Source organism: Reyranella sp., assembly GCF_052439685.1.
GTDB lineage: Bacteria > Pseudomonadota > Alphaproteobacteria > Reyranellales > Reyranellaceae > Reyranella.
This window is the reverse complement of record NZ_JBQVQG010000009.1, coordinates 66,460-121,106: the sequence shown is the minus strand read 5'-3', so window position 1 is coordinate 121,106 and position 54,647 is coordinate 66,460. Positions and strand designations below refer to the sequence as shown.

Annotated in this window: 54 protein-coding genes and 1 other RNA gene (1 of these 55 running past the window's edge); 28 read left to right on the top strand and 27 right to left on the bottom strand. The window is 66.6% G+C overall.

Going from position 1 to position 54,647, the window contains the following annotated elements; translation table 11 throughout:
- A protein-coding gene (locus tag ACT6UX_RS14255; RefSeq protein WP_444775816.1) for a hypothetical protein crosses the window boundary here: on the top strand, positions 1 to 169 show its 3' portion. Its footprint begins 53 nt before the window's first position; only the last 169 of its 222 coding nucleotides appear in the window; its start codon lies off the left edge, out of view; it ends in the stop codon at positions 167 to 169.
- A 3-nt stretch (positions 170 to 172) separates the two neighbouring features.
- On the opposite strand, the gene ACT6UX_RS14250 is transcribed toward ACT6UX_RS14255, so the two are convergent.
- Together ACT6UX_RS14250 and ACT6UX_RS14245 are read right to left on the bottom strand one after the other, a co-directional pair.
- Positions 173 to 1,147 carry a Bug family tripartite tricarboxylate transporter substrate binding protein gene (locus tag ACT6UX_RS14250; protein ID WP_444775815.1) on the bottom strand — a complete coding sequence of 325 codons (975 nt, stop codon included), beginning with the start codon at positions 1,145 to 1,147 and terminating at the stop codon, positions 173 to 175.
- 94 nt (positions 1,148 to 1,241) lie between these two features.
- Positions 1,242 to 2,351 carry a mechanosensitive ion channel family protein gene (locus ACT6UX_RS14245; protein WP_444775814.1) on the bottom strand — a complete coding sequence of 370 codons (1,110 nt, stop codon included), beginning with the start codon at positions 2,349 to 2,351 and terminating at the stop codon, positions 1,242 to 1,244.
- Between the two features lie 137 nt (positions 2,352 to 2,488).
- Between ACT6UX_RS14245 and ACT6UX_RS14240 the strand changes: the two genes are divergently transcribed.
- A complete protein-coding gene (locus ACT6UX_RS14240) occupies positions 2,489 to 2,947 on the top strand; it encodes a CBS domain-containing protein (RefSeq protein WP_444775813.1) in 459 nt (152 codons plus the stop codon).
- Positions 2,944 to 3,276 (top strand): hypothetical protein, encoded by a 333-nt coding sequence (locus ACT6UX_RS14235; RefSeq protein ID WP_444775812.1) that lies wholly within the window; start codon positions 2,944 to 2,946, stop codon positions 3,274 to 3,276. Before ACT6UX_RS14240 ends, ACT6UX_RS14235 begins: the two co-directional genes overlap by 4 nt.
- Here ACT6UX_RS14235 and ACT6UX_RS14230 read toward each other — a convergent pair.
- The gene (locus ACT6UX_RS14230) at positions 3,273 to 3,650 is read right to left on the bottom strand and encodes a copper-binding protein (protein ID WP_444775811.1); all 378 of its coding nucleotides are present in this window, start codon (positions 3,648 to 3,650) and stop codon (positions 3,273 to 3,275) included. The two genes, ACT6UX_RS14235 and ACT6UX_RS14230, sit on opposite strands and share 4 nt — an antisense overlap.
- 201 nt (positions 3,651 to 3,851) lie before the next feature.
- On the bottom strand, positions 3,852 to 4,145 hold the full coding sequence (locus tag ACT6UX_RS14225) for a 4a-hydroxytetrahydrobiopterin dehydratase (RefSeq protein WP_444775810.1): 294 nt from the start codon (positions 4,143 to 4,145) through the stop codon (positions 3,852 to 3,854).
- Between the two features lie 74 nt (positions 4,146 to 4,219).
- On the opposite strand from ACT6UX_RS14225, the gene ACT6UX_RS14220 reads away from it, so the two are divergent.
- Complete coding sequence (locus tag ACT6UX_RS14220) at positions 4,220 to 5,761, top strand: ABC transporter substrate-binding protein (RefSeq protein WP_444775809.1); 1,542 nt, start codon at positions 4,220 to 4,222, stop codon at positions 5,759 to 5,761.
- A gap of 49 nt (positions 5,762 to 5,810) precedes the next feature.
- Here the strand turns inward: ACT6UX_RS14220 and ACT6UX_RS14215 are convergent, their stop codons facing one another.
- Genes ACT6UX_RS14215 through ACT6UX_RS14200 form a run of 4 tightly spaced genes read right to left on the bottom strand, consistent with a single transcriptional unit; the run spans position 5,811 to position 9,497 of the window.
- On the bottom strand, positions 5,811 to 6,773 hold the full coding sequence (locus ACT6UX_RS14215; protein ID WP_444775808.1) for an ABC transporter ATP-binding protein: 963 nt from the start codon (positions 6,771 to 6,773) through the stop codon (positions 5,811 to 5,813).
- On the bottom strand, positions 6,770 to 7,723 hold the full coding sequence (locus ACT6UX_RS14210) for an ABC transporter ATP-binding protein (protein WP_444775807.1): 954 nt from the start codon (positions 7,721 to 7,723) through the stop codon (positions 6,770 to 6,772). The genes ACT6UX_RS14215 and ACT6UX_RS14210 overlap by 4 nt, the downstream gene beginning before the upstream one ends.
- Positions 7,720 to 8,586: an ABC transporter permease gene (locus tag ACT6UX_RS14205; protein ID WP_444775806.1), complete on the bottom strand. Its 867-nt coding sequence runs from the start codon at positions 8,584 to 8,586 to the stop codon at positions 7,720 to 7,722. Before ACT6UX_RS14205 ends, ACT6UX_RS14210 begins: the two co-directional genes overlap by 4 nt.
- Positions 8,583 to 9,497: an ABC transporter permease gene (locus ACT6UX_RS14200; protein WP_444775805.1), complete on the bottom strand. Its 915-nt coding sequence runs from the start codon at positions 9,495 to 9,497 to the stop codon at positions 8,583 to 8,585. The genes ACT6UX_RS14205 and ACT6UX_RS14200 overlap by 4 nt, the downstream gene beginning before the upstream one ends.
- A 132-nt stretch (positions 9,498 to 9,629) precedes the next feature.
- Here ACT6UX_RS14200 and ACT6UX_RS14195 point away from each other — a divergent pair, with 132 nt between their 5' ends.
- Positions 9,630 to 10,073, top strand: coding sequence for a metallopeptidase family protein (locus ACT6UX_RS14195; RefSeq protein WP_298316839.1), 444 nt, complete (start codon positions 9,630 to 9,632; stop codon positions 10,071 to 10,073).
- A 15-nt stretch (positions 10,074 to 10,088) separates the two neighbouring features.
- On the opposite strand, the gene ACT6UX_RS14190 is transcribed toward ACT6UX_RS14195, so the two are convergent.
- From ACT6UX_RS14190 to ACT6UX_RS14175, 4 genes are read right to left on the bottom strand one after another with little or no spacing between them, the layout of a single operon-like run.
- Entirely contained in the window at positions 10,089 to 10,802 is a 714-nt protein-coding gene (locus tag ACT6UX_RS14190) for a superoxide dismutase (RefSeq protein ID WP_444775804.1), read from the bottom strand.
- 35 nt (positions 10,803 to 10,837) lie between these two features.
- A complete protein-coding gene (locus ACT6UX_RS14185; protein WP_444775803.1) occupies positions 10,838 to 12,256 on the bottom strand; it encodes a DUF1254 domain-containing protein in 1,419 nt (472 codons plus the stop codon).
- Positions 12,253 to 12,795: a mismatch-specific DNA-glycosylase gene (locus tag ACT6UX_RS14180; protein ID WP_444775802.1), complete on the bottom strand. Its 543-nt coding sequence runs from the start codon at positions 12,793 to 12,795 to the stop codon at positions 12,253 to 12,255. The genes ACT6UX_RS14185 and ACT6UX_RS14180 overlap by 4 nt, the downstream gene beginning before the upstream one ends.
- Entirely contained in the window at positions 12,770 to 13,744 is a 975-nt protein-coding gene (locus ACT6UX_RS14175; protein WP_444775801.1) for a Bug family tripartite tricarboxylate transporter substrate binding protein, read from the bottom strand. The genes ACT6UX_RS14180 and ACT6UX_RS14175 overlap by 26 nt, the downstream gene beginning before the upstream one ends.
- A gap of 150 nt (positions 13,745 to 13,894) precedes the next feature.
- Here ACT6UX_RS14175 and ACT6UX_RS14170 point away from each other — a divergent pair, with 150 nt between their 5' ends.
- Genes ACT6UX_RS14170 through ACT6UX_RS14160 form a run of 3 tightly spaced genes read left to right on the top strand, consistent with a single transcriptional unit; the run spans position 13,895 to position 17,306 of the window.
- Entirely contained in the window at positions 13,895 to 15,055 is a 1,161-nt protein-coding gene (locus ACT6UX_RS14170) for an acyl-CoA dehydrogenase family protein (protein WP_444775800.1), read from the top strand.
- Entirely contained in the window at positions 15,052 to 16,203 is a 1,152-nt protein-coding gene (locus ACT6UX_RS14165) for a CaiB/BaiF CoA transferase family protein (RefSeq protein WP_444775799.1), read from the top strand. Before ACT6UX_RS14170 ends, ACT6UX_RS14165 begins: the two co-directional genes overlap by 4 nt.
- Positions 16,200 to 17,306: a CaiB/BaiF CoA transferase family protein gene (locus ACT6UX_RS14160; RefSeq protein WP_444775798.1), complete on the top strand. Its 1,107-nt coding sequence runs from the start codon at positions 16,200 to 16,202 to the stop codon at positions 17,304 to 17,306. Before ACT6UX_RS14165 ends, ACT6UX_RS14160 begins: the two co-directional genes overlap by 4 nt.
- 21 nt (positions 17,307 to 17,327) lie before the next feature.
- On the opposite strand, the gene ACT6UX_RS14155 is transcribed toward ACT6UX_RS14160, so the two are convergent.
- Positions 17,328 to 19,121, bottom strand: a complete 1,794-nt coding sequence (locus tag ACT6UX_RS14155) for an acyl-CoA dehydrogenase family protein (protein ID WP_444775797.1) — start codon at positions 19,119 to 19,121, stop codon at positions 17,328 to 17,330.
- 26 nt (positions 19,122 to 19,147) lie between these two features.
- On the bottom strand, positions 19,148 to 19,882 hold the full coding sequence (locus ACT6UX_RS14150; protein ID WP_444775796.1) for an NAD-dependent deacylase: 735 nt from the start codon (positions 19,880 to 19,882) through the stop codon (positions 19,148 to 19,150).
- Positions 19,883 to 19,917: 35 nt separating this feature from the next.
- On the opposite strand from ACT6UX_RS14150, the gene ACT6UX_RS14145 reads away from it, so the two are divergent.
- Positions 19,918 to 20,403 (top strand): low molecular weight protein-tyrosine-phosphatase, encoded by a 486-nt coding sequence (locus ACT6UX_RS14145; RefSeq protein WP_444775795.1) that lies wholly within the window; start codon positions 19,918 to 19,920, stop codon positions 20,401 to 20,403.
- On the opposite strand, the gene ACT6UX_RS14140 is transcribed toward ACT6UX_RS14145, so the two are convergent.
- Positions 20,387 to 22,537 carry a N,N-dimethylformamidase beta subunit family domain-containing protein gene (locus ACT6UX_RS14140; protein WP_444775794.1) on the bottom strand — a complete coding sequence of 717 codons (2,151 nt, stop codon included), beginning with the start codon at positions 22,535 to 22,537 and terminating at the stop codon, positions 20,387 to 20,389. The genes ACT6UX_RS14145 and ACT6UX_RS14140 overlap by 17 nt on opposite strands.
- A gap of 54 nt (positions 22,538 to 22,591) precedes the next feature.
- Here ACT6UX_RS14140 and ACT6UX_RS14135 point away from each other — a divergent pair, with 54 nt between their 5' ends.
- Entirely contained in the window at positions 22,592 to 23,599 is a 1,008-nt protein-coding gene (locus tag ACT6UX_RS14135; protein WP_444775793.1) for a Bug family tripartite tricarboxylate transporter substrate binding protein, read from the top strand.
- Entirely contained in the window at positions 23,596 to 24,639 is a 1,044-nt protein-coding gene (locus ACT6UX_RS14130) for a phosphotriesterase family protein (RefSeq protein ID WP_444775792.1), read from the top strand. Before ACT6UX_RS14135 ends, ACT6UX_RS14130 begins: the two co-directional genes overlap by 4 nt.
- Positions 24,640 to 24,674: 35 nt before the next feature.
- Here the strand turns inward: ACT6UX_RS14130 and ACT6UX_RS14125 are convergent, their stop codons facing one another.
- From ACT6UX_RS14125 to ACT6UX_RS14115, 3 genes are read right to left on the bottom strand one after another with little or no spacing between them, the layout of a single operon-like run.
- Positions 24,675 to 25,250: a hypothetical protein gene (locus ACT6UX_RS14125; RefSeq protein ID WP_444775791.1), complete on the bottom strand. Its 576-nt coding sequence runs from the start codon at positions 25,248 to 25,250 to the stop codon at positions 24,675 to 24,677.
- 21 nt (positions 25,251 to 25,271) lie between these two features.
- Complete coding sequence (thpR, locus tag ACT6UX_RS14120) at positions 25,272 to 25,817, bottom strand: RNA 2',3'-cyclic phosphodiesterase (RefSeq protein WP_444775790.1); 546 nt, start codon at positions 25,815 to 25,817, stop codon at positions 25,272 to 25,274.
- The gene (locus ACT6UX_RS14115) at positions 25,783 to 26,487 is read right to left on the bottom strand and encodes an arylesterase (RefSeq protein ID WP_444775789.1); all 705 of its coding nucleotides are present in this window, start codon (positions 26,485 to 26,487) and stop codon (positions 25,783 to 25,785) included. Before ACT6UX_RS14115 ends, thpR begins: the two co-directional genes overlap by 35 nt.
- Positions 26,488 to 26,574: 87 nt before the next feature.
- Here ACT6UX_RS14115 and ACT6UX_RS14110 point away from each other — a divergent pair, with 87 nt between their 5' ends.
- From ACT6UX_RS14110 to ACT6UX_RS14095, 4 genes are all read left to right on the top strand, one after another.
- On the top strand, positions 26,575 to 27,234 hold the full coding sequence (locus ACT6UX_RS14110) for an ABC transporter ATP-binding protein (protein WP_444775894.1): 660 nt from the start codon (positions 26,575 to 26,577) through the stop codon (positions 27,232 to 27,234).
- Positions 27,235 to 27,244: 10 nt separating this feature from the next.
- Positions 27,245 to 29,764, top strand: a complete 2,520-nt coding sequence (locus ACT6UX_RS14105; RefSeq protein WP_444775788.1) for an ABC transporter permease — start codon at positions 27,245 to 27,247, stop codon at positions 29,762 to 29,764.
- Positions 29,765 to 29,898: 134 nt separating this feature from the next.
- Entirely contained in the window at positions 29,899 to 30,648 is a 750-nt protein-coding gene (locus ACT6UX_RS14100; RefSeq protein ID WP_444775787.1) for a Bax inhibitor-1/YccA family protein, read from the top strand.
- 97 nt (positions 30,649 to 30,745) lie between these two features.
- A complete protein-coding gene (locus ACT6UX_RS14095) occupies positions 30,746 to 31,279 on the top strand; it encodes a winged helix-turn-helix transcriptional regulator (protein ID WP_444775786.1) in 534 nt (177 codons plus the stop codon).
- A 156-nt stretch (positions 31,280 to 31,435) separates the two neighbouring features.
- Here ACT6UX_RS14095 and ACT6UX_RS14090 read toward each other — a convergent pair whose 3' ends face one another.
- On the bottom strand, positions 31,436 to 31,624 hold the full coding sequence (locus ACT6UX_RS14090; protein ID WP_444775785.1) for a DUF4169 family protein: 189 nt from the start codon (positions 31,622 to 31,624) through the stop codon (positions 31,436 to 31,438).
- A gap of 68 nt (positions 31,625 to 31,692) precedes the next feature.
- On the opposite strand from ACT6UX_RS14090, the gene ACT6UX_RS14085 reads away from it, so the two are divergent.
- Positions 31,693 to 34,899, top strand: a complete 3,207-nt coding sequence (locus ACT6UX_RS14085; protein WP_444775784.1) for an AsmA family protein — start codon at positions 31,693 to 31,695, stop codon at positions 34,897 to 34,899.
- Positions 34,900 to 34,907: 8 nt separating this feature from the next.
- Positions 34,908 to 35,738: a nitroreductase family protein gene (locus ACT6UX_RS14080; protein ID WP_444775783.1), complete on the top strand. Its 831-nt coding sequence runs from the start codon at positions 34,908 to 34,910 to the stop codon at positions 35,736 to 35,738.
- Here the strand turns inward: ACT6UX_RS14080 and ACT6UX_RS14075 are convergent.
- The gene (locus tag ACT6UX_RS14075) at positions 35,725 to 35,949 is read right to left on the bottom strand and encodes a ribbon-helix-helix domain-containing protein (protein ID WP_444775782.1); all 225 of its coding nucleotides are present in this window, start codon (positions 35,947 to 35,949) and stop codon (positions 35,725 to 35,727) included. The genes ACT6UX_RS14080 and ACT6UX_RS14075 overlap by 14 nt on opposite strands.
- A gap of 115 nt (positions 35,950 to 36,064) precedes the next feature.
- On the opposite strand from ACT6UX_RS14075, the gene typA reads away from it, so the two are divergent.
- The gene (gene typA, locus ACT6UX_RS14070) at positions 36,065 to 37,894 is read left to right on the top strand and encodes a translational GTPase TypA (RefSeq protein WP_444775781.1); all 1,830 of its coding nucleotides are present in this window, start codon (positions 36,065 to 36,067) and stop codon (positions 37,892 to 37,894) included.
- Positions 37,895 to 37,904: 10 nt separating this feature from the next.
- The gene (locus ACT6UX_RS14065) at positions 37,905 to 38,330 is read left to right on the top strand and encodes a DUF6481 family protein (RefSeq protein WP_444775780.1); all 426 of its coding nucleotides are present in this window, start codon (positions 37,905 to 37,907) and stop codon (positions 38,328 to 38,330) included.
- A gap of 21 nt (positions 38,331 to 38,351) precedes the next feature.
- Here the strand turns inward: ACT6UX_RS14065 and ACT6UX_RS14060 are convergent, their stop codons facing one another.
- A complete protein-coding gene (locus ACT6UX_RS14060) occupies positions 38,352 to 39,032 on the bottom strand; it encodes a VOC family protein (RefSeq protein ID WP_444775779.1) in 681 nt (226 codons plus the stop codon).
- Positions 39,033 to 39,179: 147 nt separating this feature from the next.
- Between ACT6UX_RS14060 and ACT6UX_RS14055 the strand changes: the two genes are divergently transcribed.
- Positions 39,180 to 39,641 carry a hypothetical protein gene (locus tag ACT6UX_RS14055; protein ID WP_444775778.1) on the top strand — a complete coding sequence of 154 codons (462 nt, stop codon included), beginning with the start codon at positions 39,180 to 39,182 and terminating at the stop codon, positions 39,639 to 39,641.
- Positions 39,642 to 39,815: 174 nt separating this feature from the next.
- On the opposite strand, the gene ACT6UX_RS14050 is transcribed toward ACT6UX_RS14055, so the two are convergent.
- The 3 genes from ACT6UX_RS14050 to ssrA form a co-directional block, all read right to left on the bottom strand.
- A complete protein-coding gene (locus ACT6UX_RS14050; protein WP_444775777.1) occupies positions 39,816 to 41,432 on the bottom strand; it encodes a fumarate hydratase in 1,617 nt (538 codons plus the stop codon).
- A 67-nt stretch (positions 41,433 to 41,499) separates the two neighbouring features.
- Positions 41,500 to 42,063 (bottom strand): SspB family protein, encoded by a 564-nt coding sequence (locus ACT6UX_RS14045; protein WP_444775776.1) that lies wholly within the window; start codon positions 42,061 to 42,063, stop codon positions 41,500 to 41,502.
- 83 nt (positions 42,064 to 42,146) lie between these two features.
- Positions 42,147 to 42,467, bottom strand: a transfer-messenger RNA (tmRNA) gene (ssrA, locus tag ACT6UX_RS14040).
- A 79-nt stretch (positions 42,468 to 42,546) separates the two neighbouring features.
- On the opposite strand from ssrA, the gene thyX reads away from it, so the two are divergent.
- Both thyX and ACT6UX_RS14030 read left to right on the top strand, forming a co-directional pair.
- Positions 42,547 to 43,485 (top strand): FAD-dependent thymidylate synthase, encoded by a 939-nt coding sequence (gene thyX, locus ACT6UX_RS14035; RefSeq protein WP_444775775.1) that lies wholly within the window; start codon positions 42,547 to 42,549, stop codon positions 43,483 to 43,485.
- Positions 43,482 to 44,030, top strand: a complete 549-nt coding sequence (locus ACT6UX_RS14030) for a GNAT family N-acetyltransferase (protein WP_444775774.1) — start codon at positions 43,482 to 43,484, stop codon at positions 44,028 to 44,030. The genes thyX and ACT6UX_RS14030 overlap by 4 nt, the downstream gene beginning before the upstream one ends.
- A gap of 72 nt (positions 44,031 to 44,102) precedes the next feature.
- Here the strand turns inward: ACT6UX_RS14030 and apbC are convergent, their stop codons facing one another.
- Positions 44,103 to 45,248, bottom strand: coding sequence for an iron-sulfur cluster carrier protein ApbC (gene apbC / locus ACT6UX_RS14025; protein WP_444775773.1), 1,146 nt, complete (start codon positions 45,246 to 45,248; stop codon positions 44,103 to 44,105).
- 150 nt (positions 45,249 to 45,398) lie between these two features.
- Here apbC and hflK point away from each other — a divergent pair, with 150 nt between their 5' ends.
- The 3 genes from hflK to ACT6UX_RS14010 all read left to right on the top strand — a co-directional run bounded on the left by hflK (position 45,399) and on the right by ACT6UX_RS14010 (position 49,200).
- Entirely contained in the window at positions 45,399 to 46,622 is a 1,224-nt protein-coding gene (gene hflK / locus ACT6UX_RS14020; RefSeq protein ID WP_444775772.1) for an FtsH protease activity modulator HflK, read from the top strand.
- Complete coding sequence (gene hflC / locus ACT6UX_RS14015) at positions 46,619 to 47,506, top strand: protease modulator HflC (RefSeq protein WP_444775771.1); 888 nt, start codon at positions 46,619 to 46,621, stop codon at positions 47,504 to 47,506. Before hflK ends, hflC begins: the two co-directional genes overlap by 4 nt.
- A gap of 209 nt (positions 47,507 to 47,715) precedes the next feature.
- Complete coding sequence (locus tag ACT6UX_RS14010; RefSeq protein WP_444775770.1) at positions 47,716 to 49,200, top strand: DegQ family serine endoprotease; 1,485 nt, start codon at positions 47,716 to 47,718, stop codon at positions 49,198 to 49,200.
- 89 nt (positions 49,201 to 49,289) lie between these two features.
- Here ACT6UX_RS14010 and ACT6UX_RS14005 read toward each other — a convergent pair whose 3' ends face one another.
- Complete coding sequence (locus tag ACT6UX_RS14005) at positions 49,290 to 50,294, bottom strand: NADP-dependent oxidoreductase (protein ID WP_444775769.1); 1,005 nt, start codon at positions 50,292 to 50,294, stop codon at positions 49,290 to 49,292.
- Positions 50,291 to 51,172, bottom strand: a complete 882-nt coding sequence (gene serB / locus ACT6UX_RS14000; protein ID WP_444775768.1) for a phosphoserine phosphatase SerB — start codon at positions 51,170 to 51,172, stop codon at positions 50,291 to 50,293. Before serB ends, ACT6UX_RS14005 begins: the two co-directional genes overlap by 4 nt.
- Before the next feature lie 50 nt (positions 51,173 to 51,222).
- On the opposite strand from serB, the gene miaA reads away from it, so the two are divergent.
- The 3 genes from miaA (at position 51,223) to ilvN (ending at position 54,549) form a co-directional block, all read left to right on the top strand.
- Positions 51,223 to 52,158: a tRNA (adenosine(37)-N6)-dimethylallyltransferase MiaA gene (gene miaA / locus ACT6UX_RS13995; RefSeq protein ID WP_444775767.1), complete on the top strand. Its 936-nt coding sequence runs from the start codon at positions 51,223 to 51,225 to the stop codon at positions 52,156 to 52,158.
- 91 nt (positions 52,159 to 52,249) lie between these two features.
- Positions 52,250 to 54,040, top strand: coding sequence for an acetolactate synthase 3 large subunit (locus tag ACT6UX_RS13990; RefSeq protein WP_444775766.1), 1,791 nt, complete (start codon positions 52,250 to 52,252; stop codon positions 54,038 to 54,040).
- Positions 54,037 to 54,549: an acetolactate synthase small subunit gene (gene ilvN / locus ACT6UX_RS13985; RefSeq protein ID WP_444775765.1), complete on the top strand. Its 513-nt coding sequence runs from the start codon at positions 54,037 to 54,039 to the stop codon at positions 54,547 to 54,549. The genes ACT6UX_RS13990 and ilvN overlap by 4 nt, the downstream gene beginning before the upstream one ends.
- Positions 54,550 to 54,647 lie beyond the last annotated feature (98 nt).

The following is a 54,647-nucleotide window of genomic DNA, read 5'->3' as shown; positions in this document are numbered from 1 at the left end:
CGATTACAACAAGCGCACCGCCGAATTCCTGAAGAAGGACAAGGTCGACGAGGCCGCACGCGACGCCGCGAAGGCGCTCGATTCCCAGGAGGGCGCGTCCCTCAAGGCCGCCGAAGCCAAGGGCAAGGCGGGCGACCCCAAGGGGCAGGGCGCGGCCAAGGCGAAGTAGCCTTTACTCTGGTTTGAGCAGGCCTTTCTTCGCAAGCTCGCCGATCCCGGCATCCTCGGTCTTGAGGAAGGCGGCGAAGGCCTCCGGCGTCGACGGGCGGACCGTCGCGCCGAGTTCGGCGAACTTCTGCTTGATAGTCGCGTCGTCCAGCGCTGAAACCGCTGCGGCATTGAGTGTCGCGATGAGCGCGTTTGGCGTGTCGTGCCTGACGAACAGGCCCAGCGTAGTGCCACCGTCGAACGGCGTGCAGCCAGTCTCGGCCAGGGTCGGGACGTCCGGCAGTTCGGGCGCGCGTTTCTCGCCGACGACCACCAGGGCGTGCAGTTTGCCGGACTTGATGTGGGGCAGCGAGCTGCTCAGCTGATCGCAGTAGCTGTCGATCTGTCCGGCCAGCGCATCGTTGAGGCCCACGCCCGACCCGCGATAGGGCACGATCGCGAAGCTCACCTTCTCGTTTTCCTGGATTCGCAGGATGTCGGTGTGGTTCGGCGTGCCATTGCCGGCGTGACCCATGCTGATCGTCCCGGGCTTTGCCTTGGCGGCCGCGAGAAGGGACTGCCAGTCCTTGAAGCGGCTGTTGGCCGGCACGACGATGATCATCACCACCGTGCTGAGGCTGGTGACCGGTGCAAAGGATGGCACCATCGATGGCTTGCCGGCCATCAGCGGCGAGACGTAGAGCGTTCCGAAAGCGGCAATCACCATTGTGTAGCCGTCGGCTGGAGCCTGGAGGACGAGGTCCTGGCCGACCACGCCGCCCGCGCCGGGTCGGTTGTCGATCATGACCGGCTGACCGAGCTTGCGCGACATTCCTTCGCCGGCGAGGCGTGCGGTGACGTCGGCATTGCCGCCGGCCGCGAAGGGCACGATGAAGCGAAGAGGTTTGGTCGGAAAGGACTGCGCGCGCGCGCCGAAGCCGGTTGCCAGCGCCGTCGTTGCCGCAAGTCCTCCCAGCAGGAATTTCCGCCGGTGTGCCACGATGCATTTCCTCCGTTGTTTGTTGGAGGAAGCATCCGCCGCGCCCGTCCTCCCGGCCAGCCGAATCGCCACGAACTTTCGCGCCCCGGAAGGGTTACTCCGCGGCCTGTGCCGTCATCCGGTTGAACTCCACCAGTTCGGCCCGCTGCTTCGGCAACGCTCCAGGATATTCCTCCTGAAGGAACACGATCAGCTTCTCACGCATCTCGCAGCGGAGATCCCAGGCCTCGGGCGAGGTCCGGGCACTCACGAGGCAGCGCAACTGCAGCGCCCGCTCGTTGCTGTCGACGACCTGCAGGTTCACCACCTGGCCGTCCCATAGCTTCGAGGCTTTCGCCAGTTCCTCGAGCTTCGTTCGGATGCGGGTGACCGGCACCGTATAGTCGACCCAGAGCATCACCGATCCGATCAGGTCGGTCGTCTGTCGCGTCCAGTTCTGGAAGGGCTTCTCCAGGAAGTAGGAGAGCGGAACGACCAGCCGGCGCCAGTCCCAGATCTTGATCACGACATACGTTCCGGTGATTTCCTCGACCCAGCCCCATTCGCCCTCGACGATGACGGCGTCGCCGATGCGGATCGGCTGGGTGAGGGCGATCTGGATGCCGGCGAACAGGTTCGTCAGCAGCGGGCGCGCCGCGAGGCCGACCACGAGGCCCGCCGCACCCGCCGAGGCAATCAGGCTCACGCCGTATTGTTTTACCGATTCGAACGTCATGAGGGCGGCCGCGACGGTGACGACGATGACGAGCGTCGCCGCCACGCGCCGCAGGACGCGCACCTGCGTCAGATGCTTGCGCCCGAGCGGATCCCCACTGAAGTCGATGTCGGTGCGGCGAAGGTAGAAGTCCGACGCCAGGGTGATGGCCGCCGTACAGCTCCACCCCAGGAGAAGAATGAAGGCGACGATCAGCCAATGCCCGATGGCTGCCTTGCCCTCGGTTCCGAGAGGCACCAGCGGCAGGGTGAGGGCGACGGCGAAGATAACCAGCGCCGCGCGAAGCAGCGCCTGCGTGGCCGACACCAGCGAATGGAGGAATTCGTACGATGCGGGAATCAACCAGCGCAACAGGCGCATGGCGAGGCCGTGCAGGGCGACCGCCACGCCCGCCGCCAGTAGCAGGAAGGCGACGGAGATGACCCAGTTCGGTGCCCATGTGACAGCCCGATCCAGCCAGGAAAGCGGATTTTCCAGTGGGTTTTCCATGGCGCTCAACGCCAGGAGGCGAAAATAGTTCCGAGGGTGCGATGCTGAATTCACCTCGATCTCGCACGACCTGACTGCGCAACCACATTCTTCGCGCCGGCATTCAGTTCCTGAACCCAAACGATAGGAGCGAAGCCATGCGAGTGAGCGAGGCGATGACGCGCGACGTTTGTGTCGCGAGACCCGATCACACCATTGAAGAGGTTGCGCGGATGATGCTGGCGATCGATGCCGGACTGCTGCCGGTAGGGGATGACGAGCGACTGGTCGGCATGATCACGGACCGCGACATCGCCGTGCGGGGTATCGGGAACGGCAAGGGACCTGCGGCTAAAGTGCGCGAGGTCATGACGCAGGACGTGAAATATTGCTTCGCCGACGAAGACACCGCTCATGTCGCCAGGAACATGGGCGAACTGCAGGTGCGTCGCCTGCCGGTGGTCGATCGTGACAAGCGTCTCGTCGGCATCCTGTCGCTGGCCGACGTCGCCTCGCATGAGAAGGATGGCCGCCGGGTCGGCAATGCCCTGCGCGAGATCGCCCAGCCGGGCGGCGAGCACAATCAGGGTGAGGAGGAGCGGGGGAGGGGCATGTGAGTTCGCCACACGCTGCCGTCTGGCTGAATGCCGATGAGGCGCACATCTTCCGCTTCGGTGCCGGCGAGGTCGAGAAGTGCGATGTGAAAGCCGGCGGGCACGGCCTCCCGCGCGATGCCGGGGCCTATTTCGAAGCCATCCTCGCCGAACTCACCGAGGTCGAGGGCTGGATGTTGGCCGGCCCGACCGGCCCGCTGAAGGACTTCGAAGAATATGTCCGAGTGGGCCACGCCGAGCAGTTGGCGCGAAAGCTGGTCGTCGTCGAGGCGATGGATCAGCCGCGCGATGGCGAACTGCTTCGCCACGCGCGCAAGCGCCTGGTATCCTAGTTGCTGTTTTCCAGGTGCCTCAACACATAGCGACGGCCATCGCGTTCAACCCCGAAGCGAACGCGATCGCCTACACTCAGGCCTTTCAGGACCTTCGGATCCTCGACGGCAAAGACTCGTACGCCGCCCTCGGGGAGAAGAGGCAAGGGACGGTAGTCCAGCGTGACGCGACCTGCGGCGGGATCGACCGCGACGACGCGGCCGCTGCCGAGAGGTGTGTCATCCGGCGCTTCGGCCGTGCAGTTCTGCACATCCGCGTCGCCGTCAGGGTCCGCGAAGATCGGCAAGGGTGCTGCAGCAAGCGGAGAAACCACACAGGGCGAGAGTGTCAGCGCGGCCAGGGCCGCAGCAAGCGTGAGGGACTTGGTAGACATCGGGCTGAACTTTCCAGAATGAACGCTACTCAGGCCCCCAATCTGGTAGTGGTCGGCCGGATTTCCAGTGGTTACAGAGCGGTTACGACCCGTCGATCACGCTGTGTAACGCGCCCGGAGCCCGCATTTGCGCGATCGTTCGAATTTGCGCGCAGACGGAAGGTAAACTCGTGTTGAAGCGCCGTTGAAGATGCCGCCGCCTCAGGCGATCGAGTCGATCACCTTGGCGAGCGCCACGTCCTTTTCCGACAGGCCGCCGGCATCGTGCGTGCTGAGGACGATCTCGACCTTGTTGTAGACGTTGAACCATTCGGGATGGTGATCGGCCTTCTCGGCAGCCATCGCCACGCGCGTCATGAAGCCCCAGGCTTCGTTGAAATCGGCGAACTTGAAGCTCTTCTGGATGGCGTCGCGACCGCGTACCTTCTTCCATCCCTTGATCGAGGCGAGCGCCTTGCTGCGCGCCCGGCCGGCGAGTTTCTCGGTCATGTCCATCTCCTCATTTGGCGTGAAGCTTGCCTCATCGCGGGCCAGCAGCCTAGGCTCGCCCCAACAAACCGGAGGCTTACTTGAAGATCACCCGTCGTACCGCCCTGCTTTCGTCCACCGCCGCCGCCCTCGGGGTCGCCGCTGCCGTTCCGCAAGCCTTCGCCCAGAAGAGTGCCGACCAGCTTCGCATCCTGTTCAACGATGCCGTGCCCAACGTCGACATGTATTTCAACAGCCAGCGCACGGGCCTGATCCTGGCGCATCAGGCCTGGGACATGCTGGTGCATCGCGATCCCGCGACCTTCGAGATCAAGCCGTCGCTCGCCACCGACTGGAAGTTCACCGACGACAACACGCTCGATCTCACGATCCGCCAGGGCGTCAAGTTCCACGACGGCAGCGCCCTCACGCCCGACGACGTCGTCTACACGATCAACATGGCGGCCGATCCAGCCTCCAAGGTCGCGACTCCCTCGAACTACGCCTGGATCGACAAGGCGGAGAAGACCGGCGACTGGACCGTGCGCATCAAGATGAAGCGGCCGACTCCGGCGGCCCTCGAATACCTCGCCATGGTGACGCCGATCCATCCTAAGGCCTATCGCGAGAAGGTGGGGCCCGAGGGCTTCTCCGCCAAGCCGATCGGCGCGGGGCCGTACAAGATCGTCCGGAACGAGCAGGGCAAGGAAGTCTTCTTCGAGCGCTTCGACGACTACTGGAAGGGCTCGCCCAAGGGCGTCCCGGCGATCAAGAAGCTGCATGTCCGCTTCGTGCCCGATCTCGCCACCGCGGTGACCGAACTGCTCGCCCAGCGCGCCGACTGGATCTGGAACATCAATCCCGACCAGGCCAACGACATCAACAAGATGCCGTTCCTGCAGGCCGTGCGGCAGGAGTCCATGCGCGTCGGCTACCTGTCGATCGATGCGGCCGGCCGCACCGGTGCCGACAATCCGCTCACCAAGCTCAAGGTGCGCCAGGCGATCTGGCATGCCGTCGACCGCAAGCAGTTCGCCGACAAGCTGGTCGGCGGCGGCAGCCGCGTGCCGCCGGCGCCGTGCTTCCCCAGCCAGTTCGGCTGCGATGCCGACGCCGCCGTGAAGTACGACTACGATCCGGCCAAGGCGAAGGCGTTGCTGGCCGAGGCGGGCTATCCCAACGGCTTCGACGTCGAGTTCGTGACCTACGTGCAGCCGACTTCGTGGCCGGCGTCGGTGCAGAGCTACCTCCAGGCCGTGGGCATCCGCGCCAAGATCAACCAGCTCCAGGTCGCGCCGGCCATCCAGAAGGCCCAGAAGGGCGAGGCGCCTCTCTACATGGGAAGCTGGGGCAGCTACTCGATCAACGACGTCTCGGCGATCCTGCCGGTGATGTTTGGCGCCGGCGCACTCGACAACTATTCCAAGGATCCGGAACTCGAGAAGCTGATCGCCGAGGGCGGGTCCACCTCCAACACCGAGGCTCGCAAGAAGGCCTATTCCGCCGCAATCAAGATCGCGACCGAGAAGGCCTACTGGCTGCCGATCAACACCTACGTGAACACCTACGCCTTCTCGAAGGGCCTGGAGTTCAAGACCTTCCCCGACGAGCTGCCGCGCTTCTACCTGGCGAAGTGGAAGTGACGCGCGCGAGCGCATCACTTCCATCCCGAGCGAAGTTGAGGGATCTCTTCTAAGGAACCAGCAGACACTCCACGCCGCCGCCGGGCCGAGGCCTGAGCGGCGGCGTTTCCGTTGAGCAGCGCGGTTCGGCGATCGGGCAGCGCGGGTGGAAACGGCAGCCCGGCGGGATGTTGGCGGGGTCGGGCATGACGTCGCCCAGGCCGACATCGGGCACGCCGAGCCCGGGCTCGGGCGTCAGCACCGAGGCCAGCAGCGCCTTGGTGTAGGGGTGTTCGGGTTGGTGGAACAGCGCCTGCGTCGGCTTCTTCTCGACGATGCGACCGAGATACATCACCGCCACCTCGCTCGCGACATGCTCGACGACCGCGAGATTGTGGCTGATGAACAGGTAGGTGAGTCCGAGGTCGCGGCGCAGCTCGGCCAGCAGGTTCAGGATCTGCGCCTGCACCGAGACGTCGAGAGCCGAAGTCGGCTCGTCGCACACGACGATGCGCGGTCGCAGCACCAGGGCGCGCGCGATGGCGACCCGCTGGCGCTGGCCGCCGGAGAGTTCGGCCGGCAGACGGTTGCCCATCTCGCCCGGCAGGCCAACGCGGGACAGCATCTCGTCCACGCGCTTGGCGATCTCGGCGCGCGAGAAGCTGCCCTGCGCCTGCAGCGGCATCGCCACGATGTCGCGGATGCGCGACAACGGATTGAGCGAGGAGAAGGGATCCTGGAATACCGGCTGGATCAGGCGCGCGCGCGCCTTGCGGTCCATGTCGACGATGCGCTGGCCCTCGACCGCGATGTCGCCGGAATCGGGCGTGAGCAGGCCGAGGATCAGACGGGCGAGGGTGGACTTGCCGCAGCCCGACTCGCCCACCACGCCCAGCACGCCGCCCGGCGGCACGGCGAAGGAGACGCCGTCGACGGCGACGACCCTGCGGTCCTTGCCCAGGATGCCGCCCGAGACGCGGAAGGTCTTGCCGACGGACCTGAGTTCGATCGCAGCTTGGGTATTCTCGTTCATGGCGCCAGCCGGCAGAGATAGTCGTGACCCGGCGCCGCGGTCTGATGCGGGACGGTGTGGGCACAGCTCGCCTCGGCGAAGCTGCAGCGATCGCGGAAGCCGCAGCCTTCGAAGCCCGGTCCGATGCGCGGCACCGTCCCGGGAATCGAGCCCAGAGGCTCGTCCTGGCGTTGCTTGCCCGGCACCGGCACGCAGCGCAGCAGGCCCTGCGTGTAGGGGTGCTTGGGATCGGCGAAGAGCTGGGCGGTGGCCGCGCTCTCGACCACTTCGCCCGCATACATGACCGAGACGCGATGGGCGATGCGGGCCACGATGCCGAGATCGTGGGTGATCAGCAGCAGGCCGAGACCGAGGTCGCGCTGGAGCTGCGCGAGCAGGCGCAGGATCTGCGCCTGCACCGTGACGTCGAGCGCGGTGGTCGGCTCGTCGGCGATCAGGAGCTGCGGCTCGCACATCAGCGCCATGGCGATCATCACCCGCTGGCGCAGGCCGCCCGAGAGCTGGTGCGGGAACTGGCCGAGCCGAAGCCCGGGCGCGGTGATGCCGACCCGGCCCAGCAGGTCGGCCGCGCGATCGGTGGCGACCCGCTGGCTCACCTTCTTGTGGCGGCGCATCACCTCGGTCATCTGCGAGCCGATCGTGTAGGCCGGGTTGAGGCTGGTCATGGGCTCCTGGAAGATCATGGCCATGGCATTGCCGCGCAGTCGCGCCATGCCGCGGTCGTCGAGCTTCAGCAGGTCCTCGCCCTGGAAGGCGAGGCGCCGTGCCGTGCGGCGGCCGCCGCGGGCCAGCAGGTTCATGATCGCGAGCGCCGTCACCGACTTGCCGCAGCCCGATTCACCCACCAGGCAGTGGGTCTCGCCGCGCTCGACCGTGAGCGAAGCGCCGCGCACCGCCGAAGTGCCGGCGAAGCCCACTTCGAGCCTTTCGACGTCGAGAAGCGTGCTCATGTGCGGGACCTCGTCGCGAAGGCGTCGCGCAAGCCGTCGCCCAGCAGGTTGATGCCGAGCACCAGCACGAACAGCGCCACGCCGGGGATCACGATCACCCAGGGGCTGAAGAACATGTAGTCCTTGGCCTCGGCGATCATCAGCCCCCAGGAGGGCAGCGGCGGCGGCACACCGAGCCCGAGGAACGACAGCGTCGCTTCGAGCAGGATCGCAAGCGCGATCTCGAGCGTCGCCACGACCACGAGATGGCTGGCGATGTTGGGCAACACCTCGCGGCTGAGAACTCGGAAGCGCGAGCAGCCGGCGCACCAGGCGGCGGAGACGAAGTCGAGGTTACGCACCTGCATGGAGGTCGAGCGCGCGACCACGGCGAAGCGGTCCCACAGCAGAAGGCCGAGAGTCAGGACCAGCAGCGTCATCGAGGTGCCGAGCAGGCCCACGACGGCGAGCGCCACCAGGACGACGGGGATCGAGAGACGTGTCGTGATGGCGAACAGCACGGCGTCGTCGATGCGTCCGCCGAAGAAGCCGCCCAGCACGCCGATGGTGATGCCGATCAGGCCCGACACGATTGTGACGGTGACGCCGATCAGCATCGAGATGCGGCAACCCCAGATCAGGCGGGAGAGATAGTCGCGCCCCAGCTGGTCGGTGCCGAGGATGAACTCCGGATTGTGCCCCTCCATCCAGAAGGGCACGAGCAGCCGGCGGTTGAGGTCCTGCGCGAAGGGATCGTGCGGCACGATCAGCGGGGCGAAGATCGCGGAGAACAAGGCAAGTCCCACGATGACCGCGCCGATCCACGTGCTGGCGCTCTTCCAGCCCCGACGCGGGCCGGCAGTGACCGAAGCCGCGGCGCTCATGCGCGCAGCCGCGGATCGAGCACGGCGTTCATCAGGTCGGAGACCATGGTGAGCGCCACGTAGATGACGGCAAGGACGAGAACGACCGCCTGCACGACCGGGAAGTCGTTCTTGGCGATGCTCTCCCAGGCGAGGAAGCCGACGCCGTGCAGGGCGAAGACCTGCTCGATGACGATCGAGCCGCCCAGCATGAAGCCGAGCTGCACGGCGGCGATCGCCACCACCGGGATCGCGGCGTTGCGCAGCGCATGCTTCAGCAGGATGGAGGCGCGCGAGAGGCCCTTGGCGCGGGCGGTGCGGATGTAGTCGCTGCCCATCGCCTGGATCATGCCGGCGCGCGTGAGGCGCGTCAGCGCCGGAATGGCGGAAAAGGCCAGCACGATGCCCGGCATGACGAAATGCTCCCACGAGCCGGTGCCAGAGATAGGCAGCCAGCCGAGGGTGAGCCCGAACAGGATCATCAGCAGCAGGCCCAGCCAGAAGGAGGGCATCGCCTGGCCGATCAGGGCGATCACCTGGACCGCGCGGTCGAAGCCGGTGTTCTCGCGCACCGCGGCCAGGATGCCCATCGGCAGTGACACGAGGAGCGCGATGGAGAGGCCGGTCAGCCCCAGAGTCAGCGTCACCGGCATGCGCTCGGCGATCAGCGACGAGACGTTCGTCTGGAAGAAGTAGCTCTTGCCCAGGTCGCCGGTTACGGCACGGCCCACCCAGTCGAAGAATTGTTCGAGCACGGGGCGGTCCAGTCCATAGGCCTTGCGGACGGCCTCGATATCGGCCGCCGTTGCGTTGGGCCCGGCGATCGAGATGGCGAGATCGCCCGACAGCCGTGTGAGAACGAAGGCGATGGTCATGACCGTCGCCGCCACGAGGAGTGCCACGACGAGGCGGCGGAAGAGGAACTGAAGCATGTGCGGGCGGACTTTAATGCGGATCGGTGAGGAAGGCGATCATGCGAATCGCGCGCCAAACGCCGCGCAGCTCCCCAGAACGGTCACGACGCCGCGCTTGGCGCGGGCGCACGGGTCCTATAAGGGGGAGTCATGCCGGTCTTCAACAATCCACGGCGTACGCCCTGCTTCGGCATCGCGCCCACTCTGGAGGACTTCGAGGCGATCGCCGCCGAGGCGCTGGCGACGATACCCGAGGAGTTCCGTCGGCACGTCGGGAACGTGCGCATACAGATCGACGACTTCCCGTCCGACGAGGTCGAGAAGCAGATGGATCTCGAGACTCCGTTCGACCTGCTCGGTCTCTATCAGGGCGTGTCGATGATGGAGCGGGGCGCCGGCCATGTCGCCAACGACATCGACCGCATCTTCCTCTATCGTCGCCCCATCCTCGACTACTGGTGCGAATCGGGCGAGGACCTGCCGCACATCGTGCGCCACGTGCTGATCCATGAGATCGGCCACCATTTCGGCCTGAGCGACGACGATATGGAAGCAATCGAGGCCAAGGCCGAGGAAGACTCGCAGCGCGCCTAGCGACGCGCGCAAGCCTCAGACGCGCATGGCCTCGCGATAGTGGCGCTCGGCATTCGTCCACTTGATCGCCTGAACGAAGGCCTCGATGTACTTCGCGGTGTCGGTGCCGTAGTCGGCGGCATAGGCGTGCTCGTACATGTCCATCGCGAGCAGCGGCACGCCGCCGGCCGGTGACATGGCGTCGTTCTCGGCGCGATAGTTGAACAGTCGCTTCTCGCGCGGCGCATAGGCCAGGATCACCCAGCCACTGCCCGCGTCGAGTGACCGTCCGATGAGCGCGAACTCCGCCTTCCAACGGTCGAGGCTGCCGAAATCGCGCGACAGGGCCTGAGAGAGCAGACCGGCCGGCTGTGTGGGGGCTTCGGCCAATCCATCGAAATAGAGTTCGTGCAACAGGGTCGAATTCTGCGTCGCCTGCTCGTCGCGTTTCAGTTCGCCCAGCCTTCCCGGCGTCACCTCCGCGAGGTCGATCCTCGAAAGTTCCTCGCCAATATCGTTCAGCTTCTTCACCTCGTCCGCATAGATGCCGTCGTGATGTGCCCGCAGCAGATCTGCGGACAGGCCCTTGACCTTTTCCGGGTTGATGACGAGGGGTTTGGCGGTGGCCTTCGGGACCGGAATCGCGGTCGTCACCTGGGGTGCCGATTGCTGGGCGCGTGCGCCAAAGGCGAACGCGCCGGCCAGCAGGCCGGCGCCCGCGGCCAGGGAGCGGCGGGATATGTCGGTCATGGGAGCTCCTCGCGTGTTCGCTGGAGCAACGCCTGTCATGGAGAGGAGTTGCGGCGCACGGGAGGCAGGTGGTAGCCGTCGATCAGCGCTTTTTCGGGCTGATAGGCGCGCAACACCAGGCGCATCGGGCCGGCCGGCGCCGGCAGCCAGTTGGCGGCGTGCTCGCCCGGCGGCGGGTCGCGCTGGATGTAGAGGCTGAGCGATCCGTCGGCGGCACGGACCAGTCCAGCCGTTCGGTTGCCGATCGCCCGGCGATCGATCGGATTGTCGACGAAGCGGGTTCTGCCGCCGGGCGTCACTTCGTAGACCGATAGCGACCAGAAGGAGCGCGCCGGTGGCAGGCGATCGGCCGTAAACGTGAGGGTATAGCGCTGCGCTCCGTGAAGGGGCCGACGGTCGGCATCGACGGCGCAGCTCACGTCGACCTCGTCAGGGGACAAGGGCGCCCCCAGCCCCGTCAGTGCCGAAGCCGCCCGAGAGAGATAGTCGTCGCCGAAGCTCCCGGCGTGCCGCGAGCCGTAGGTCCAGCCGTCGATCGTGCGGCCGCGACCGACGGCGCGAACGTCGGCATGGGCCTGGGCGATGCCCGCATGGATCGCCCGACGCTCGGCCTCGTTGAAGGCCCGCCGGTCGAACTTGCGTCCCGGTTTGAGTTTCAAGGGGGCAAGCGCCTCGAACAGCGGCCGGTCGCGCTCCGGCAACGGGCTCTCGCCCAGGGCGCGCAGGCCGATGTCGAACAGGTCGAGCGGATCGCCCGGGTGCGCGGCCGGCCAGTCGGCGACGGGTTCGGGAGGCGCCTGCGTGCGGAAGCGCATCAGTTCGCCGGTTTCCAGGATGCGCCGCTCGTTGCGCATGTCGGGCGTCTCGAGCAGCACGCGGTTCTGCAGGATGCGCACGCGGTCGAGTTCCTCTGGCTCGTCGACCAGGATACGGCCCAGCAGCCACACCGAAGGGGTCGACGCGCGGACCAGTGTCACGTCGCTTGGCGCATCGCCTGCCCAAGTGGGCGCGACGATCATGTGCGTCACCAGCCCGACGGTTTGTGGACGCGGGCGAACGACGAAGAATGTATCAGAGAACAGGTCGATGAAGGCGTAGCTGTAATGGAGATCGCCGATCGGCGGCACGGTGAGGAACAACGGCTCCAGGGAAAGATCGAGCCAGGCCGAAGAATAGAGTGTGTCGGCATCCGGCGTCGGGACGGCACTCGTATCCGGGTCGGCAAGCGTTGCGACATTGCGGAAGCGGTTGAGCCGCTGGCGCTGCGGGTTCGCCTCGTCGACCGTGGCGTGCCAACGGGCGCGATACATCTCATAGACCGGGAAGAGGTAGATGGTGGCACGCCGAGCGAGATCGCGCAGGGCCGCCTTCGCATCCTGCGCCTGCGCTTTCCGGGCCGCGGCCAGCGCGGTCAGGCCGAGGCCACCGAGCGCGGCACGACGACCGAGGGTCATGCGGCCCGCTCGCGCGCCTGTCGTCGTTCGGCGACGAAGGCCGCCGCTTCCTTCCAGGGCGCCAGCGTCCAGAAGGAGCGCGCCCGGCCCGAGGGCGAGGCCAGCACGAAGGCCGCGGCGCCTTCGAGAAGCTCGACCTGCCGGCCGTAGGCGGGAGCCTTTACGCCCAGCGCGAGCGACGCGGCGTGTTTGGAGGTGAAGGCGATGGCGGCGGGCCGGTAGCGCCGCAGCTTGGCGTGCAGCGACTGCGCGTCCATCGCCTCGGGGCTGAGTTCGTGGTCCGATCCGACTTCGGTCTTGTTGAGGTCGGTCAGTCCGAGCCCCAGCGTGAGCAGCTCGGGGTAGCGCTGCGGCGCCAGCCGCTCGGGCGTCAGGCCGACCGCGTGCAGGGTCGGCCAGAAGGCATTGCCGGGATTGGCGTAGTAGGCGCGCGCCTTGAACGACGCGGGGCTCGGCGCGGTGCCGCAGAACACCAGGTCGAGCCCCGGCGCCAACAGGTCCGGGATGAGGGGATTATTGCGGATTGATGCCCGCGGCACGGATGACCTCGCCCCAGCGTTTGATTTCGGTCTGGATGTAGGCGTCGATCTCGGGGACCGTCATGGTGCCGGGCTCGAAGCCGCCGGCCTTCATGCTCTCCATCACGTCGGGAGACTTCAAGGCCTTCTCCGTGGCAATCCGAAGCCTGTCCTTGATCTTTGCCGGCGTGCCGGTCGGCACCGCCCAGATCGACCAGGAGGTCACGACGAGGTCCGGCGAAACCGCCTCGGCGAAAGTCGGCGTGTCGGGCAGGACCGTCGAGCGCTTGGCGCCACTCGACGCCATCGGCTTCAGCTTGCCGGCGCTGACCTGGCTCATCAGCGAATCGATGTTGGAGATCACCATCGGCAGGTGGCCGGCCAGCACGTCGGCGGCGGCCGCGGCGGCGCCGCGATAGCTGATGAAGGTGATATCGACGCCGGTCTTCTGCTTGAACAGCTCCATCGTCAGGGTAGGCGAGGTGCCGAGGCCGGACGAGCCGAACGAGTATTTTCCAGGTTCCTTCTTCGCCGCCGCGATCAGTTTGGGCAGCGTGTCGTGCGGGAAGCCGGGGCTGCAGCAGAGCAGGTTGGGCTGCGTCCCGATCCAGGCGACGGTCTCGAGGTCGGTGACGGCATTGTAGGCCGGCTTGCGATAGAGGTGAGGCACCAGCGCATGGCTGCCGATGTTGCCCAGCAGTACCGAATAGCCGTCGGGTGGCGACTTGGCGACGTTATCGGCGGCGATCGATCCGCCGGCACCCGTGCGGTTCTCGACCACGAAGGTCTGGCCGAATTCGTCACTGAGCTTGGCGGCGAGCCGCCGGGCGATGTTGTCCTGCGAGCCGCCCGGCGTGAACGGGCAGACGATGCGCACGTTGCGGTTGGGCCAGTCGTCGGTCTGGGCGAGGGCGAAGGTCGGGACGAACGGCAGCGTCGCCAGGCCGGCCGTGAAGTGACGTCTCCTCATTTCTTCTTCCTTTGTTCGAAGATTGTTGCCGCGATGATGCACGAGGTGTGTCGCGTCGCCTAGAGCCATGCCCAACCTCGATTTCGTCCTGAGGTTCCGTGGCCTTGTCCGCCCCCGGCCGTCGGGCATGATGGCGGCCGGGAGGACGCAATGAAGACGATCGACAAGGCCGACGAAGCCCAGCTGCTCGCTACCATCGACCGATGGATCGAGCGCGAGGTGGCGCCGCGCGTGAAGGAATTCGACCATGCCGACAAATGGCCGGCCGAGATCGTCGAGCAGATGAAGGAACTTGGCCTGTTCGGCGCCACGATCAGCCCGGAATATGGCGGGCTGGGCCTGCCGGCCACGACCTACGCCGAGATCGTGATGCGCGTCTCCTCGGTGTGGATGGCCATTACCGGCATATTCAATTCTCACCTGATGCTGGCACTGGCGGTCGAGAAGTTCGGCACGCCGCGTCAGAAGGAGCGCTGGCTACCCAAGTTCGCCACGGGCGAGGTCCGCGGCGGGCTGGCGCTGACCGAGCCGGATGCCGGCACCGACCTGCAGTCGATCCGCATGGTCGCCAAGCGCGACGGCAACGACGGCTATGTCATCAACGGTACCAAGACCTGGATCTCCAACGGCATAGAAGGCCATTGCTTCGCCATGCTGGTGAAGACCGATCCCGAGGCCAATCCGCGCCACACCGGCATGAGCCTGTTCATCACGCCCAAGGGGCCGGGCTTCACGGTCGGCCGCAAACTGGAGAAGCTCGGCTACAAGTCGATCGATTCGGGCGAGCTGGTGTTCGAGGATTACAGGATCCCGGCCGATCACCTGATCGGCGAGGTCGAGGGCCAGGGCTTCGCCCAGGTCGCGGGCGGGCTCGAACTCGGGCGCATCAACGTCGCTTCGCGCGGCGTCGGCATCGCCGAGGGCGCGCTGCGTCTGGCCACGAGCTATTCCCAGATGCGCAAGACCTTCGGCAAGCCGATCTGCGAGCACCAGGCGATCCAGCTCAAGCTGGGCGAGATGGCCACGCGCGCCCGCGCCGCGCGACTGCTGACGCTCGATGCCGCCGCCATCTTCGATCGCGGCGAACGCTGCGACATGGAAGCCGGCATGGCGAAATACTTCTCATCCGAAGCGGCGCTGGAGAACAGCATCGAATCGATGCGCATCCATGGCGCCTATGGCTATTCCAAGGAATACGACATCGAGCGGCTCTATCGCGACGCGCCGCTGACCTGCATCGGCGAGGGCACCAACGAGATGCAGCGCATCATCATCGCGCGGCAGCTGATCAAGCGGAATCCGATCTCGTGAACGGGGCGGGCAAGCCGCTCGAGGGCATCCGCGTCCTCACGCTCGAACAGTTCGGCGCCGGTCCATATGGCACGATGTTCCTGGCCGAACTGGGCGCCGAGGTCATCAAGATCGAGGCGCCGCAGGGCGGCGATCCCTCGCGGCAGGTCGGGCCGCACAAGCTCGGGCAGAACGACAGCGAGTATTTCCAGGCCTGGAACCTCGGCAAGAAGAGCGTGACCCTCGACATGAAGTCGGTGGAGGGGCGGCGGCAGTTCGAGGGACTTGTGAAGGGCGCCGACTGCGTCGTGAACAACATGCGCGGCACCCAGCCCGAGAAACTCGGCCTCGACTATGCCAGCTTGAAACACCTGAAGCCGTCGATCGTCTGCCTGCACATCTCCGCGTATGGGCGGGCCAATGAGCGCAGGGACTGGCCCGGCTACGACTTCCTGATGCAGGCCGAGGCCGGGCTGATGGAGCTGACCGGCGAGCCGGACGGGCCGCCGACGCGTGTGGGCGTTTCGATGATCGACAGCATGAGCGGCCTGACGGGCATCGTCGGCCTGCTGAGCTGCCTGCTGCGCGCGCGCACCACGGGACAGGGCTGCGACGTCGACACCTGCCTCTACGACGTCGCCATGCACCAGCTCACCTATCCCGGCCTGTGGTACCTGAACGAGGGCGATGTCTCGCCGCGGGTGCCGCGCAGCGCGCATCTTTCGCTCGCGCCGGTCCAGACCTTTCCGACGAAGGATGGCTGGATCTACGTCATGTGCATGACGCAGAAATTCTGGTTGGCGCTCTGCGAGGTGATGGACCGTGACGATCTCGCGGTCGATCCGCGTTTCCCCGATCCCAACACGCGGGCGAAGAACCGAGCGACGCTATCCGCCGAACTCGACGTGACGTTCCGCACGCGCACGACGGCGGAGTGGCTGGCGGCAATGAACGGGCTGCTGCCGGCTGCGCCGGTCTATCGGTTGGACCAGGCGCTCGACAGCGATTTCGCCCGAGGCACCGGGATGGTTTCGTCCGTGCCCCATCCGGTGAAGGGCAACCTGCGTATCCTCGCCAATCCCCTGCGCATCGATGGCGAACGGCTGGCGCAATCCGCCTGCTCGCCGCTCGGCGCCGACAACGAAGTATTACTGGGCAAGTCGTCATGAAACTTCAGGGCATCAAGGTCGTCGATCTCTCCTGGTTCCTGCCCGGGCCGTATCTCACCACGTCGCTGGCCGATCACGGCGCCGAGGTGATCAAGGTCGAACCGCCGGGCGAGGGCGATCCCGGTCGCCACATCCTGCCGCCGGACGAACGAACCTCGGTGTTCTTCCGCAACATGGGCCGCGGCAAGAAGAGCGTCGTGCTCGACCTGAAGAGCGAGCAGGGCCGCGCCGATCTCTTCCGCCTGGCCTGCGAGGCCGACGTGCTGGTCGAATCGTTTCGGCCCGGCGTCGCCGCGCGCTTTGGCATCGGCTACGACGCCGTCGCCGCGAAGAACCCCGGCATCGTCTATTGCTCGATCAGCGCCTTCGGCCAGGACGGAGCCTATCCCGGCCGCGCCGCGCACGATCTCGCGCTGGAAGCGATGACCGGCGTGCTGAGCCTGACCCTGGGCGACGACGGCCGGCCGGCGATCCCCGGCATTCCGGTCGCCGATCTGGTGAGCGGTCTCCATGGCCTGGCCGGTGTGCTGATGGCGCTGCTGCGCCGCAAGGACACCGGCCGAGGCGACTATATCGACGTCTCGATGCACGAATCGCTGATGGCCTCCTGTGCCAACGTGGTCGGCACGACGTTCGCCGAGAACAGGCATCCCGACGTAAAGCATCAGCGCACCACCGGCGGTTCGGCCTTCTACCGCGTCTACGACACGTCCGACTGCCGCCAGCTCGTGATCGCGGGCCAAGAGATGAAGTTCATCAAGAATCTTTTAGGGGCGCTCGGTCGGCCGGAGATGGCCGGGCTCTGCGAATGGCCCGGCGCGCATCAGAAGCCGGTGGTCGACTTCCTCGCCGCGACCTTCAGCGCGAAGCCGCTCGCGCACTGGATGGACACCCTCGCCACGCTCGACATCTGCTACGGCCCGGTGAACACGCTCCCCGAAGCCATCGCCGACGCCAACCTGCAGAAGCGCGGCTTCATGGTGACGGACGAGCAAGGCCGTCTCCACTTCGGCCCCGTCGTCCGCTTTAAGAACGAACCGTCGAGCCCGCTCTATCGCGAACCGCTGCTGGGCGAGCATACGGACGAAGTGCTGAAGCCTTAGCGGAAAGGTCCCTAAGGACCTTTATGCGGTTGTCAGCGCTACCGCCTTAGCCAGCGGCACCGGCGCATCGTCGAGGAGGAGCTTGATGGCCTCTTCCTCCCAGCCGGACTCGCCGAGCGACAGCGGGTCCTGCGGGGCGAGGCGGTGTTCGATGACCAGGCGCGACAGGAGGAGGCGGCGGGCGTCGCCGCCTTTGGCACCGAGGGTGGCACCTTCCCAGGCGAGCAGCGCGGCGGTCGTGGCGTGATAGAGGGCGCCGGCGGCGAGGCGCGAGCGCTTTTCCTGTTTGGGATCGGCGGCGACCGCCTCGACGAAGCGTTCGACGCGGTCGAGCGTGGCGCCGAGCAGCCCTTTGTACTGGCCGGGGAGGGCCCCGCTCGGCTCGTACTTGGCCTTCAGCGCGGCGGAGAGCGTCTTGTGGCCGCCGGCCTTGCCGACGGCGCGCTGCACCACGTCGAGGGCGTTGATGTTCGACGTGCCCTCCCACAGGGTACCGATCTGCGCGTCGCGCACCAGCCGCGCCGTCACCCATTCCTCAATGTAACCCAGCCCGCCCTTGACCTCGAGCGCGGCACTGGCGACCGGAATGTTGTCGCGGCAGGCGCGGAACTTGTAGACCGGCGTCAGGATGCGCAGCAGGTTGGCGGCGTCCTTGTCGCCTTTATCCGCCCGGCCCATCGCGTCAGCCGAAAAGGCGAACATCGACAGTGCCTGCTCGGTCGGCAGCATGATCTTCATGAGCTGGCGGCGCAGCAACGGATACTCGGCGATGGCGCTGCCGAAGGCGCGGCGGCCGCGCGCGGCGGCCAGCGCCTCGTTGAGGCAGCGGCGCATCATCGAGGCGGCGCGCACCCCGTGGCTCAGCCGTGACAGGTTCACCTGTTCCATCATCTGCTTGAAGCCGCGGTTCACGTCGCCCACGAGATAGGCGGTGGCGCCGTCGAGGATGATCTCGCCCGAGGCCATCGAGCGCGTGCCGAGCTTGTCCTTGAGACGCACGATCCGGTAGCTGTTGCGGCTGCCGTCCTCGAGGCGGCGCGGCAGGGCGAACAGGCCGAGGCCCGATGTGCCGGGGGCCGCGCCGCGCGGCCGCGCCAGCATCACCGCGACATCGGCGTCGGCATGGCTGCAGAACCATTTCTGGCCGTAGAGTTTCCAGCGCTCGACACCGTCGGGGCCGATGCCCACCCGCTCGGCCTCGGTCTCCAGCGCGCCGACGTCGGAGCCGCCGGCTTTCTCGGTCATGAACTGCGTGCCCTTCAGCATCGTCGCCGGATCCTGGCTGAGCAGCCGGTCGAGCAGCAGCTTCTTGAGCTCGGGCGAGCCGTAGCGCTTGATGATGAAGTTCGACGTGTCGGAGACGGACACCGGGCACATCAGGCCGAACTCGCCCTGCACGAACAGATAGGTGATGGCGTACTTCACCAGCGGATGGGCGGGTTCCGCCAGGCCGAGCACGCCGGCGCGATGGCTCATCGCGTGCATGCCGAATTCCTCGAAGGCGATCTTCTCCATCTCGCGATAGGCGGGATGGTAGTCGATCCAGTCCTCGTCGCGGCCGAAACGGTCGCGCGGCTGCAGCACCGGCGGATGCTTGTCGGCGACCATCGCCAGCGCGTCGAGCCGGCCGCCGGCCAGCTCGCCCAGGCGCTCGAAATGCGGCGTCATCTGCCGCAGCAGGCCGGGCTCCATGTAGAGCCGCATCAGGTCCTGGAACTGCCGGTCGATCGAATGGAAGTTCTGGCCGTGTGCGTCGGTGGCGATGTGATGGGCGCCGTGCGGCCCTTCGTTCAATCCGTGGGTCATGTCGGGCATGGTTTCCTCCGTCTGGTCTTTTCTTGTTATCGCCAGCCCTGCGTGAGCACGCGCGTCACATAGGGCGGCACGGTCTCGGTGGCGGGGCCATAGATGTGTTCGTGGAACAGGCTCTTGTTGTCGGTCGGTTCGAGATTGAGCTCGACGGTGCGGGCGCGCGGCGCGTGGCGGCGCACGTGCAGGACGAAGCCCGCGGCGGGATAGACCTCGCCCGACGTGCCGATCGCGAGAAAGAGGCCGCAGCGCTCCAGCACCGCGTAGATTTCCTCGAGGTGCATGGGCATCTCGCCGAACCAAACGATGTCGGGCCTGAGTTCGCCCACCGCGCCGCAGCTGGGGCAGACCGAGGCGGGTGTCAGGTTCTGGTCGGACTCGAACACCGTCTTGCATTTCATGCAGCGGATTTCGCCGTCGCGGCCGTGCATGTGGATCACCCGCTTCGATCCCGCCAGTTCGTGCAGCGGGTCGATGTTCTGGGTGATGATCGTCACCTCACCCTCATACTCGCGTTCCAGCCGGGCCAGCGCCTCGTGGGCGTCGTTCGGGTGAACGCCAGCGGCGCGAAACATGCCGCGCGTCTCGTTGTAGAAGTCGAGCACCTTCTTCTTGTCGCGGTGCCAGGCTTCCAGGGTCGCGACCTCCTCGAGATTGACCCTGTTCCACAGCCCGTCGATGTCGCGAAACGTGTCGATCCCGCTTTCCTTGGAGATGCCGGCGCCGGTCAGCACGGCGATGCCGGGCGGGAAGAAATCCTGATGCATGCCGCCAATCTAGCGCCGTGCTAGTGTCCGCGGCCATGACCATTGGAGTCCTGTTCGTCTGCACCGCGAATCTCTGTCGCTCGCCGATGGCCGAAGGCGTGTTCCGGGCCCTGGCGTCGAAGGCGGGCCTCGCGGACGCCCTCGAGATCGATTCGGCCGGCACCGGCGCCAGCCATGTCGGCCAGCCGCCGACCGGGCTCGCCGTCGAGGCGGCGGCGGCGCGCGGCTACGACATTTCCGGCATCCGGGCCCGCCAGGTGACGGGCGAGGATATCCGGCATTTCGACTGCGTCCTGGCGATGACCCGCACCCATCTCGTCGAGCTGCGCTGGCTGGCGCCGCGCGACCTCGCCGACCGGCCGCAGCTTCTGATGACCTACGCGCCGCCGATCGGCGTCCTCGACATTGCCGACCCGTTCGGCGGAACCGCCGACGACTATGAGCGTGCGATCCGCATGATCGAGGCCGCCGCGCGCGGCCTCGTCACGTATCTCGCATCCGACCTCAGAAAGGCCATTTGAGGCCAAGTTCACCGAAGCGGTTCAGCACGTTGAAGGTGAGCCGCGACACGTCGTTGTCGAACTTGTTGTGGGGCAGGCTGCCGCAATAGGTGATCGAGCCCACGGAGAACACCGCGCCGCCGTTCGGCTTCTCGATATAGGTCATGTCGGCGCGGATGAGCTGTTCCAGGGTCTGGCCGGGGATCGTCGTCGTGAAGCCCAGCCGTTCCTCGTGGACCACGACGAAGTTCCGGCGGTCGTGCCCTTCCGACGAGGCCAGAACCACGGCGTTGAGCGGACTGCCCAGCCGGTGGTCGAGCCGGTCGAGTTCGAAACCCGCCGCGCCGCCGCCCGAGAAGCCGTAGCCGCCGAACAACTCGTCCTTCACACCCTCGAACACCCAGGCATGGGTATTGTCGCGCGCCGCCGGCGACTGCCGGTAGGAATCGCCCACGAAGGTGCCCTGGCTCGAGAAGCCGATGCCGCAGAGGAGATTCGGCGGCCGGTCCGAGCGCCGCCACAAGCCGCCATAGGCGCCGTCGAACGCGTGAAAATATTCGCCCGGCTCGGCCGCCCAGGTGCGGATGCCGCCTTCGGTGCGTCGCACCTCGATGGCGCCGGGCACCTTGGGCGACAGCGCGACCCGCCAGTAGAAGCCGTTGCCGCCGAGATACATCAGCCGGCCGCCCGTCTCGGTGTAGGCCTGCAGCGCGTCGAGCGTCCCCTCGGTGTGGTACTCCGGATGCGAGCCGGTCAGTACGACCTTGTACGAGGCGAGCAATTCGACACCCTTCTCGTCGAGATCGTGGTCGGTCACCACGTCGAAGGCCACGCCCATGCGATCGAGCCAGCCGGTGAGATGCGTGTCGGCCGGCAGGTGACGCAGGCCGGAACCGGCCTCGTCGTTGAAACTGAGAAAGTTCGGCCGCCAGGTCAGCAGCGGGCGCAGCCGCGAGGAATAGGCCACACCCGAACCGTCGCGATGATGGTTGTAGGTCGACAGGCCGTAGTCGCCGTGCTCGTCGGGATTGTTCGGATAGGCCTTCCAGTCGGCGACGCGTTTGCGGAAGGCATCGTCGAACATGCCGCGCGAGAAGTTGGAATAGACCTGATAGGTGAAGGTCGAGGCGAGATAGCAGACTTTGGCCTGCGGCTTGCCGACCTGCGGTCGCACGAAGAACGGGATGACGTCGCGGTGGCTCCCGCAGGTGAGCTGGATGCCGTAGATGCCGCTCTTCATTTCCTTGGGGATGGTCAGGCTGAAATCGTCGAGCCAGCCGCAATCGTGCAGATCGTCGTCGTGAAAATGGATGGCGGCATAATGATGCGGCGCGCGACGCCAGTCGCGCTCAGCGCCGGTCCAGGCCGAGCCCTTCATGGCGCGGGTCGGCAGGTTGACCAGCTTCCCGTGCAGGCCATTGGGGCCGGTATCCTCGATCTCCATCGAGTCCATGCGGCGGGTGAAATCCCAGGCGGCGAATCCCTGGATGTGCGGCGCCTCGATCTTGCCGTTGAAGCAGCGCTGCGCCGGCCGGTCGGTCGCCGGCTCCGCGCCGATCATCACCGGAGCCGCAACCTCCAGGGCAGGAGACGAAGCCTTGCCGCTCGCCTCGCCCTCGTCGTCGGTGCCGAAGGCGCGCGTGAGCGGCTGCTGGCCGACCCGCAGGATGCCGGTCTCGGGATCGGCGCTCGCCCAGACGCGATACCAGATGCGGCCCCGCAGCTTCTTGCCCACGACCACGCGGTCCTTGCCGGTCTCCAGTGCCATGCCGTCGGGCGTGAGGACCAGGGCGAAGCCCGCGCCCGTCGCTGGATCGCGGTGCGATATCACCGTCTGCGGCCCATCCTCCGGCAGGGTCGGCCAGATCAGCGCCTCGACCTGGAGTGCCGCCGGCAGTCTTGCATCCTTCGTCTTCTCGACCAGACCGTAGGAGCCGGGCCAGGCATGCTGGATACGCGAGGCGAAACGGCCGTCGAAGAGGTCGGACATGTCTTCGAGCTTGGGCGGCGGTCCGCCGGGATTGGGGTCGCCGCGTACGATGCGGACCAGCATGGCATGGTAGGGGGTCGGTCCCGCGCTCGAGACCTTGAAGGAAATCTTCTCGCCGCTCCGTACCGAGATGCGGTCCGAGTAGCCGATCAACGCTGCGGTCACATTTATCTCCCAATTGCCGGGCGATATAGTCGCCTGAAATCAGGGAGCTTTGCTATGTCCAAGACAAACAAGACAATCGGGCGCCGTACTCTCATCGCCGGGGCCGTCGCCGTTCCTCTCGCCGCCCCGATGCTGGCGCGCCACGGCTGGGCGCAGTCGACCTACCCGAACAAGCAGGTCCGCGTGGTCGTGCCCTTCGCACCCGGCGGGACGACCGACCTGCTGGGCCGCATCGCCTCGGCGCACCTCCAGGAAGTCTGGGGCCAGACCTTTGTGGTCGACAACAAGAGCGGCGCCGGCGGCAATGTCGGGGCCGAGATCGTCGCCAAGTCGCCGGCCGACGGCTACACGCTGCTGCTGGGTACGGTCGGCACGGCCGTCACCAACCAGTTCCTCTACAAGAATATGCCCTACGACAGCGTGAAGAGCTTCGCGCCGGTCGCCCTGTTCGGCGAGGTCGCCAACGTGCTCGCGGTGCATCCCGACATGCCGGTGAAGACGGCCAAGGAATATGTCGAGTATTGCAAGAAGCAGGGCCCCAACAAGGTGAGCTTCGGCTCGCCCGCAGTCGGCGGCACTGGTCATCTCGCCATGGAATATTTCCAGTCGCTGGCCGGTTTCAAGGTCGAGCACGTCGTCTATCGCGGCAGCTCGCTGGTGCTGAAGGATCTGCTGGCCGGGCACATCCCCAGCACCATGGACAACCTCCCGCCCTACCTGCCGCACATCCAGTCGGGGGCGCTGCGGGCACTGGGCGTCAGCTCGGGCAAGCGCTGGTTCTCGCTGCCGGACACGCCGACCATCGCCGAGCAGGGCTTCGCAGGCTTCGATGCCGCGCCCTGGTGGTACGTCGCGGCGCCGGCCGGCACGCCGCCGGAGATCGTGAAGAAGCTCTCGGACGAGCTGGTGAAGGCGTCCAAGCAGCCCGACGTCATCAAGAAGATCCGCGACGCCGGCGCCGCCGAGCTGGGCGGCTCCTCGGAGGACCTCGCCAAGCACATGCAGACCGAGTACGTGAAGTGGAAGAAGGTCGTCGAGGCCGCAAAGCTGGAGCCGCAATGAGCCGTCCCGAGCTGAAGGGAAAGATCCAGACCGTTCTCGGGCCGATCGAGCCCGAGAAGCTTGGCCGCACGCTGATGCACGAGCATGTACTCTGTGACATCCGCCCGCCCGGCACGCGCTCCGACAACGATCTCGGCCCCGAGATCACCCTGGAGAATGTCTGGCAGATCAACTACGGCCGCGGCCTCAAGCGCGCCGGCCGCAAGTACATGCTCGACCTCGAGGACATCGCCACCCGCGAGGTGGCGATGATGAAGCACGAAGGCGGCGACGCCATCGTCGAACTATCGTGCGGCGGCCTCTCGCCCGATCCGAACGGGTTGCGCCGCATCGCGGCTGGCACCGGCGTCCATCTGGTGATGGGCTGCGGCTACTACGTGAACGACTACCAGGACCCGAAGAATCACGACCGCACGGTCGACGACTTCGCCGCCGAGATGATTGGCCAGATCCACGACGGCGCCTGGGGCACCGACGTCTGCGCCGGCATGATCGGCGAGATCGGCTGCCAGGCACCGTGGACCGACACCGAGAAGCGCGTGATGCAGGGCGCGTTCATTGCCGCCACCGAGACCGGCGCGTCGATCAACGTCCATCCCGGTCGCGATCCCGACCAGCCGCAGGAGATCGCCGACTTCGCCAAAGCGGCCGACTTTCCGACCGAACGCATCGTCATCAGCCACATCGACCGCACCGTGTTCGACGAGCCGCGGCTCCTGAAGCTCGCCGACTCCGGCATCACGGTGGAGTTCGATCTGTTCGGCCAGGAATCGAGCTACTACGGCCTCTCCGATATCGACATGCCCAACGACGCGACGCGGCTCAAGCTGATCCGCGCGTTGATCGAGGCCGGCCATCTGGAACGCGTCGTGATCAGCCACGACATCTGCTACCGCACCCGGCTCGCGAGCTTCGGCGGCCATGGCTACGGCCACATCTTCCGCAACGTCGTTCCGATGATGCAGAAGCGCGGCTATAGCGAGGCCGAGATCGACGCGATCCTCGTGGACAACCCGCGGCGGCTGCTGACGTTCGTGTGACGCTGGTTACAATACGGGCTGGGCGTCAAGCGCCATCAGAGGCAGGGATTTTTCGCTGGCGGTCGCGGCACGGCGAGGCCTTGCCAGAGTTCCTGTCGAAACTTCTCGGGTTCCTTATTCCAGGCACTGAGAAGTTGTCCCTGGCCTTGGCAGAAGCTCCTCTGCGCTGAGGGCACGCCGTACCTTTCGACCCCGGCAGCCACCTTCGCTCTGCGTTCCGCTATGGCCTTTTCCAACTCGGCTTTGCTGACCGGACGGAGGCTGTTGGCGACGATGAAGTTGTTTGCGGCGTCGACGTAGTCAGAAAGCATCTTGCTAAGCTGCGCATATTCGCTCGGGTAGCAGAGGTCTGCCGCGATCTGGGTCTCGACCGCGAGGCTCCAGATGCAGAGGACGGCAGGGCCGGATCCGTCGATGCTTATCTCCTTGTCACCTTGGATGATCACCTCGACTCCGGCACGCTTGATCGTGACGATCTCCGTCCCGTCCTTTGCCCGGCCCTTGATCACTTCTGTTCCTGGCTGCCTGGCGATCACATCGAGATCAAGTGGCTGAGCGATCGCGGCGCCCGCATATGAGAACAGACAAAGAGCGAGCAGCAGTTTTAGCATGCTGTTTTCCTCTGCCTCCCGTCAGAACGTCAGGTCGTAGGTCGCCACGGCCGTGTAGATCGGTCCGCCACGGCCGGTGCGGCTCGAATAGAGGGTGAAATGCTCGGCCACCCACGGTTCCAGGCGGAACGTGCCGTGGCTCGCCATGAACTGCGCGATGTGATGACCGGTTTCGCCGCCAGCGGGGAAGCGCGCCAGGGTGACATGCGGGCGGTACTTGCGGCGTTCGACTTCGATACCGCAGTTGCGCGCGACCGTGGTCACCTTCTGCTGCAGCCAGTCGAGGCGTTCGCTGCGTTCGACGAGGGCCACCAGGGCGCGCGGCTGTTTGCCGTTGCTGAACTGGTCGACGCCGGCGATCGACACCGAAAAGGGCGGACCTTCGATGTCGGCCAATTCCTCCTCGAAGTCGCGCATCGTGCCGCCCTGGACCTCGCCTGCGAAGCAGAGCGTGACATGCAGGTTCTCTGCCGGCACCCAGCGCGCGTCGGGTACGCCTGACTGCAGCGCCGAAAGCGCATCGGCGATCTCGTCAGGGACGGGCAGGGCGACGAACAGGCGCGGCATCGTCGAGATTCTTGGTCACGAAGGGCAGGATGCGCTCGACGATGACGTCGACGCCCTTGGCGTTGGGATGGATGCCGTCGGGCTGGTTGAGCGCGGGATCCTGGGCCACGCCGTCGAGGAAGAAGGGATAGAGCGGCACGCCGTGCTTGTCGGCGATCTTCTTGTAGATCACGTCGAACTGCTTGACGTATTCCGGCCCGAAGTTGCGCGGCGCCATCATGCCGACCAGCCAGACGGTCGTGCCCGCCTGTTTCAGTTTGTCGACGATGGCATCGAGATTGCGCTCGGTGGCTGCCGGATCGAGGGCGCGCAGCATGTCGTTGCCGCCCAGCTCGACCATCACGATGTCGGGCTTGTCGGCCAGCATCCAGTCGATGCGCTCGAGGCCGCCCATCGTCGTGTCGCCCGAAACGCCGTGGTTTATGACGGTGACGTTGCGGCCCCTGTCCTTCAGCGCCGCCTGCAGGCGGTTGGGAAAGGCCTGCGCCGGGGCGAGGCCGTAGCCCGCGGCCAGGCTGTCGCCCAGGATCGCGAGTTTTATCGGCTCGCTTTGTGCATGGACGTTCGCGGGCGCCGTCACGGCCGCAAGGCACAGGATCAGCGCCAGGAATGCCGCGATCCGCGAATTGACCGTCGCCGTAAAACCACCATATCGATTTTGCAGTTTCATTCTCCGCCTGTCCCAGGAGCCTGCTTGGCCGAGCCGCTTCCCATCGCACAATTTCCGATCGTTCGCCTGACCGACGTGCATCTCGACATGGCGAGCGATGCCGGCACGGTCAATATCCTGCGCGGCGTCACTCTCGACATCGCGCCCGGCGAGATTGCGGCGGTGGTGGGGCCTTCGGGTGCCGGCAAGTCGAGCCTGATGATGGTGGCGGGCGGGCTGGAGCGCGCGACGTCGGGCCGGGTCGAGGTCGCCGGCAACGATCTCGGCCCCATGGGCGACGACGACCGGGCGCGGCTGCGCCGCGACCATATCGGCATTGTGTTCCAGGGCTTCCATCTCATTCCGACCATGACGGCGCACGAAAACGTGGCGCTGCCGCTCGAATTCGCCGGCCGCTCCGATGCGTTCGATCTCGCGGAAGCGGCGCTGAAGAGGGTCGGGCTCGGCCATCGCATCGGCCACTATCCCGCGCAGCTGTCCGGCGGCGAGCAGCAGCGCGTGGCCGTGGCTCGCGCCTTCGTTGGCCGACCCAAGCTGATGCTGGCCGACGAACCGACCGGCAATCTCGACGGCGCCACCGGCAGGCAGGTGATGGATCTGCTGTTCGAGGTCGCGCGCACCGACAACACGACGCTGATCCTGATCACGCACGATATGGGCCTCGCCGAGCGGTGCGACCGGGTGCTGCGCATCGCCGACGGGCTGCTGGTGGCGGACGATCGCCTGCGCGCGCTCGCCGCGCAGTGACGACGTTTCCATGAACCTCGCCTTTCGCCTCGCCCGCCGCGAGATGCGCAGCGGCCTCGGCGGTTTCCGTCTGTTTATCGCCTGCCTGGCGCTGGGCGTCGGCGCCATCGCGGCAATCCTGTCGTTCAGCCGCGCCATCGAGGAAGGGCTGCGCGCCGATGCGCGCGAGATCCTGGGCGGCGACGTCGCGATCTCGCTGCTCTATCGCGAGGCCACGCCGGAGCAGATCGCCTTCATGCGCGAACAGGGCGAATTCGTACGCTGGCTCGACAGCCGCGCCATGGCGCGACCGACCAAGCCCGACGGGCGCCCGACCCTGGTTCAGCTCAAGGCCATCGAACCGGCCTATCCGCTCTATGGCAAGCTCGAGATGGCCGATGGCGGCACGCTGGCCAACGCGCTGGGCAAGCGCGACGGCATCTGGGGCGCCGCGGTCGAGGAATCGGCCCTGCGCCGCATGAACATGGCGCCCGGCGACATGCTGAAGGTCGGCGACACGGCGGTGGAAGTGCGCGGCATCATCGCGCGCGAACCCGACCGCGGCCTCAATGCCTTCGCGAGCCTGGGGCCGCGCCTGATGATCCCGCTCGATGCCGCCCTGGAATCGGGTCTCGTTCAGCCGGGCAGCCTGCTCACCTGGGAATATCGTCTGCGCCTGCCGCCCGGCCGCTCGGACAAGGCGGTGATCGCGGCGCTGAAGGCCCGCTTCCCCGACGCCGGCTGGCGGGTGAGGGGCCTCGACGATGCCGGCGGCAGCATCCGGTTCTGGCTCGACCGGCTGACGCAGTTCATCGGCCTGATCGGCCTCGCCTCGCTGCTGGTCGGCGGGGTGGGCGTGGGCAATGCCGTCTCGAGCTTCCTCGCCGCGCGACTGCGCACCATCGCGACCCTGAAGTGCCTGGGCGCGCCGGAGAGGCTGGTCTTCACGACCTACTTCATCCAGCTCGCGGCGCTGGCGGCGCTGGGCGTCGGCATCGGCCTGATGCTCGGCGCGGCTCTGCCGTTCGTCGCCCAGTCGGCGATCGCCGACGTGCTGCCGGTCCGCGCGCGGGTCGCGCTCTATGCCGGACCGCTGGCGACCGCCGCGGGCTTCGGCCTGCTGGTCTCGCTCCTGTTCGCCCTGGTGCCGCTGATGCGCGCCCGCAGCGTCTCGGCGGCGACGTTGATGCGCGGCGCCGTGGTCCAGCAAGGCGGTCGGCTGGCCTGGCGCGACGCCCTGGTGCTGGGCGCCGCGGCGGTCGGGCTGGCGGCCTTCACGATCTTCACCGCCGACAGCCGCCGCATCGCGGCCTATTTCGTACTGGGCTCGGTTGGCGCCTTCATCGCCTTTCCTCTCCTGGCGCGGCTGCTGATGCTGGGCGCCGCCCGGATCGGCAAGCCCAAATTCGCCGCGCTCCGGCTGGCGCTCGCCAACCTGCACCGGCCGGGCGCACCAACGCCCATCGTCATGCTGTCGCTGGGGCTCGGCCTCACCGTGCTGGTGGCGACGGCCCTGATCGAGGGCAATCTGCGCGAACAGCTCACCCAGCGCATTCCCGGCGACGCCCCGGCCTTCTTCTTCGTCGACATCCAGTCGAGCCAGATGCCGGCCTTCGAGAAGGCGATCGCTGCCATCCCCGGCGCCGGGCCGCTCGACAAGGTACCGTCGCTGCGCGGCCGCATCGTCAAGATCGGCGGCAAGCCGGTGAGCGAGATCGCGGTGCCGTCCGACGCGCGCTGGGCGGTCGAGGGCGATCGCGGCGTGACCTATTCGGCGACCCCGCCCGAGGGCTCCCGCATCGTCGCCGGCGAATGGTGGCCGGCCGACTATCGCGGGCCACAGCTCATCTCGTTCGACGAGAATCTGGCCAACCAGTTCGGCCTGGGGCTGGGCGACAGCATCACCGTGAACGTCCTGGGGCGCGACATCGAAGCGAAAATCGCCTCGCTGCGGCGCATCGAATGGACGACGCTCGCCATCAATTTCGTGTTCGTCTACTCGCCCGGCACGCTCGACAAGGCGCCGCACACCTTCCTCGCCACGGTGAAATCGACGCCCGAGGCCGAGGATGCGATCTTCAAGTCCGTCACCGACCAGTTTCCCAACGTCACCGTCGTGCGCATCCGAGACGCCATCGAGACGGCGGCCGGCGTGCTGGGCAATATCGGGCTGGCCAGCCGGGTGATCGGCCTCCTCAGCATCCTGGCCGGCGTGCTCGTGCTGGCGGGCGCCATGCTCGCCACCCAGCGCCGCCGTGTCCACGAGGCGGTGGTCATGAAGGTGCTGGGCGCCACCCGCGCTCGCATCGCCGGGACCTTCGCCTGGGAGTTCGCCTTCCTCGGCCTCGCGACCGCAGCGGCGGCGCTCGGTGTGGGGACGCTGGCCGCCTATCTCGTGGTGCGCCGCCTCATGAACCTCGAATGGACGTTCCTGCCGACGGTCGCGGTGGCGGTCGCCGTGGGGGCGATGGCGCTCACCTTGGCCTTCGGGCTGGCGGGAAGTTTGGCGGCCATGCGGCAAAGACCGCTTGCCTTGTTGCGCAATGAGTGAACTAATTATTCTCCGGCAGGGGCCCAAATTGGAATCCCTTCGCGCTACTTGGCTATTGATTCAGTCGATCTGTAACCCCAGATTACTCGTCGAAGGGGCTCGGCAAACGTGGCCCCCTTGGAGGCTTGAACCAGATGGTAAATCCGAACTTCGGCACCTTTAATCGCGCCGGCACCGTTGCCGACCAGGCGTCGTTCGATGTCGGTCTGCGCGCCCACATGGTGCGCGTGTACAACTACATGGCTTCGGGGCTCGCGCTGTCGGGCATCGTGGCCTTCGGCCTGTTCAGCTCGCCGGAACTCGCCAGCCTGTTCTTCCAGGTTCAGTCGGGTCGCGTCGTCGGCCTGAACATGCTGGGCTGGATCGCGATCTTTGCTCCGCTCGGCCTGCTGCTCCTGACCTCGTTCCGCGCCGCGCAGATGAGCGTGATGTCGGTGCAGGCGGTCTACTGGGCGGTCACGGCGTTGATGGGCGTCAGCCTGTCGCTGCTGCTGTTCCGCTACACCGGCGCCAGCGTCGCGCGCACTTTCTTCGTGACGGCCGCCGCCTTCGGTGCGCTCAGCCTCTATGGCTACACGACGAAGCGTGACCTCACGGCGATGGGCAAGTTCCTGTTCATGGGCGTGATCGGCCTGATCCTGGCCGGCCTCGTCAACATGATCTGGCCGTCGGGAACGATGAGCTTCATCATCTCCGCCGCGGGCGTGCTGATCTTCTCGGGCCTGATCGCCTACGACACCCAGAAGATCAAGGAGCAGTATTCCGAGGCCTGGGGCACGGACATGGTTGAGAAGGTCGCTATCTTCGGTGCGCTCAGCCTGTACCTGGACTTCGTGAACCTGTTCCAGTTCCTCATGAGCTTCCTGGGGCAGTCGCGCGACTAGCTCGCCTGAACCATCGAGACAGTCCAAGGGCGCCCGGGTCGAAAGACCCGGGCGTTCTGCTTTCGGAGGGGGCGGGACCATCTCCCAAGATTGCGCCGTGCGCCTGCCGCCCTATACTTTCGGGATGCGGCGGACCTCCTACGAACAGATGAATTGCTCGATCGCTGCGGCGCTCGACATCGTCGGCGAGCCGTGGACGCTTCTCATCGTGCGCGACGCCTTCTATGGCGTTCGCCGCTTCGACGACTTCCAGGAAAATCTCGGCATCGCGCGCAACGTGCTGACCGCGCGGCTGAAGAAGCTCGTGGAGGCCGGCATCTTTCGCAAGACCGCCTATCGCCAGCGTCCGTTGCGCCACGAATACCGTCTCACCGAGAAGGGAGCGGCGCTGTTCACCGTCATCGTCGGGCTGAAGCAATGGGGTGACCGATTCGGCCCCGCCGCGCGCGGCGGCAAGCCGATGGACCTGGTGGATCGCGCCGACAATCGCCCGCTCGAACCGGTGCTGATCGATGCCGAGAGCGGCCGCCGCCTCGAACTCACCAACGTGCGCGCGGTGGCGGGACCGGGCGCCGATGAGAGCACGCGCACCTTCTTCGAGCGTTTGGCGCTCAATCGGCCGGCGCGGTAGCAAAATCCGTCGTCTCGACCGGAGCGCCCCCCGAATGCCTCGGGGCAGGCTCCGCGCGGAGTGGAGAGACATTCGCGCCACCAAAGGCCGGCTGGCTGTAGAGAAGATGTCTCCGCTACGCCTCGCTGCCCTCGGCTTCGGTCGAGATGTTGGTATTCAGTCCTTCGTCTCGGGCTCGAGCCTCTTGCCGTCGATCAGACGCGCGGCGCGGTCGGCGGCGTCCTTGTCCGCGTCCTTCTCTACGCGCGTGCGGCCGAAGCGGCGGCGGTTCGCGTCGGCTTCCGTCTCGCGTTGGCGTTTCGCCTTGTCTTTGCGGGCGCGTCGCAGGTTGACGATTTCGGCCATGGATTTCTCTATGCCGCGCCTGCAGTCGATGCGCTAGTCTTGCGGCGCCGGACCGGGGAGCCCTGCTCATGACATCAAGAACCCGCAAGCGTCTCCTGATCGGCGGCGGCGGCATCGTCGCGCTGCTGGTCGCAGCCCTCGTGGCCTTGCCTGCCTTGATCGACGTCAATTCCTACAAGCCGCTCATCGTCTCCCAGGTGAAGATGGCGACTGGCCGCAACCTCGTGATCGATGGCCCGATCTCGCTGTCGCTCTTCCCCACGCCGACCGTCAGCGTGACCGGCGTGAAGTTCTTCAACGTGGCCGGCTCCAAGAACGCCAACATGGTCGAGGTGAAGTCGGTCACCGTGAAGCCGTCGCTGCTGGCGCTGCTGGGCGGCAACATCGAAATCAGCGAAGTGACGCTGGTCGAACCCAAGATCGTGCTGGAGATCAATGCCGAGGGGAAGCCGAACTGGGAGTTCGCACCGTCGGTCGCCGAAGCGAAGCCCGCTGCGGCCAAGCCGAGCTCACCGCGGCCGCTGTCGCTGGGCCGCCTCACCATCGACGACGGCACGCTGATCTTCAGTGATTCGAAGGCGGGCGTATCGGTGATCGCGGAAAAGGCAAACTTCACCGCTTCGGTCGGCTCGATCGACGGTCCCTATTCGCTGGCGGGCGATGCCGCGGTCAACGGTGCGCCGCTGCGGCTCGATCTCGCCGTCGGTGCGCGGGGCGCCAATGGGCACACCGCCGACCTCGCCCTGCAGGCGGGCGGCGGAAAGCTCAGCTTCAAGGGCACGCTGAGCGAGCTCGGCGCGGCGGCCAAGGTTTCCGGCTCAGCCTCCGCTTCGGCCGAGTCCCTCAAGACCTTCGTCGGCACGCTGGTCAAGCTCGCGGGCCAGCCCGAGCCTCCGCTGCCGGCGCTGCTCGCCGGCAAGTTCAGCTTCGACGGAGCCGTCGACATGTCCCAGACGGCATTTGCCGCACGGGATTTCAAGATCGCCCTGGGCCAGGACAGCGGCTCGGGATCGCTTTCGGTCGCGCTGAAGCCAAAGCTCGCCGTCGAGGGCAAGCTCGCCGTGCCGAAGCTCGACCTCGACCGCTGGCTGGCGGCGATCCAGCAGCCCGCGCCAGCTGCAATGGCCGCCGCTCCCGCTGCGGCGCAAGCCAGCGCGCCCGCAGCGGCGTCGCAGAGCTACCTTGGGGATCTCACGGCGAAGGTCGCCTTCGAAATCGGCGAGGTGATCTACAACAAGCAGCCGGTCCGCAACGTCGTGCTGGAGATCGATGCCAAGAGTGGCGCCGTCGCGGTGCCGAAGCTCACGGCCACGCTGCCGGGCGAGATGGTCCTGCAGGCGCAGTCGACCCTGACGGGTGACGCCGCGCGCCCTGGCGTCACCGGGCAGTTCAGCTTGGTCGGGCCCAAGCTGCGCGAGACGCTCTCGTGGCTCGCCGTCGACCTGTCGTCGGTGCCGCCCTCCAAGCTGCAGAAACTCAGCCTGCGCGGCCGCATGTCCTCGACCGGCGGCAACGTCCAGGTGAGCGACGCCGTCTTCGAACTCGACGACCTCAAGGGCAGCGGCGGCGTGACGGTCACCTTCACCGTGCCGCTGTCGATCGTGACCAGCGTCAGTCTCGAGACGCTCGACCTCGATTCCTTCCTGGTCCCGGTCGCGGCGCGGCAGAAGCCTGCCGCTGCCTCCGGAGCTTCTGCGCCGCCGTCGGCACTCGCCGTGGCCGGCCCCACGGTCGGGCTCAAGGCCAAGGTGGCCCGGCTCATCTACAACAAGGAGACGATCCAGGGGGTCGATGTCGACGTCGCGCTGCAGGGCAGCACGCTGCGGGTGAACGACGTCAAGGTGTCGAACCTGGGGGGCGCCCGTCTCGCGGTGCGCGGCACCGTCGCCAACTATGCGGCGCCGCAGCCGCGGGCCGACATCGCCTTCAATTTCGAGGCGCCCGACATGAGCCGCGTGCTGAAGGTCGCCGGCACCACCGGGCCGGCCGATCTCGGCGCGGTGAGCGCGAGTGGCGGCGTCGCCGGTACGATCGAACAGCTCACCCTGCGCGATCTCAATGTCACTGCCATGGGGCAGAGCGTGAAGGCGACCGGCACCCTGGCGCTGCCGGGTGCGTCGAAGGGGGCCCCGCAGTCGGCCGCTTACAAGGGCAACCTGGTGCTGAACGGCCAGGCGCTCGACGGTTCGATCGATGCCCGCCTGACCGGCCGCACGACCGTAAATGCCGACCTGCGCGCGGGCGTGCTCGATCTCGACCGGATCGGCGGCAGCGGGGGAGGGCCTGCGCGACCGGCCGCGCGAGGCCAGGCGGCCGCCAAGCCGATCGACACGGCGGCGCTGCGCAGCATCGACGGCTCGCTGAAGCTGGTGGCCGGCACCTTGGTCAGTTCGCCGCTGCGCATCGGCAATGCCGACCTCGCGGCTTCGCTGAAGGATGGCATCCTGACGGTGCAGCATTTCAAGGGCTCGCTCTTTGGCGGCTCACTGGCCCTCGCAGGCACCGTCAATGCCACCCGGCCGGCGCTGTCTCTCGACTTCAAGGGCGATGCCAACAGCATCATCCTGGGTGAGATGCTGCGCAGCACCTCCGGCTCCAACCAGTTCGGCGGCGCCATCAAGGTGACGATCGACGGCAAGCTCAATGCCAACGGCATCACCCTGCGGGGCAGCGGCACGACCGCCGAGCAGATCAGGGCGTCGATGGCGGGCGGCGCGCAGCTCGGCGGGCACATCTTCGTCGGTGCCGACAAGGCGCTGCAGATGCTGGGCTCGGTGGCGGCGGGCGCCGCCAGCACGGTGATCGACCAGACCCTGGGCAATGTGCTGGGCGCCGTCGGCCAGCGCGGAATGTCGCCCACCAGCATGCTGAACGCGATCTCGCTGGTGTTGAATCGCTTCGTCAACCACGACAGCCCGATCTCGGGCCATGTCGACATCGCGGGCGGCGTGCTGACCGACAAGGGGCTGGCGGTGCAAGGCAATCGCGCCACGGCGCGGATCTCGACCCGCACCAATCTCGGCGCCTCGACCACCGACACGACGGTCAATTTCTACATCGCCGAGGACGGGTCCGCGCCCTACCTGATCACGACCGCACGGGGCGCGATGTCCTCGCCGTCGCTCGGCGTCTCGCGCGGCAGCGCCAAGGACCCGCCGGGCATGGCCAGCACGCTGCCGGGCGCGCAACAGCTGCAGCAGCTGGAGCAGATCCTGCCCGGCCAGCAGCGCTCGCTGATCCCCAACATTCCGATCCCCAATATTTTCGGCCGTTAGGAGTTCCCGTGCTTGATCGTCTGAAGTCCGTGCTGAAGGCGCGGTTCGGTTCCGCGCCCGCGTTGTCGGAGGCCCCGAAGGGGGTCGAGGTCCTGGCCGAGATGGCCAACCGCCGCGTCGTCCGGCGCTATTCCGACAAGCCGCTCGATCCGGCGCTGCTGGACACGCTGTGCGCCGTGGCGCTGTCGGCGCCCTCCAAGAGCGACCTGCAGCAGGCCGACATCGTGATCGTCACCGACAAGGCGCAACGCGAGAAGCTCCAGGCCCTGATCCCCGAGAACCCGTGGGCCGCCGCCGGTCCAGCGCTGCTGGTCTTCTGCGGCAACAACCGCCGGCACCGGCTGCTGTTCGACTGGCGCGGCCGGCCGTTCGTGAACGACCATCTCGACCCGTTCTTCAATGCCGCCGTCGATGCCGGCGTCGTGCTCGCCACCTTCATCGCCGCAGCCGACCGGGTCGGGCTGGGGACCTGCCCGATCAGCCAGATCCGCAACCAGGCGGCCCGCGTCTCCGAGGTGCTGGGCCTGCCCCAGCATGTCTTCCCGGTGGCTGGGCTCGGTGTCGGCTGGCCGTCCTTCGAGGGCGTGATGAGCCCGCGCCTGGGGCTCGACGTGTCGATTCATCGTGACCGCTACGACGAGGCCGGGATTCGGGAAAAAATCGAGGCCTATGACCGGCGCCGCAACGAGACCCAGCCGTACAAAACACAACGTTTCGTGGAGAAATTTGGCGAAGACGCCGCCTATGGCTGGTCCGAGGACAAGGCGCGGCAATATTCGGTTCCGGAGCGCGCCGATTTCGGCGCATTCGTGCGTGCGAAGGGTTTCAATCTCGACTGATCGTGCGCCGCTTCAGTTCCTGCAGCACATGAAGTCGCAGCGCGCTCGAGAGATTGGTCTGGTCCTGGCCGCGCCCGCGGTCGATCTCCGCGACCAGGGCGTTCAGCGACAGGCCGCGCGCTTCGGAGAGGGCTGAAAGCTCGGTCCAGAAGGCATCTTCCAGCGATACGCTGGTGTGGTGGCCGTCGATCGTGACCGAGCGTTTACGCATGACGGGACTGTGGCAGCAGGCCCCGGCAGCGGCAACACGCCTCCGCATGCTGCCTTGCCGCCGTCACAGAGCGTGCGTATAAGCGCGCCCAATCAACCCCTCCGGACACATCATTATGGAAATCCGTAACGTCGCGATCATCGCGCACGTCGACCATGGCAAGACCACACTGGTCGATTGCCTGCTGAAGCAAAGCGGCACGTTCCGCGAGAACCAGCAGGTGGCCGAGCGCGCCATGGATTCGAACGACCTCGAACGCGAACGGGGTATCACCATCCTCGCCAAGGCGACTTCGGTCGAATGGCATGGCACCCGTATCAACATCGTCGACACGCCGGGCCACGCCGACTTCGGCGGTGAGGTCGAGCGCATCCTGTCGATGGTCGACGGAGTCGTGCTCCTGGTCGACGCCGCCGAAGGGCCGCTGCCGCAGACCAAGTTCGTGCTGGGCAAGGCGCTGCGCCTCGGCCTGAAGCCGATCGTGCTGATCAACAAGGTCGACCGTTCCGACGCCCGCGCCCACGAAGTGCACGACGAGGTCTTCGATCTCTTTTCCGCGCTCGAGGCTTCCGACGAGCAGCTCGACTTCCCCACGCTCTTCGCCTCGGCCCGCCAGGGCTGGGCTGCGACCTCGCTCGAGGCCGAGCACACGGACATGACGCCGCTGTTCGAGCTGCTGGTGAACCACGTGCCGGCGCCGAAGGTCGATCCCGATCCGGCGTTCCGCATGCTGGTGACGACGCTCGAGGCCGACAATTTCCTCGGCCGCATCCTCACCGGCCGCATCCTGTCGGGCTCGATCAAGCCCAACTCGATGGTCAAGGCGCTGGCCCGCGACGGCAAGGAACTCGAGCAGACGCGCATCACGCGTATCCTGGCCTTCCGCGGGCTCGAGCGTGTGGCGCTCGAATCGGCAGAGGCCGGCGATATCGTGGCCATTGCCGGCATGAAGGTCGCCACCGTGGCCGACACGATCGGTGATATGACGATTTCCGAGCCGATCACCTCGCAGCCGATCGATCCGCCGACTCTCGCCATGACCTTCATGGTGAACGACTCGCCGCTCGCCGGTACCGAAGGCGATAAGGTCACGACCCGCATGATCCGCGCGCGCCTGATGCGTGAGGCGGAAGGCAATGTCGCGATCCGCGTCAGCGACACAGAGAACGCCGATTCCTACGAAGTCGCCGGTCGCGGCGAATTGCAGCTCGGCGTGCTGATCGAGACGATGCGCCGCGAGGGCTTCGAACTCGCCGTCGGCCGTCCGCGCGTGCTGTTCCAAACGGATCCGGTCACCGGCCAGCGCCAGGAGCCGATCGAGGAAGTCGTGATCGACGTCGACGATGCCTATACCGGCGCCGTCGTCGAACAGATCTCGCTGCGCAAGGGCGAGCTGCAGGACATGCGCCCGTCGGGCGCCGGCAAGACCCGCCTAGTGTTCTACGCACCGTCACGCGGCCTGATCGGTTATCACGGTGAGTTCCTGACCGACACGCGCGGCACCGGTGTGATGAACCGCCTGTTCCACGAATATGGCGCCTATCGTGGCCCGATCGCCGGCCGCCGCAACGGTGCGCTGATCGCCAATGCCGCGGGCAACGCGGTGATGTACGCGATGTGGAATCTCGAGGATCGCGGCCCGATGTTCATCGAGCCCGGCGTGCCCGTCTACATGGGCATGGTGATCGGCGAGCACAGCCGCGGCAACGACCTCGAAGTGAACGTCCTCAAGGGCAAGCAGCTCACCAACATTCGTGCCGCCGGCAAGGACGAGGCCGTCCGCCTCACGCCGCCGCGCAAGATGTCGCTCGAGCAGGCCATCGCCTATATTGAGGAAGATGAACTCGTCGAGATCACCCCGAAATCGATCCGGCTGCGCAAGCGCTTCCTCAATGCCGAGGACCGCAAGCGGGCCAAGAAGCAGGCCGCTGCGGCGGCGGAGTAAAGACTAGGACATGAGCGGCAGGAACGTGGATTTCGGCGATCGCCTCGCGACCGCCGCGGCGGCCAAGCAGGCCTTGCTCGAGAAGGCCAAGGCCAAGGCCAACGATCCGGAACTGATCAAGAAGCAGGCCGAGCGCGCCGCCATCGCGGCCGCCCGCGAGGCTCGCGAGGCCGAGCGCCGGGAAGCCAAGCGGCTGGAAGACGCGCGCATCGCCGCCGAATTGGCGGCGGCAAAGGAAGCGGCCGAAGCGGCAGCAGCAAAAGCGGCCGCAGAGGCTGCAGCAGCGGCAGCAGAAGCTGCTGCGGCGGCCGAAGCTGCGGAGGCCGAGCGTGCCGCCCGGCGCGCCGCTGCCAAGCCGGTGCTGACCGAGGCCGAGCAGAAGGCCGCTCGCGACGCCCGCTACGCCGCCCGCAAGGCCCGAAAGGGCAAGCGCTAAGCCTCCAAGCCGGCGGGATGCCTAAAGCGTCCCGCCCGTCAGCGAGGCGCGCTGGCTGATTTCGATGTGGTTGCCGTCGGGATCGCAGACGAACGCATAGCGCACCGTCTCGCCCAGCACGCGCGGCTCGCCCCCTGAGGTGCCGCCTCGCTCCAGGATGCCGGCATACTCGGCCAGGCAATCCCACACCTGCACCGTCATGTAGCGATAGCCGGGGCCGCGCCACTGGCCGACAGCGCTCTCGACCTTTCCCCGCTCGGCCACCACGATCAGCGAGTCGCCGCAGCGATAGCGGCCTTCGCCTGCGCGCTCGAACTGCATCGCATGCGTCCAGAACCGGTCGTGCGCGGCCGGATCGTTGACCCGCAGCAGGATGGCGATGCCATCGACGCCGGCCAGGCCCTTCGGCACCAGGGTCACCTTGTTGCCGTCCGGATCGGCGAGCGGCTGCGGCGCCGTCAGCCCCTCGCGTGCGATCTCGAGGGCGAGGATGCCGGAGGGGGGCACGTCGGGCAGGGGGCCGCGCGCATGATTCATCTTCAGGATCGAGCCGTTCATGTGGTGGCGGTGCTGCTGCATGCCGCCGCCCAGCTTGCCCATGTGGTCGTAGGGCAGGCCGACCGTCTGTTGCCAGAAGGCGAGTTGCTCGTCGCGCTTGTTCGAGAACAGGCCGACGTCGAGATGCTGTTTGGCGAGGTTCATGGCGGAAGTGTAGCGCAGGCCGGAAAACAATTCTTACAAACCCTGCCGCGACTCCGCTGCACCGTGATCCTAGAAAGACGGCGGTGGGGGGCCGGCTGCCGGGGGGCAGCCGGCACATTGCGGGAAGGGCTGTCGATGATTCGCGCCATGATCGGCACGCTTGCCGTGCTGGCCGGTTTTGCCGTCGTCGAGCGTTCGGTCGACGCCAGAACCGGCCCGCCCGGATCGTGCTCGCAAACCGATGTCCATCCGCTCCTGCCGTCGGGCGACATGCTCGCGGTGAGGTCGGGGCCGACGCTGTTCTCGCCCGAGATCGGGGCGCTTCGGAGGGACACTGCGCTCATCCTGTCCGGCGGCCAGAGCGGCTGGGCACACATCGCGATTGCGGACGCTCCGCAATTCGATGGCTGGGTACCGGCGGACCAGCTCTGGGTGGATGTCGAGGCGAGCCGCGCGCTCTACAGCCAGCCGGGACCGATGGGCAGGATGCTGGTGATGTCCGACGGCGACGCGGAGAGCTTCCGCGTCCTTGGGTGCCATGGCCCCTGGCTGCACGTCATTAACGCCCGCACCGGCGCCGTCTGGATCGACAGAAGGCAATCTTCATAAGTCCGTCGTCTCGACCAGAGCAGCGAGGTGCGGAGTGGAGAGACCTGCTCTCCACGCAAGCCGGCAAGTCGTGAAAAAAGGTCTCTCCACTACGCCGAGCTGCGCTCGGCTCCGGTCGAGACGACGGAGGCTTTCTTCTTTCAGCCTGTGCCCGATCGAAAGCGGCGGTAACCGTCAGATCTTCAGGTCGCTGAAGAAATCGTTGCCCTTGTCGTCGGTGATGATGAAGGCCGGGAAATTCTCGACCTGGATGCGCCAGATCGCTTCCATGCCGAGCTCGGGATACTCCAGCACTTCGACCTTCTTGATGACGTCCTGCGCCAGGATCGCGGCGGGGCCGCCGATCGAGCCGAGGTAAAAGCCCTTGTGCTTGCGGCAGGCGTCGACGACCTGCTTGCTGCGGTTGCCCTTGGCCAGCATGACCATCGAGCCGCCATTGGCCTGGAAGAGATCGACGTAGGAGTCCATGCGGCCGGCCGTGGTCGGACCGAACGAGCCCGACGCCATGCCGGTCGGCGTCTTGGCGGGGCCGGCGTAGTAGACCGGGAACTGCTTGAAATAGTCCGGCAGGCCCTCGCCGCGATCGAGCCGCTCCTTGAGCTTGGCGTGGGCGGAGTCGCGCGCCACGATCAGCGTGCCGCTGAGGTTCACGCGGGTCTTCACCGGATGCTTCGTCAGCACCGAGAGCGTGTGGGCCATGCCCTTGTTCAGGTCGACCGAGACGACGTCGCCCGAGAGCTGCGCCGGTTCGATCTCGGGCAGGAACTGCGCCGGATTGTGCTCGAGCTGTTCGAGGAAGACGCCATCCTTCGTGATCTTGCCGACGGCCTGGCGGTCGGCCGAACAGGAGACGCCGATGCCGATCGGCACCGAGGCGCCATGGCGGGCGATGCGGATCACGCGCACGTCGTGGCAGAAATACTTGCCGCCGAACTGCGCGCCGATGCCCATCTGGCGCGTGAGCTCGAGCACCTTCTGCTCCATCTCGCGGTCGCGGATGGCGACGCCCTTGTTGTTGCCCTCGCCGGGCAGGTCGTCGAGGTAGCGCGTCGAGGCGAGCTTCACCGTCTTGAGGTTCATCTCCGCCGAGGTGCCGCCGACCACGATGGCGAGATGGTAGGGCGGGCAGGCGGCGGTGCCGAGCGTGCGGATCTGGGTGTCGAGGAACTTGAGCAGCGAGGCTTCGTTCAGCACGGCCGGCGTCTGCTGGTGCAGGTAGGTCTTGTTGGCCGAGCCGCCACCCTTGGCGACGAACAGGAACTTGTAGGCGTCGCCGTCGGTCGCATAGATGTCGATCTGCGCCGGCAGGTTGGTGCCGGTCTGCACTTCCTTGAACATCGACAGCGGCGAGACCTGCGAATAGCGCAAATTGGTTTCGGTGTAGGTCTTGTAGACCCCCTTGGCGATCGCTTCCTCGTCGCCGCCGCCGGTCCACACCGCCTGGCCCTTCTTGGCCATGACGATGGCGGTGCCGGTGTCCTGGCACATCGGCAGCACGCCGCCGGCCGAGATGTTGGCGTTCTTCAGCAGTTCGAGCGCCACGTAGCGGTCGTTGGCCGAGGCCTCGCCGTCGTCGAGGATGTTGCGGAGCTGCTGGAGGTGGCCCGGGCGCAGCAGGTGGGAAATGTCGTGGAAGGCCGCGGCCGTCAGGGTGGTCAGGGCCTCCGGCGCGACGGTGAGCACGTCGCGGCCGTTAAACTTGGTGGTGCCGACGAAGTCAGAGGTGAGCTTGCGGTAGGGCGTCGTGTCCTCGTGGCTCGGGAACATTTCCTGAAACTGGAACTCGGGCATGCGTCTTCTCTCCTGGCGACCCTGTCGGGGCGCCGGTTTCCTGCCGCAGCCGGGCCGCGGCGTCTACCTACTTCTTTCGGAAGCTGTCGAGCTTGACGACCTTGGAAGCCGCATCCTCGGGCTTGGCCCCCTCGCCGGTCGGAGACTCGCCCTCAGCCTCGGCGGTCGTCTCGCCTTCCGCCACGGGCGGCGCTGGCCGCTTCTCCGGCACCGGCAGTGGTGTCGGCTCGGCCGCGCCTTCGGGCTTCCCGGCCAAGACCTTCTCGCCCGTTTCCTTGTCGCGGCGGTCGAACTGGAGGCCGAAGCGAACCGAGGGGTCGACGAAGGCCGAGAGCGCGGCGAACGGGACCTTTATGCGCTCCTGCTGCTTGTTGAAGCTGACCATCACCTCGAAATCGTCCTCGCGGATGATCAGGTCCCAGTACTGATGCTGCAGCACGATGGTCATTTCATCGGGATACTTGGCGCGCAGATAGTCCGGCAATTCCACGCCGGGATCGTTGCTGCGGAAGCTGATGTAGAAATGGTGCGAGCCCGGCAGTCCCGTTTCCGCGACCTGAGTCAGCACGCGTCGTACGACGCTGCGCAGCGCATCGTCGACGAGAGCGTCGTAGTGAAAGCGATCGTTCATGGCCTGTCGGAAATTTGTGAAAGCATCGACCCGCCCTGCCGGAGAGTCAACGATGGCAATAGCCGTCAATTGGCCGGAAGGAAAGTGGGGGGCTTCTGTTGCCCGGTGCCCCCCGGACCGCGCTTACGTCCGCTGTTTAGGCGGCAGCAGCGAGTGTAACGGTGTTATCGTTAGCACTTGTGAATGGCCCGTCACGGCGGAACCATACCGGGCAAAAACCGCGTCTTTACCACGCTCGTCGATCCTGGTTCGCCCCCATCGGTTCCGCCCGAGGGCGGAGAGGAATGGTGGAGGCGCCGGGTACTGCCCCCGGGTCCGAAACGCTTATGTCACGCGGCGTTTATCGCCATAGTCGGTTGCCCGACACCCTCCATATAGGCGCTTCCGCCGGCTTTTTGAAGACATGTCCGGCGCCTCGATCCTTCCTTGCCCGCCGCAGCCGAATCCCCGCATAAAGCCCGGCGAAACGAAGGACAGCGAACGATGCCCCTCTCCAGCGACCAGCAGGCAGAAATCGACCAGGCCCGGGCCGGCGCCCAGCCGACCTTGCGTCCGGTCGCTCCGGCGCTGGAGGAGATCCTCTATCAGGCGCTGCCCGTGCTCGATCACGGCTTCGTCCGCGTCGTCGACTACATGGGCGACGATGCCGCCGTGGTGCAGGCCGCGCGGGTGAGCTACGGCCGCGGCACCAAGAAGGTCAGCGAGGATCGCGGCCTCATCAACTATCTCATGCGGCACCGCCACACGACGCCGTTCGAGATGTGCGAGATCAAGTACCACGTGAAGCTGCCGATCTTCGTGGCACGGCAGTGGATCCGGCACCGCACCGCCAACGTGAACGAATATTCCGCGCGCTACTCGATCCTCGACAACGAATTCTATGTGCCGAAGCCCGAGCATCTCGCCGCCCAGAGCGCGATGAACCGCCAGGGCCGGGATCAGGTGCTGGCGGGCAAGGAGGCCGAGCGCGTCTTCGGCCTGCTGAAGCAGGACGCCGAGCTTGTCTACGAGCATTATCTCGAGATGCTGAACGAGGGCGAGGGCGGCGCACCGCTCGATCCCGAACGGTCCGGCCTCGCGCGCGAACTGGCGCGCATGAACCTGTCGCTCGGCTTCTATACCCAGTGGTACTGGAAGACGAACCTCCACAATCTCATGCATTTCCTCTCGCTGCGCGCCGATGCCCATGCGCAGTACGAGATTCGCGTCTATGCCGAGACGATGCTCGATACGCTGAAGCGCTGGTGCCCGATCAGTCACGACGCCTTCGTCGAATATCGCCTGGGCGGCACGCATCTCTCCAAGACCGGCCTCGCCATCGTCAAGCGCATGCTGGCGGGAGAGAAAGTCGAGCAGAAGTCGAGCGGGCTGAGCGCCCGCGAATGGCGCGAGCTGATGGCGTCGCTCGGTCAGGCGACGTGATCCGCGATCCCGGCCGGCTCAGGCTGCTGCGCGAGCGGCCGCGCGACAACACGGCGGTCGAGGAGATGAACGAGGCGGCCTTCGGCCCCGAGCGTCAGCAGAAGACGGTGTACCGGCTGCGCGAGGGCGTGAAGCCGATCCGCGAACTGTGCTTCGTGGCGATCGACCAGAAGGACCGGATGGTGGCGTCGATCCGCAACTGGCCGATCCTGATCAACGACAAGTGGCCGGCGGTCATGCTGGGCCCGCTCGCCATCTCGCCCGAGCTGCGCGGGCTGGGCTACGGCAAGGCGCTGATGTGGCACTCGATGGCGCAGTCGCGCATGCTGGGCCACAGCCGCATCATCCTGGTCGGCGATCCCGAATATTACAACCAGTTCGGCTTCCGCCGCGATCTCGCGCTGAACATCCAGCTCCCCGGCTGGGTCGAGGACCGCCGCTTCCTCGCGCTGGAACTGGTCGCCGGCTCGATGATCGGCGTCCACGGCCTGATCGGCCAATGGCGCCCAGGCTGGCGTCCCAAGAAGACCCGCCAGCGCGGCTAGATTTTTCTGTCGTCAAAGGTCCGTGTCTGGCCGCTCGGTGAGGTCCTTCGCTGCCGCTCAGGACGACATCAGTCACTGCACCACGATGTTCGGGGCCTTGCGGGCGCCGCGCTGGTTGGCGGAGAGCTGTTTCCAGACGCGGCCGGCGATGTTCTTGTAGGCCTGCGCATGCGCGCTGTCGGGCTTCGAGACGACGATGGGATGGCCGCTGTCCGACGTCGTGCGGATGTCGAGATGGAGCGGGACTTCGCCGAGGAACGGCACGCCGAGCTTTTCGGCCTCCTCGCGGGCGCCGCCATGGCCGAAGATTTCCGAGCGCTCGCCGCAATGCGGGCAGAGGAAATAGCTCATGTTCTCGACGATGCCGAGCACCGGCACGGCGACCTTGCGGAACATGTTGAGGCCCTTGCGGGCGTCGACCAGGGCGATGTCCTGCGGCGTCGAGACGATGACGGCGCCGGCCAGTGCCACGCGCTGGGCCAAAGTGAGCTGGGCGTCGCCGGTGCCCGGCGGCATGTCGACGACGAGCACGTCGAGGTCGCCCCACTGCACGTCGCGCAGCATCTGCTCGAGCGCGCTCGACACCATGGGGCCACGCCAGATCATCGGCGTGTCCTCGTTCACGATGTAGCCGATCGACATGGTCTTGAGACCGTACTTCTCGATCGGCTTGAGCATCTTGCCGTCGGCCGACTCGGGCTTCTCCGTCACGCCCAGCATGCGCGGCATGGAGGGGCCGTAGATGTCGGCATCGAGCAGCCCGGTCGTGAGCCCGTTGGCGGCGAGGCCGAGCGCCAGGTTGACGGCAGTGGTCGACTTGCCGACGCCGCCCTTGCCGGACGCCACGGCGATGATGTGCTTCACCCCCGGCACATCAATGCGGCCGCCGCCGCCGGTCGTCTTGGCCGCGGGTGCGCCATGGCTGTGGCCGTGATGGCCGCCCGGTGCGGGCGGTGGGGGGGGCGCGGCGCGCTCTGCCGTCATCACCGCGGTCGCCGAGAGAACGCCGGGCATCGCGCGGATCGCCTGTTCGCAGGCCTGGCGCAGGGGTTCGAGTGCCGTGCCGCGCGCGGGATCGACTTCGAGGGTGACGGCGACGTGGCCGGCGCGCGTTGCGACACCGCTCACCATGCCGAGTGCCGAGACGCTGCGGCCCGTCACCGGATCGATCACGGTATCGAGAACCTTGCGGACGGCCGATTCGGTGATTTCCGCCATGTTCTGCTGCTTTCGCTGCGGCGCAATTTCACGTCCGCCGCTTGATTGAAGGTGGGCCTGCCGTCACATATATGCAGAGCGTCTGGAAATCAAAAGCGACAACGCGCCCAAGCGCGGTGACAAGCGGCAGCAGGGGCCCTGAGGTGAAAAATGGCGTGGAATAACAACGGCGGCGGCGGCCCTTGGGGCGGCGGCGGCGGTAGTGGCGGCGGCGGCGGCGGTGGTCCCTGGGGCGGCGGCGGTGGCGGTGGCAACAAAGGCGGTGGTGGTGGTGGTGGCGGCGGTCCGTTCGGCTCGCGGCGCCCGCCCGACATGGAAGACGTGATCCGCAAGGGTCAGGAACGGCTCAAGGACCTGATGCCGGGCGGCTTCGGGACCTACAAGGGCATCGCTCTCGTGGTGCTGGGCGCACTCGTGATCTGGCTCGCCACCGGCTTTTTCCGCGTGCAGCCCAACCAGCAGGCGATCCAGCTGGTGTTCGGCAAGCCCTATGGGAAGCCGGTCGAGCCCGGCCTGCACTACAATCTGCCCGCCCCGATCGGCAATGTCGTGGTGGTCAACGTGCAGGACCAGCGCCGTACGGTCATCGGCTCGCGTGGCAACCAGGCCAACACGCCCTATACGCGCGGACCCCGTCCAACCTCGACGGAAAACCTGATGCTGACCGGCGATGAGAACATCGTCGACATCGAGTTCGCGGTGCTGTGGCAGATCAAGGACGTCTACAAGTACGCATTCGACGTGCGCAATCCCGAGGAGAACGTACGTGCCGGCGCCGAAGCCGCGATGCGCGAGGTGATCGGCAAGTCGAACCTCCAGTATGCGCAGACCGAGGGCCGCAGCCGCATCGAGCAGGACACCAAGGACCTGCTGCAGGGCATCCTCGACGAGTATGGGCTCGGCGTCCGTATTTCCCAGATCCAGCTTCTGCGCGTGGACCCGCCGCAGGAAGTCATCGCGGCCTTCCGCGACGTCCAGGCGGCGCGCGCCGACAAGGAGAAGCTGATCAACGAGGGCAACACCTACCGCAATCAGCAGCTTCCCCGCGCAAAGGGTGAGGCGGAATCCATCATCCAGCGTTCCGAAGCCTACAAGGCGGAGACGGTGGCGCGGGCGAGCGGTGACGCCCAGCGCTTCGACCAGGTCTACGAGCAGTGGGCCAAAGCCAAGGACATCACGACCGAGCGTCTCTACCTCGACATGATGGAAGAGGTGTTGCGCAACGTGAACAAGGTGCTCGTCGACAAGGGCACGACCAACAATGGCGGCGTGCTGCCCTATCTGCCGCTGCCCGAGCTGCGCTCGGGCCAGACTCCGGGCGTCGGGCCGCAGCCGCCGCGCGCACCTCAGCCGCTGCCGGGAGCGACGCGATGAGCAACCGTTCGATTATCGCGCTGGTCGCGCTGGCGATCGTGGGCTTCCTCGTGAGCCAGACCTTCTACACGGTGGACCCGACCAAACAGGTTCTGGTCCGTCAGTTCGGCGCCATCGTCGGCGAGCCGAAGACCGACCCCGGCCTCTACGCCAAGCTGCCGCTGATCCAGGACATCCAGCGGATCGACCGCCGGTTGCTCGACTATGAAGCCGAGGAGTTCGAGATCATCGCCGGCGACCAGAAGCGGCTCGTGGTCGACGCCTATGCCCGCTACAAGATCGTCGCGGCCAAGCTTTATGCGCAGACCGTGCCGGGAGGCGAGACGACCCTGCGCGGGCTGCTCGACTCGCTGATCAACTCGGAGATCCGCGGCGTCCTGTCGTCGGTGCCGCTGCATGCGGTGCTGACCGACCAGCGCGCCAATCTGATGGACGACATCACCCGGCGGGTGAACGTCAAGACCATGGAACTGGGCGTCCAGACGGTCGACGTGCGTATCAAGCGGGCGGACCTGCCGCAGGCCAACTCGCAGTCGGTTTACAACCGCATGAAGACCGATCGCGAGCGCGAGGCCGGCCAGCTCCGCGCCGAGGGCGACGAGGAGAATGCCCGCATCAAGGCGACGGCCGACCGCGAGGTGGCCGTCATCAAGGCCGACGCCGGGCTGAAGGGGCAGATCCTGCGAGGCGAGGGCGACGCGGCGGCGACCGAGATCTACGCCAAGGCGTTCACCAAGGATAAGGACTTCTACGCCTTCTACCGGCGCATGGAGGCCTACAAGCAGGCGTTCGGTTCGGGCGGCTCGACCATGCTGCTGAGCCCGGACAACGACTTCTTCCGCTTCTTCAACGACCCCGCGGGGCTGCCGGCGCCGAAGCCCTAGGAAGCGGCAAATATCGTACCGACCGGCGGCTGTGGCACTCTTGTCACGCCGCCGGTTTCTTTTTGGTCAGGTGTCCAAAACCCCGCAAAACCGGGCTCGATAACGACCTCTTTATTTGCGCCACAATCGGCCCGCAGTTAGACAGGAACTCTAACGCGCGGCGCCGGCCGTATCGACCGTTTGGCCTTGAGCGCCGTTGGAGGTCGGTCGTGATTCTAGCTGATTTGCAAGGCTATTTCAGAGGGGCCGCGCTTGCGGCGATCGCGTCGCTAGGCCTCGTGGCGGCGGAGCCCGTATGGGCTCGTCAACCGACGGAGAGCTTCTCCGAGCTGGTCGACAAACTGATGCCGACCGTCGTCAACATCACGACCACGCAGAACGTCCCCCAGCAGGGGCCGCGTCTTCGAGACATGCCGCAGCTTCCGCCCGGCTCGCCCTTCGAGGAACTGTTCAAGGATTTCTTCGACAAGCGCGGTGGCGAAGAGCAGCAGAAGCGCCGCGGCACGTCGCTGGGCTCGGGCTTCGTGGTCGACGGCGACGGCTACATCGTCACCAACAACCACGTGATCCAGGGCGCCGAGGACATCACGGTCATCTTCCGCGACGACACCCAGCTCAAGGCGAAGCTGATCGGCTCGGACAGCCGTATCGACCTCGCCCTGCTCAAGGTCGAGCCGCCCAACAAGAAGCCGCTGCCGGCCGTGAAGTGGGGCGATTCGGACAAGTCCCGCGTCGGCGACTGGGTGATCGCGATCGGCAATCCCTTCGGCATGGGCCATTCGGTGACGGCGGGCATCATCTCGGCACGCGGACGGTCGCTGAACGACTCGCTCGACGACTACTTGCAGACCGACGCCGCCATCAACAAGGGCAACTCGGGCGGTCCGCTGTTCAACACCGATGGCGAGGTCATCGGCGTCAACACGGCGATCTACTCGCCCTCCGGGACCAATGCGGGTCTCGCCTTCTCGATCCCGTCGAACATGGTGAAGCAGGTCGCCGACCAGCTCCGCGAATTCGGCAAGGTCAAGCGCGGCTGGATCGGCGTCAGCTACCAGAGCGTCACCGACGACATCGCCGACTCCTTCGGCCTCGATCGCGCCCGCGGCGTGCTGGTGGCCAATGTCACGGCCGACGGTCCGGCCGGCAAGGCGGGCCTGAAGCGCAACGACATCATCCTCTCGTTCGGCGGGCAGGACGTGCTCGACCTGCGCCGCTTTCCGCGGGTCGTGGCCAATGCCCGGGTCGGCAGCACGGTCGACGTCGTCGTCTGGCGCGGTGGTAAGGAAGTGCCCCTGAAGCTCAGGGTGGGCGAACAGGAAGAGGCCGAGAAGCAGAACACCTCGGCGCAGGGTTCGAAGAAGCCGGCAGAGCCCGACCAGCCGGTGACCTCGACCATCGAGCAGCTCGGCCTGACCTTGCAGAAGGTCACCGACCAGTTGCGCGAGCGCTATGGCCTGTCGGACCAGGTGAAGGGCGTGATCATCACCAAGGTGGCGTCCAACAGCCCGGCCGCCGAGAAGCAGCTTCAGCCAGGCGACGTCATCCTCGAGGTCGACCAGAAGCCGGTGACGACGCCGCAGGAGGTCACCGATCTCGTGACCAAGCTGCAGCAGCAGAAGAAGCGCTCCGTGCTGCTCTTCGTCGAGCGTCAGGGCGACCCACGCTTCGCCGCGCTCAGGCTGCAGAAGTAGCTTTCGCTGCCAACAAATGGAAAAGGCCGCGCATCGCGCGGCCTTTTTGCTTTGGAGCGCGCCACTCCAGTGGCGCGCTCCAATGAGGCCTAACCGACCTTCACCACCAGCTTGCCGAAGTTCTCGCCCTTCAGCAGGCCCATGAAGGCCCCGGGCGCCTTCGCAAGGCCGTCGATTACGGTTTCGCGGCTCTTCAGCTTGCCGGAGGCCACCAGCCCGCCGACCTCGTTCACGAAGTCGCCCATGAGGGCGACATGGTCGGAGACGATGAAGCCCTGCAGGGTCAGGCGGCGCTGGACGATGGTGAACATCTTCTCCGGGCCGGCCATCGGCGCGGCGTCCTGGTACTCGGAGATGGCGCCGCAGAAGGCGACCCTGCCAAAGTTGTTGAGGCGTGCGAAGACGGCATGGAAGATCTTGCCGCCGACATTCTCGAAATCGGCGTCGATTCCCTGCGGGCAGAGCTTGTCGAGCACCGCGCCCACGTCGCTCTCGGTCTTGTGGTTGAAGCAGGCATCGTAGCCCGCCTCGCGCACCGCCCACTGGCATTTCTGCTCGTCGCCGGCGCAGCCCACGACGCGGGCGCCGGCGAGCTTGGCGAGCTGGCCCGCCACCTGGCCGACGGCACCGGTCGCGGCCGACACGAACACCGTCTCGCCCGCCTTGGGCTTGCAGATGTGCTTGATGCCGTACCAGGCGGTGAAGCTCGGCATGCCCAGCACGCCGAGATAGGCCGAGAGCGGCAGGCCGGCCGGGTCGATCTTGCGCAGGCCCTTGCCGTCATGGACCGTGTGGCTGGCCCAGTTCAGCATGCCCATCACGATGTCGCCCTTGGCGAAGCGCGGGTTTTTCGAGTCGACGACCTCGCCGATCGAGCCGCCGGTCAGCGGCTTGTCGAGCTCGAAGGGCGGCGTGTAGGAGCGCAGCTCGGTCATGCGCGGCCGCATGTAGGGATCAAGCGACAGGAAGCGCTGGGCGATCAGAATCTGGCCCTCGGCGAGGGCGGGCAGGGAAACGGTCTCGCTGCGAAAACAGTCCGCGGTGACGTCGCCTTCGGGGCGTTTGGCGAGGACGATCTGCTGGATGTCGGTCATGGGTCTTTCCTCTCTTCGAAGTCGCTGCGGCGATAGCCCTGCAGGTAGAGCAGCGCGGTGAGATCGCCATGGTCGATGCGAGCCGGCACCTGGGCGGCCACGGCCGGCTTGGCGTGGAAGGCGACGCCGAGGCCAGCGGCCTTCAGCATCGGCAGGTCGTTGGCGCCGTCGCCTACGCTTATCGCGTCCGCGTCGGTAAGGCCACGCTCTCCGGCCAGGCGCCGCAGGGTCGTGAGCTTCGCCTCCTTGCCGAGGATGGGATGCGCCACCGTGCCGGCCAGGGACGTGCCGTCATGCTCCAGCACGTTGGCGGCATCGAGGTCGAAGCCCAGCGCCTTGCGCACCATGGCGGTGAAGTAGGTGAAGCCGCCCGAAACCAGCGCGCAATAGGCGCCGTGTTTCTGCAGGGTGGCGACCAGGGTGGCGCCGCCCGGCATGTAGCGGATGCGGGTCGCGGCCTCGTCGAGCCGGCCGACCGCCAGGCCCTTCAGCAGGCCGACCCGCTCCTCGAGCGCGCCGGCGAAGTCGATCTCGCCGTTCATCGCGCGGGCGGTGATGCCGGCGATCTTCTCGCGCAGGCCCAGGAAGTCGGCCAGCTCGTCGAGCATCTCGTTGTGGATCATGGTCGATTCCATGTCCGCGACGAGCAGCTTCTTGCGGCGTCCGTTCGCCGGCAGAACGACCGCATCGACGCCGGCCAGGCTGATCGACGGGGCGGTCCCGTCGAACGGCAGGTCGCAGGCAATGCCCTTGTCGAGCCAGTCGGGCGCGCCGACGGTGACGTCGCTGCTCTTCAGGGCTTCGATGGCGGAGGCCACGACCGCATCGGTCACGGCGGGGCGGGCGGGATCGGAGATCAGGACGAGGACGTTTTTCACGCTCCCGGCTCTAGCGGCGGGGTCGCGGATTTGCAAACAGTGCGCCGCTCATGACATCGCACGCTCAGACCCCCGTCATCGTCGTCACCGGACCGACCGCCAGCGGCAAGTCGGCGCTGGCGCTCGACCTCGCCGAACGGCGCGGCGGCACGGTGATCAATGCCGATGCGATGCAGACCTACGACGCCTTCCCGATCCTGACGGCGCAGCCGAGTGCGGAGGAGCGGGCGAGGGTGCCGCACACGCTCTATGGCGTGCTGCCGCTCAGCGAGACCGTATCGGCCGCGCGCTGGCGCACACTCGCCTCGGCCGAGATCGAGCGGGTTCTGGCCACCGGCCGCGTGCCCATCCTGTGCGGCGGCTCGGGCCTCTATATCCGGACCCTGATGCACGGAATTGCACCGATTCCCGACGCCCCGCCCGAGCTGCGCGAGCAGGCCAATGCCGACTGGGCGGCCCTGGGGTCGCGGGCTTTCCGCGATCGGCTGGCCATCCACGACCCCGCCATCGTCGCCCGGCTGAAGCCGGAGGACCGCCAGCGTCACGTCAGGGCCTGGGAGGTCTGGCAGGCCACGGGGCGGCCGCTCAGCGAGTGGCAGCGGGGCGAGGCCTCTGCCGCGCCTTGGCAATTCGTGACCGTCCTGCTGGTGCCCGACCGCGTCTGGCTGAGGGACCGGATCGAGCATCGGTTCGACGTCATGCTTTCCCAGGGCGTGGAGGCCGAAGTTCGTGCGGTTTTCGACGAGCGCCCCGATCCGGCCTGGCCGGGGCTCAAGGCCCATGGCGCTCCGGAGTTTTTCCGGTATTTCCGGGGGGAATTGTCGCTCTCGGATGTCCGCCGTATTGCAGTCGACCATACGCGGCAATACGCGAAACGCCAGATGACGTGGTTTCGGCACCAGATGGCGCCAGATCTGGTGTTCGACCGGAGGCCCGAGCAGGCTTTGGGCGAGATTGAGAAATATTTGGACAATCTGGCGGGGTGAAACTTTGCGTTTCGATCTTTTCGATTGACCGCTCCAAACGCCGCCCCTATGTTCCCGCGCCGCAAAACCCCCGTTTTGCGGCACATTTGTCATGAAGGAGATCGCTGTGTTGAAGCCCGAGGAGTCCGCCACGACTGGCGCCGATCTGTTGGTGAAAGCCCTGATCGACGAGGAAGTCGAGGTCGTCTTCGGCTATCCCGGCGGTGCGGTCCTTCCGATCTACGATTCACTCTTCAAGCAGAACCGGCTGCGCCACATCCTGGTGCGCCACGAGCAGGCGGCCGTGCACGCCGCCGAGGGCTATGCGCGCTCGACCGGCAAGGTCGGCGTGGTGCTGGTGACCTCCGGTCCCGGCGCGACCAACGCCGTGACCGGCCTGACCGACGCGCTGATGGATTCCATTCCGCTCGTCTGCCTGACGGGCCAGGTGCCGACCCACCTGATCGGCAACGATGCCTTCCAGGAAGCCGACACGACCGGCATCACACGCCCCTGCACCAAGCACAATTACCTGGTGAAATCGGTCGGCGATCTCGCCCGCTCGGTCCACGAGGCCTTCTACGTGGCGCGCTCCGGCCGTCCGGGCCCGGTCGTGATCGACCTGCCCAAGGACGTGCTGATGAACAAGCACGAGTATGTGGCGCCGCCCAAGGTCGCGGTGACGCACAAGAGCTACCGGCCGCAGACCCAGCCCGACCCGAAGAAGATCGAGCAGGCGATCGAGATGATCGCCAATGCCAGGCGCCCGGTCTTCTACGCAGGCGGCGGCGTGATCAATGCCGGACCGAAGGCGTCCAAGCTGCTGACGCAGCTCGTGCATCTCACGGGCTACCCGATCACCAACACGCTGATGGGCCTCGGCGCGTTCCCGGCGTCGGACAAGCAGTTCCTCGGCATGCTGGGCATGCACGGCACCTACGAAGCCAACCTCGCGATGCACGGCTGCGACGTGATGATCAACATCGGCGCGCGCTTCGACGACCGCATCACTGGCAACCTGACGAAGTTCTCGCCGGGCTCGAAGAAGATCCACGTCGACATCGATCCGTCGTCGATCAACAAGAACGTCCATGTCGACCTCGCCATCGTGGGCGATGCCGGCATCGTGCTGGAAGAGCTGGTGAAGGCCTGGAAGGCGAAGCAGCCCAAGGTCGACCAGAAGGCGCTGAAGGCGTGGTGGGCCGAGATCGAGACGTGGCGGTCGCGCAACTGCCTCGCCTACAAGCCCAACAAGCAGGTGATCAAGCCGCAGTATGCACTCGAGCGGCTCTACCACCACATCAAGGACAAGGACCACTACATCACGACCGAAGTGGGCCAGCACCAGATGTGGGCGGCGCAGTTCCTGAAGTTCGAGCAGCCCAATCGCTGGATGACCTCGGGCGGCCTCGGCACCATGGGCTACGGCTTCCCGGCGGCGCTGGGCGTGCAGATCGCCCACCCCGAGGCGCTGGTCATCGACGTGGCCGGCGAGGCGTCGATCCTGATGAACATCCAGGAGCTCTCGACGGCGGCACAGTATCGCCTGCCGGTGAAGATCTTCGTGTTGAACAACCACTACATGGGCATGGTCCGGCAGTGGCAGGAGCTGCTGCACGGCGGCCGCTATTCCGAGAGCTATTCGGAATCGCTGCCTGACTTCGTGAAGGTCGCCGATGCGTTCGGCGCCAAGGGCCTGCGCTGCGACGATCCCGCCAAGCTCGACGACACGATCAAGGAGATGATCGAGCTGAAGCATCCCGTCATCGTCGACGTCATCGTCGATGAGAAGGAGAACTGCTTCCCGATGATTCCGTCGGGCGCGGCGCACAACGAGATGCTGCTGGGGCCGGACGACAAGCAGTCCGCGAAGGTGTCGGAAGAAGGCATGGTGCTGGTGTGAGCAAGGATTCCGCTATCGTCGCCCACACGATTTCCGTCCTCGTGGCCAACGAGCCGGGCATCCTCGCGCGCGTGGTCGGCCTCTTTTCCGGCCGCGGCTACAACATCGAGAGCCTGACCGTCGCGGAGACCAACGCGAAGGAAAGCCAGTCGCGAATCACCATCGTGACCAAGGGCACGCCGATGATCATCGAGCAGATCAAGGCGCAGCTCGACCGTCTGGTGCCGGTCTATCGTGTGCGCGACCTCACGGTCGAAGGCCCGCACATCGAGCGGGAACTGGCGCTGGTGAAGGTGAAGGGCGTCGGCGAAAAGCGCGTCGAGGCGCTGCGCCTGGCCGACGTGTTCCGTGCCAAGGTGATCGACGCCAAGTCCGATTCGTTCGTCTTCGAGGTCACGGGCAACACCGACAAGGTGCAGACCTTCATCGGCCTGATGGAGGCGCTGGGCCTGGTCGACGTCGTCCGCACCGGCATCGTCGCCATGTCGCGCGGCGGCGAGGCGCTTTAGCGCCGCGCCGCTCCCCGCTCAGCACCTTTAGTAGTTCGACAGGCCCTTGATCGAGGCCACCCGGCCCTCGATCTCGGCCAGGTTGGCCGGCGCCTTGT

What these genes read in the sequence shown, in the direction of transcription:
- ACT6UX_RS14245 (WP_444775814.1), bottom strand. Translation starts at nt 2,351, where the DNA reads ATGGAAAACCCACTGGAAAATCCGCTTTCCTGGCTGGATCGGGCTGTC.
- ACT6UX_RS14240 (WP_444775813.1), top strand. Translation starts at nt 2,489, where the DNA reads ATGCGAGTGAGCGAGGCGATGACGCGCGACGTTTGTGTCGCGAGACCC.
- ACT6UX_RS14230 (WP_444775811.1), bottom strand. Translation starts at nt 3,650, where the DNA reads ATGTCTACCAAGTCCCTCACGCTTGCTGCGGCCCTGGCCGCGCTGACA.
- ACT6UX_RS14225 (WP_444775810.1), bottom strand. Translation starts at nt 4,145, where the DNA reads ATGGACATGACCGAGAAACTCGCCGGCCGGGCGCGCAGCAAGGCGCTC.
- ACT6UX_RS14215 (WP_444775808.1), bottom strand. Translation starts at nt 6,773, where the DNA reads ATGAACGAGAATACCCAAGCTGCGATCGAACTCAGGTCCGTCGGCAAG.
- ACT6UX_RS14210 (WP_444775807.1), bottom strand. Translation starts at nt 7,723, where the DNA reads ATGAGCACGCTTCTCGACGTCGAAAGGCTCGAAGTGGGCTTCGCCGGC.
- ACT6UX_RS14205 (WP_444775806.1), bottom strand. Translation starts at nt 8,586, where the DNA reads ATGAGCGCCGCGGCTTCGGTCACTGCCGGCCCGCGTCGGGGCTGGAAG.
- ACT6UX_RS14200 (WP_444775805.1), bottom strand. Translation starts at nt 9,497, where the DNA reads ATGCTTCAGTTCCTCTTCCGCCGCCTCGTCGTGGCACTCCTCGTGGCG.
- ACT6UX_RS14195 (WP_298316839.1), top strand. Translation starts at nt 9,630, where the DNA reads ATGCCGGTCTTCAACAATCCACGGCGTACGCCCTGCTTCGGCATCGCG.
- ACT6UX_RS14190 (WP_444775804.1), bottom strand. Translation starts at nt 10,802, where the DNA reads ATGACCGACATATCCCGCCGCTCCCTGGCCGCGGGCGCCGGCCTGCTG.
- ACT6UX_RS14185 (WP_444775803.1), bottom strand. Translation starts at nt 12,256, where the DNA reads ATGACCCTCGGTCGTCGTGCCGCGCTCGGTGGCCTCGGCCTGACCGCG.
- ACT6UX_RS14175 (WP_444775801.1), bottom strand. Translation starts at nt 13,744, where the DNA reads ATGAGGAGACGTCACTTCACGGCCGGCCTGGCGACGCTGCCGTTCGTC.
- ACT6UX_RS14170 (WP_444775800.1), top strand. Translation starts at nt 13,895, where the DNA reads ATGAAGACGATCGACAAGGCCGACGAAGCCCAGCTGCTCGCTACCATC.
- ACT6UX_RS14160 (WP_444775798.1), top strand. Translation starts at nt 16,200, where the DNA reads ATGAAACTTCAGGGCATCAAGGTCGTCGATCTCTCCTGGTTCCTGCCC.
- ACT6UX_RS14155 (WP_444775797.1), bottom strand. Translation starts at nt 19,121, where the DNA reads ATGCCCGACATGACCCACGGATTGAACGAAGGGCCGCACGGCGCCCAT.
- ACT6UX_RS14150 (WP_444775796.1), bottom strand. Translation starts at nt 19,882, where the DNA reads ATGCATCAGGATTTCTTCCCGCCCGGCATCGCCGTGCTGACCGGCGCC.
- ACT6UX_RS14145 (WP_444775795.1), top strand. Translation starts at nt 19,918, where the DNA reads ATGACCATTGGAGTCCTGTTCGTCTGCACCGCGAATCTCTGTCGCTCG.
- ACT6UX_RS14135 (WP_444775793.1), top strand. Translation starts at nt 22,592, where the DNA reads ATGTCCAAGACAAACAAGACAATCGGGCGCCGTACTCTCATCGCCGGG.
- ACT6UX_RS14130 (WP_444775792.1), top strand. Translation starts at nt 23,596, where the DNA reads ATGAGCCGTCCCGAGCTGAAGGGAAAGATCCAGACCGTTCTCGGGCCG.
- ACT6UX_RS14125 (WP_444775791.1), bottom strand. Translation starts at nt 25,250, where the DNA reads ATGCTAAAACTGCTGCTCGCTCTTTGTCTGTTCTCATATGCGGGCGCC.
- thpR (WP_444775790.1), bottom strand. Translation starts at nt 25,817, where the DNA reads ATGCCGCGCCTGTTCGTCGCCCTGCCCGTCCCTGACGAGATCGCCGAT.
- ACT6UX_RS14115 (WP_444775789.1), bottom strand. Translation starts at nt 26,487, where the DNA reads ATGAAACTGCAAAATCGATATGGTGGTTTTACGGCGACGGTCAATTCG.
- ACT6UX_RS14110 (WP_444775894.1), top strand. Translation starts at nt 26,575, where the DNA reads ATGGCGAGCGATGCCGGCACGGTCAATATCCTGCGCGGCGTCACTCTC.
- ACT6UX_RS14105 (WP_444775788.1), top strand. Translation starts at nt 27,245, where the DNA reads ATGAACCTCGCCTTTCGCCTCGCCCGCCGCGAGATGCGCAGCGGCCTC.
- ACT6UX_RS14100 (WP_444775787.1), top strand. Translation starts at nt 29,899, where the DNA reads ATGGTAAATCCGAACTTCGGCACCTTTAATCGCGCCGGCACCGTTGCC.
- ACT6UX_RS14090 (WP_444775785.1), bottom strand. Translation starts at nt 31,624, where the DNA reads ATGGCCGAAATCGTCAACCTGCGACGCGCCCGCAAAGACAAGGCGAAA.
- ACT6UX_RS14085 (WP_444775784.1), top strand. Translation starts at nt 31,693, where the DNA reads ATGACATCAAGAACCCGCAAGCGTCTCCTGATCGGCGGCGGCGGCATC.
- ACT6UX_RS14075 (WP_444775782.1), bottom strand. Translation starts at nt 35,949, where the DNA reads ATGCGTAAACGCTCGGTCACGATCGACGGCCACCACACCAGCGTATCG.
- typA (WP_444775781.1), top strand. Translation starts at nt 36,065, where the DNA reads ATGGAAATCCGTAACGTCGCGATCATCGCGCACGTCGACCATGGCAAG.
- ACT6UX_RS14065 (WP_444775780.1), top strand. Translation starts at nt 37,905, where the DNA reads ATGAGCGGCAGGAACGTGGATTTCGGCGATCGCCTCGCGACCGCCGCG.
- ACT6UX_RS14060 (WP_444775779.1), bottom strand. Translation starts at nt 39,032, where the DNA reads ATGAACCTCGCCAAACAGCATCTCGACGTCGGCCTGTTCTCGAACAAG.
- ACT6UX_RS14055 (WP_444775778.1), top strand. Translation starts at nt 39,180, where the DNA reads ATGATCGGCACGCTTGCCGTGCTGGCCGGTTTTGCCGTCGTCGAGCGT.
- ACT6UX_RS14050 (WP_444775777.1), bottom strand. Translation starts at nt 41,432, where the DNA reads ATGCCCGAGTTCCAGTTTCAGGAAATGTTCCCGAGCCACGAGGACACG.
- ACT6UX_RS14045 (WP_444775776.1), bottom strand. Translation starts at nt 42,063, where the DNA reads ATGAACGATCGCTTTCACTACGACGCTCTCGTCGACGATGCGCTGCGC.
- thyX (WP_444775775.1), top strand. Translation starts at nt 42,547, where the DNA reads ATGCCCCTCTCCAGCGACCAGCAGGCAGAAATCGACCAGGCCCGGGCC.
- apbC (WP_444775773.1), bottom strand. Translation starts at nt 45,248, where the DNA reads ATGGCGGAAATCACCGAATCGGCCGTCCGCAAGGTTCTCGATACCGTG.
- hflK (WP_444775772.1), top strand. Translation starts at nt 45,399, where the DNA reads ATGGCGTGGAATAACAACGGCGGCGGCGGCCCTTGGGGCGGCGGCGGC.
- hflC (WP_444775771.1), top strand. Translation starts at nt 46,619, where the DNA reads ATGAGCAACCGTTCGATTATCGCGCTGGTCGCGCTGGCGATCGTGGGC.
- ACT6UX_RS14005 (WP_444775769.1), bottom strand. Translation starts at nt 50,294, where the DNA reads ATGACCGACATCCAGCAGATCGTCCTCGCCAAACGCCCCGAAGGCGAC.
- miaA (WP_444775767.1), top strand. Translation starts at nt 51,223, where the DNA reads ATGACATCGCACGCTCAGACCCCCGTCATCGTCGTCACCGGACCGACC.
- ACT6UX_RS13990 (WP_444775766.1), top strand. Translation starts at nt 52,250, where the DNA reads ATGAAGGAGATCGCTGTGTTGAAGCCCGAGGAGTCCGCCACGACTGGC.